The organism is Microbacterium sp., from assembly GCF_051860965.1.
GTDB lineage: Bacteria > Actinomycetota > Actinomycetes > Actinomycetales > Microbacteriaceae > Microbacterium.
On record NZ_JBIMKU010000002.1, the window covers coordinates 133530 to 190990 of the forward strand.

Consider the following 57461-nt stretch of genomic DNA (forward strand, 5'->3'; position numbering starts at 1 on the left):
CGCCCGGTAGGTGGCTCTCCGGGCGGGGGGGCGCCTGTGCCCGGTCGCCCCCCCCCCCCCGGCGCGGGGGGTCACCGCGCCCGCCCCCCCCCCCCCCGGGCCGCCGCTTCCGTGAGGGATCAGGACTTGGCGGGCAGCTTGTCGTGCGCGTTGAAGACGCGGAAGACGAGCGCGGCGATCGCGCCACCGACGATCGGCGCGACGAAGTAGAGCCAGTACGACCCCCACGCGAAGTTGCCGTGGACCGCAAGACCCAGGGCTACGGCGGGGTTGAAGCCGCCGCCCGAGACGCTGCCGAAGCCGACCGCGCCGACGAAGACCGTCGAGCCGATCGCGAGGCCGTAGAACGAGTTGTTCGGGTGGTCCTTCGACGTCGCGACGTTCAGGACGACGTAGACGAGAACGAAGGTCCACAGCGCCTCGACGAGGAACGCGGGGCCGACCTCGACCTCGAGTGCCGACTCGGGCGCCGGGAAGATCGCGAAGGCGACGAGCGATGCGAGCGCTGCGCCGACGAGCTGCGCGACGATGTAGAAGACCATTCCGACGGCGTCGATCGCACCGCGCAGCCACACGCCGACCGAGACGGCGGGGTTGAGGTGCGCACCGGAGATGTGCCCGGTCGCGTAGACCATGACCATGAGCGCGAAGCCGATCGCCAGCGGCGCGAACACCGTGTCGGCGTTGCTGACCGCCGCGATGATCGCGAAGACGAAGATGAACGTGCCGACCAGTTCGGCCAATGCACTGCGAAGCGTGCCCGACATGATGTGTGCTCCTCCTGTAGAAATGAACGCGGACTATGCGCGCCATCGCGGCCGACACTAGTGCACCATCAGGTAATTCACAGATAACGCGCGCCGAACGGCGCGAACTTCAGAGGACGGCTCCATGAACGACACCGCAACGATCGCCCGTTCGTCGCGAGCACCGCTCGTGGCGGAGGCCCTCGGGACGTTCGTCCTCGTGCTCGCGGTGATCTCGACGGCACTGTTCGCGGCGGGATTCGGCGAGGGGACCGAGTCCGCCAACAAGGGCGTCGGGTTCATCGGGGTGTCCTTCGCCGTCGGCCTCGCCCTGGCGGCGGGCATCTACGCCTTCGGCCCCGTCTCGGGCGGGCACTTCAACCCGGCCGTGACGGTCGGCCTCGCAGCCGCCGGCCGGTTCCCCTGGCGCGGCGTGCTGGGCTACGTCGCCGCGCAGATCGTGGGTGGAGCTGTGGCGACGACTCTCATCGTGCTCATCGGGCTGTTCGGGCCCGCCGGGTGGCTGTCGACCGTGCAGGATGCCGGCTTCGCCTCGAACGGCTTCGGCTCGAACTCCCCCGGCGGCTTCGGCATCGGCGCGGCGATGATCGTCGAAGCGCTCTTCACCGCCGTGTTCGTCGTCGTCATCCTCGGCGCGACGCACGGCAAGACCGGTCGTCCCGCGTTCGCGGGCCTCATCATCGGGCTCACTCTCGCCGCGATCCACCTCGCGACGATCCCCATCGACAACACCTCGGTCAACCCCGCCCGCTCGATCGCTACGGCGATCTACGGCGGCTTCGACGCGCTCGCTCAGCTGTGGGTGTTCCTCGTCTTCCCGATCGTCGGAGCGCTGATCGCGGGCTACGCGTACCGCGCGATGTTCGGCGGCGCCGATACGGAGTGACGGTCAGCCGGCGACGAGAGTCGGGGTGCCCGCCTCGTACTCGGTGAGGTCGCCCGTCTCACCCTGCCGCGCGGCACGACCGCCGACGACGAGCATGTAGGCGAGGAACAGCGCGAGCGCCGCCGCACCGATGCCGATCTTGACCGGCCAGGGCCACGGCTGCGCCGTGACGAAACCCTCGATCAGGCCCGAGACCCCGAGCGCGATGACGAGGCCGATCGCGATCGTCGCGAGCGACCGCCCCGCGGCGGCGAGCGCCTCGCCGCGAGGGCGAGGACCGGGGGCCACCCACGCCCAGAAGATGTGGAGTCCCGCGGCGCAGGCGACGAAGATGCACGTGAGCTCGAGCAGGCCGTGGGGGGCGATGAAAAGGAGGAAGACGTCCGCGCGGTCGGCCGAGATCATGACCGCCGCCGCCGTGCCGACGCCGACGGCGTTCTGCATCACGAGCATCAGCGGCCACACCCCGGTGATGCCGAACAGGACGCACTGCGCGGCGATCCACGCGTTGTTCGTCCAGACGGTCCCGGCGAAGACCGCGGCGGGATTCTCGCTGTAGTACTCGGTGAACTGGTTCTCGGCGTAGTACTCGAGCTGCGCCGTCGATCCCAGCGTCGCCAGCAGCGCCGGGTCGCTCGAGATCCACAGCGCGACCACGGTGCCGACGGCGAGGAAGCCGACCGCGACCACGAGGGTCGTCCACCGGACCCGGTAGAGCGCGGCGGGCAGCTGCCGTGCGAAGAACCGCGGAATCTGCCTGAGGACGTTCTCCGGCGCTCCGGTCAGGCGCAGGCGCGCGCGGGCGAGCATCGTCGAGACGTGGTCGCCCTGTCGCGTGCGCCCGGCGGAGGTCTTGAGGTCGGCGAGGTCGGCCGAAGCCGCCTGATAGCGCATCACGAGCTCGTCCGCCTCGGCGCCGCTCAGGTGCCGTGCGCGGCTCAGCTCGTCCAGACGCGCCCATTCCTCGCGGCGAGCTGCGGTGAGGGCGTCGAGGTCCATTTGCTTTACTGTAACCGTGCCCGCTGCCACCCGATCCGCGACGATCCACCAGGACGAGATCCTCACCGGCGAAGCGGTCGCGCTCGATGTGCAGCCGCTCGGGTTCTTCCTGCGCGGGCTCGGGACCTTCATCGACATGCTCGTAGGGGTCGCACTGTTCCTGCTGTACTCCGTCGTGGCGACGTACCTGTTCGGCATGAACATCCTCGACGCGTCCGCCAGGAGCATCGTCACGATCGTGATGCTCGTGCTCGTCATGGTCGTCGTCCCCACGACCGTCGAGACCGCCACGCGGGGCCGCAGTCTCGGGAAGCTCGCCGTCGGCGGCCGCATCGTCCGCGACGACGGCGGCGCGAGCGGGTTCCGTCAGGCCTTCATCCGCGCGCTGGTGGGTGTGTTCGAACTGTGGTTCACGCTGGGCGCGGTCGCCGCGCTCGTCGGCGCCTTCACTCCGCGCTCGCAGCGTCTCGGCGATCTCCTGGCCGGCACCTACAGCGAGCGCACCCGCACTCCCCCGCTGCCTCCTGTCGCTCCGGGCGTGCCCGAGCCGCTCGAGGCGTGGGCGGCGATCGCCGATGTCGCGCGCCTGCCCGACCGCCTGTCCCGCCGCATCGCGCAGTTCGCCCAGAACGCCCCCGGGATGCAGCCGTCGGCACGCGCGCGGGCCGCGGCATCCCTCGCCGCCGAAGCCGCGCCCTTCGTCTCACCCGTTCCCGCCGTCGACCCCGAGACGTTCCTGCGCGGCGCCGCCGCCGTGCGCCGCGAGCGCGAGCTGCGGGCGCTGCGCCTGGAAGACGAGCGCGTCGCCGCGCTGACGTCGGGAGACCCTCAGTACCGGTAGTGGTCGAGCTTGTAGGGGCCCTCGATCGGCACGCCGATGTAGGCCGCCTGCTCGGGAGTGAGCTCGGTCAGCTCGACGCCGAGAGCCGCGAGATGCAGGCGCGCGACCTTCTCGTCGAGAGTCTTGGGCAGCGTGTAGACGCCGACCGGATAGTCGTCCGGCTTCGTGAACAGCTCGATCTGCGCGAGCACCTGGTTCGTGAACGACGCGCTCATGACGAAAGACGGGTGGCCCGTCGCGTTGCCGAGGTTCATGAGGCGCCCCTCGCTCAGCACGAGCACGCTGCGTCCCGTCGGCAGGCGCCACTCGTGCACCTGCGGCTTGATCTCGATGCGCTCGGCTCCCGGGATCGCCGCGAGGCCCGCCATGTCGATCTCGTCGTCGAAGTGACCGACGTTGCCGACGATCGCGAGGTGCTTGAGCCCGAGGAGGTGCTCGGCCGTCACGACGCGCGTGTTGCCCGTGCCCGTGATGAGGATGTCGATGCGATCGAGCACCGACTCCAGCCGCGCGACCTCGAAGCCGTCCATCGCGGCCTGCAGCGCGCAGATGGGATCGACCTCGCCGACGATGACGCGGGCGCCCTGGCCGCGCAGCGCTTCGGAGGCTCCCTTGCCGACGTCGCCGTAGCCGACCACGAACGCCGTCTTGCCGCCGATGAGCACATCGGTCGCGCGATTGATGCCGTCGGGCAGGGAGTGACGGATGCCGTACGTGTTGTCGAACTTGGACTTCGTCACCGAGTCGTTGACGTTGATCGCGGGGAAGAGGAGGTTCCCCGCCGCGGCCAGCTCGTACAGCCGGTGCACGCCGGTCGTCGTCTCCTCCGTGACGCCGACGACGCCCGCGGCCAGGCGCGTGAACCGCTGCGGATCGCGCGCGAGGCTGCGCCGCAGCGTCTCGAGCACGATGCGGTACTCGGGCGAGTCGTCGCCGGATGCCTCGGGCACCGCTCCCGCGGCCTCGAACTGGACGCCCCGGTGCACGAGCAGCGTCGCGTCCCCGCCGTCGTCGAGGATCAGGTTGGGCCCGTCGAAGCCCTCGGCCGACCAATCGAAGATGCGGTCGGCGAGCGCCCAGTACTCCTCGAGCGTCTCGCCCTTGAAGGCGAAGACGGGCACGCCGGCCGGCGCATCGACCGTGCCCGTCGGGCCCACGACGACGGCCGCGGCCGCTTCGTCCTGCGTCGAGAAGATGTTGCAGCTCGCCCAGCGCACCTGTGCGCCCAGGGCGACGAGCGTCTCGATGAGCACACCCGTCTGCACCGTCATGTGCAGCGAGCCCGCGATGCGCGCACCGCGCAGCGGCTGCGAAGGGCCGAACTCCTCCCGCAGCGCCATGAGCCCCGGCATCTCGTGCTCGGCGAGGCGCAGCTGATGACGGCCGGCCTCGGCGAGCGAGAGGTCTGCGATGACGAAATCGAGAGGGCGACCGGATGCCGCGGCCGCGGCATCCGTCACGAGAGCGGGTGACGACATGCCGCCATTGTGCCACGGCACCGTGCGCGGATCGTGGGCGTCAGACGCGCAGCGTCTCGTGGCGCACGACCACCCAGCCCTTGGGGACCGAGAGCCGCTCGGTGTGGATCGCGCACAGGTCGTGGGCGTGCGGGTCGCCGCCCGCGCCCAGCGGGCCGACGGCGGCCATCTGATCGCCGTAGTCGTAGGTCAGTGTCGACACGGCCTCTCGGGCGCATCCCACTTTGGAGCAGAGTCTCTCGCGCATCGCCTCGACCCTAGTCGTGCGGAGGCGATGGCCCGGGATGCCGCGCCGCCGGCCCCGCGCCCGCCCGCCGTAGGATGGGCGCATGGCGTGGCGGAAGGCATCGAACAGCACCCCGGCACATCGTCGCCGACCCGCGCGGCACGGCCGCCACGGCCGCGTCGGACGCAGTGCCGTCGTGCGGCCCCCGCTCCCTCCCCTCGACACCCGGATCGACCGCTTCGATCTGGCCGTCGGGACGGCCGCGGAGTTCCTGCGCTCCGCCTGGCCCGAACTGCGCGATGTGAGCTTCGAGATCGCCGACATGCCGATCGCCGCCGATGATCAGGGCATCCCCCGCTGGCGCGTGCTGGCCGACGAGAAGCGGATCATCCTCTTCCGACTCCCGATCGAGCGGCTGAGCCATCTGCACCGCGACGACGACCTCCATCGCCGCATGATGGTCGAAGGCAGCGTCTTCCGTGCGGCCGCCGAGTACCTCGACCGCGACCCCTGGGATCTCGGCCCCGAGCGCTTCCGCTACTTCTAGGGATAGATCGTGATCGGCGGAGCCGCGGCATCCGCCGGCCACACGGGGAATCCGGCGAGCGCGTTGGTCGCCGTCATGCTCACGGCGCCGAGCACTCTCGCCCCGCCGCCGTCGACGACGTAGGACTGGCCGCTGGCGACGCGCACGGACTCGCTCGCACCGGGTGCGAGGTCGAGCGTCACGATCTCGCCGCCGCCGGATCCGCTGACGGCGATCCGCGCCTGCACCTCGTCCGCGTTCACCAACGTGAGCACGGCGGCCGGCCCCTGCGGGACGGAGACCAGCGAGGGCACCGTCACGGCGGGCGACGGCAGGTACCAGCCGAAGTCGCTGTCGGCGCCGAATCCGGTCGCCTGCCAGACGCCCGCGACGACGGGCGCCTCGGCGACGACATCCACCACGTACTGTCCGACGGGCAGGCTCTCGAGCCCCACCTCGGTCGGCAGACCCGCTTCGAGCGGGACGGTCTGCGGGTCGATGGCGGGCGTGTCGTCGCCCACGCGCCGCACCGTGATCGTCGCCTGCGCGGCGCTGGTCGGCGAGAGCACACGGACGACCGTGGAGGCCTCGCCCGAGGCGGTCGTGTCGGCCGCGCCTGCCGTGACCGACAGCCCCACGATCGTGACGATCTCGTCGAGACCCGCGACGGCACCGGCCTGATCGACGCCGCCCGGCTCGAGGACGCGCGTCAGGCTGGACTGCACGAACGCCTGCACGGGGGCGCCCTCCGCATTGACGCGGATGACGGGGCTCGACTCGCCGAGCGCGATGCCCGAGAGCGGCACGACGCGCTGGGCGCCCGGGGGGACGACGATGTCGCTCCCGCCCGGCGGCACGACCGGTCCGCTGGCGCCGTAGAGGGTCAGCTGCACCGTCGAGGCCGACGTGCCGGGGTTCGCCAGCACGACGAAGTCCGCCGCTCCGACCGAGGCCGACCCGGAGACGAGCCAGGATTCCGACAGGGCCGGCCGGCACGCCGAGGCCGCGAACCCGGAGAGGTCCTCGTCTGCCACGGTCGAGGATCCGGCGGCCGAGGCATCCGTCCGCGCGCCGTCCTGCGGCGAGACGGTGAACGCCGAGGGACCGTCGCCGCCCCCGACGTCCGGAGCCGCGAGTCGCGCGCTCTCGGGGTCGGCACTCCCGGGGAGCACGCCCACCGTCACGGCCTGGGGTGCCGCCTGTTCGAGCCCGCCCGCGTCGGTCGCGTCGCGGCCCTGCACGAGGAGGCCGCCCGTGCACACGAGGGTCGTCGCCGCGGGCGCGGGCTCCGCCACGATCGCGACGGGCTCGCGGGCGAGGGTCGGCCACGGGATGGTGACGGCCGTGACGACACCCACGACGATGCCGACGGCGACGAGCGCTCCGATCAGCAGGCGCGCACTCGTGGTCGCCCACCGGAAGATGCGGCGATCGCTCATGATGCGCCCCTCCGATCTCGACCGAGCCCGACGACACGGGGCGTGCGGCGCGCGTCGCGGCGCGTCGCGGCGGTCGGCACGGCGAGAAGGACGGCGATCCCCGCGATCGCGATCTGGAGCGCGGCGATCCACCCGGCGATGCGATGGACGGATGCCGGCGCCTCGGCGCGGTCCGGCACCGATTCCACGACCCGCCACAGGATGCCGCGCGTCGTCGTGCCGACCGCTTCGAGCCCTGCGCGCTGGTCGATGGCCGACTCCGCGGCGAGGGACAGGGCGCGCCCGTCATCCGACTCCGCATCCGACGCGTTCGCGAGGAGCACGAATGACACGGCGTCGTCGACGAGCTCGGCCGTGAGGTCCTCGGCGGACCCGGTCATGAGGCCCGCCGCGAGCTGTGCGACCTCGTCGTCCTGAGCGGTGGCGACCGTCGCCGTCGAGACGATCGTGCTCTGCGATCCGAGCGTCTCGCCTCCGCCCCACACGATGACGGCAGACGCTCCGCCCTCGCGCAGCGGGGTCAGCACGAGAGTGCCGACGTTCGGGTCGTCCGCGCCGCGAGCGGCCACGTAGGCGGGCAGGGTGCTGCGCGGTCCGTTCGTGAGGAGCGCGGTGTCGCGGGCGACGGCGGTCAGCGACGGGACGGCGAGAACGAGCGCACCCGCGACGACGACACCCGCGATCGCGCCGCGCAGGAGCGCGACGCGATCGTCGAGGCCGGCATCCAGCGCCACGATCGCCCCGCCGAGCACTCCCAGCCAGGCCAGACTCAGGCCGGTTCCGGGCCACAGCGGCGCCGCGATCGACGGGGTGAAGGCGACCGACACACCGACGGCGGCGAACGCCGTGCCGACGCCGAGAGCGGTCACGAGGAGCAGCACGAGTCCCGTCGACCAGCGCGGCGTGAGGGGCGCGAGCAGGGCGAGCAGGGCCAAGGGCGCCGACAGCAGCGGCACCCACCACACGTTCTCACCCACGAGCGTCGTCCATCCGGCGACGTCGGGTGAGGGGAATCCCATCGCGAGCAGAGCGCGGCCGGCGGCATCCGCCGCCACCTGCGGACCGAGCCACGTGGCCCCCGGATCGGCCGCCATCCACCATGCGTCGCCGATCGTCGCGGCACGCCACGCGAACGGCAGGGCGAGGGCCAGGGCGGGGACCACCAGCCAGACGAGTCGCGCGACGCCGCGCCCCGTGCGCAGGACGATCGCGAGCACGATCGCGCCGATCCACACGATCACGAGCGCGGGGGCGAGGGACGGTGCGCAGGCGACGACGCCGGCGAAGACGAGGGATGCCGCACCCGCCGCCGCCCACGAGCGATGTGCGACGGACCCTGCGTAGAAGAGCCACGGCAGCAGGAGGTGCGCGATGAGGGCGGAGGGGCGGCCCTGCGTCAGCGCCGCGAGGAACGTCGGGCTGAGCGCCCACACGACGCCCGCGAGGAGGCGCAGCCCGGATCGCTCCGTGACGCGGGTCGCGGCGAACCATCCGCCGAGCGCCGCCAGCGGCAGCGCGAGGAGCCACAGCACGACGAGTGCGCGAGACGGTTCGAAGGGCGAGAGAGAACCGACGATCGCGATGACGACGGCGAAGGGATCGGCCGGACCGATCGTCTCCAGGCCCGAGGCCCGCAGACCGAACGCGGCGTCCGCCCACAGCTGTGCGACCGTCGAGCGCAGCGGTTCGAGCCCACCGCCGCCCAGCACGGGCCAGGCGAGGAGCGCGGGGAACGCCGCGATCGAGACGACGAGCGCCCCCAGGACGAGCCACGCGCCGCCGCCGCTGAAGAAGCGCAGATCGCTGCGCAGTCTGCCGTCGGGCGAGACGGGATCGTCCTCGAGACGCGACCGCAGCTGGCCCCGCGTCACACGCAACGGCGCGAGCTGCGCCCAGGAAGCCCGCCGGGTGCGCGCGATCCCGCGACGTGCTCGGGCGACGGAGGGCACGCGCACCATCGACACCACGCCGGCCGCCCATTCGGGTCCGATCAGGCCGGGCTGCTTGCGGACGAGCTGCAGCGCCGTGCGCCATACCGCGAGCGGCAGCACGGCGAGCCAGAGGAGCGGCACCGCCCAGGCGCGGGCGTAGACGAGACGGCGATGCAGCGCCGCCGTACGTCGCGCGAACGCGATGCGGCGTCGATGCGCCGCCGTCATGGGGAGCGGGAGCCCCGCGACGCCGTCGCCGGAGACGGCGACGAGAGCCGTCGGCGCGAGCGCGACCCGGGCGCCCGAGAGGCGTGCGCGCACGCCGAGGTCGAGCCCCTCGTCCGCTCCCGAAAGGGCGCGATCGAGCCCGCCGAGCGCACTCCACGCGTCCGCGCGCACCAGGAGGGAGCGCACGTCGGCGCCCAGCACGTCGGATGCGCCGTCGTGCTGCCCCTGATCGAGCTCGCCGTCCGCGAGTCCGACGGCGCGGCCGAAGCGCGTCATCGAGACGCCGAGCGAGACGATCTCGCCGTGGTCGTCGGCCCGGACCAGCTTGGGCCCGACGAGCGCGACGGACGGCGAGAGCTCGAGCGCGTCCACGAGGCGCGCGAGGGCGTCGGGCAGCGGCGATGTGTCCTGCGCGAGGAGCCAGACGGCGTCGGCGTCCTCATCGGGAGCGACTTCGGCGACGGCGTCCGCGAAGGTCGTGGATGCCGGGAGCCGGACGACGGCTGCGGCCGTCGACTCCTCTGCGGCGGTCATCGCACCGGGCTCGTCACCGCAGAGCACGATGGTGATCCGGTCGACGGCGCGTGTCTGGATCGAGAGCGCCGCGATCGTCCGCCGCAGGTGATGCGCTGCGGGGGTGCGACCGTCGGGACGCACGACGACGAGGGCGTGAACGCTGGCGGGCATGACCTGGTCAGCCTAAGCGGGCTCGGCGGCAGACCGTGGGCGCACTCGCCGCGCGACCGAGATCGATGGGTTCAGCCCGCGCGCCGCTTGAGCTTGCGACGCTCGCGCTCGCTGAGCCCGCCCCAGATGCCGAAGCGCTCATCGTTCTGGAGCGCGTATTCGAGGCACTGGTCGCGCACGTCGCACGTGGTGCAGATGCGCTTCGCGTCCCGCGTCGATCCGCCCTTCTCAGGGAAGAACGCCTCGGGATCGGTCTGCGAGCACAGAGCATCCGTCTGCCACGAGAGCGGATTGTCGTCCTCGACCGGAGCCGGACGACGAACGCCCGGAACCCCGAGATTGATCGGATCGACGAACCAATTGTCGGGAACGCCTGAACGGTACTGTGACCCCGTCATGCTCGTCCTCCCCCTGCTTCCCCCCGATTAACGCTGGACCCGCGAGTGGCCCCACCAACTTCGCGTTGCCCTAATTACACCCGTGTAGTTCGTCGGGGTCAAGTCGCGGATATTAAAGCCTCACCCACGGCTTGAACCTTTACGACGCGCCGACGGCGTGTCGCGATCTCCTCTCGAAGCGATCACCGGCCGGGCGCGGCGAGGAACAGCTCTCCCTCGCCTTCCGCGCGCAGCGTCCCCTCGTCGGGGGTGACGAGCACGGCCTGCCCGGGCGAGACGATCGCCCGATCGGCGGAGGCGCCCCCTTCGAGGACGAGCTCACCCGAGGTCGCGAGCGCGATCGTGACGCCCGCGATCGGGACGACCGCGGCATCGCCACGCGGGCTGACCCGCCGCAGCGAGAAGTCGTCCACCGGCACGTCGTACCGCTCGACGGCGGGCCGATCGGCGACGGGATGCAGGATCGGCACGGCCGCGTCCGTCCCGTCGAGCACCGACACGAGCTCGGCGACGTCGATGTGCTTCGGCGTGAGTCCGCCGCGCAGGACGTTGTCGCTCGCCGCCATGATCTCGACGCCCAGCCCCTCGAGATAGGCGTGCAGCACGCCGGCCGGCACGAACAGTCCCTCGCCGGCACGCAGCGTGACGAGGTTCATCAGCAGGGCGACGACGATGCCGGGATCACCCGGATAGCGATCGTCGAGCTGCGCTGCGAGCGCGAGCTCGGCCGCGAACTCGTCCGACGACCCGGCGCGCGCCGCCGCGATGATCTCGCGCACGATTCCTCGCGCGTCGTCGGACAGCACCCACGCGATCGCGGCGACGGGCTCCTCCAGGCGCGCCGAGAGCTCTGCGCCCGGAGCGCCCAGCTCATCCAGGAGCGCGCGCGTCCGAGCGATGGGGCGCAATCCCGCGAGAGCGCGGAAGCGCGGGCTGAGGGCCACGATGAGCTCGGGCTTGTGGTTGTCGTCGCGGTACGTGCGGACCGCGGCATCCCGAGCGATCCCGGCGGCCTCCTCGCGCGCGAACCCCGCTTCGGCCTGCGCCTTCGACGGGTGGGCCTGGATGGAGAGGGGGGATGCCGCGGCGAGAAGCTTCAGCAGGAAGGGGAGCGGCGCCTGACCGCGTGCGGCGAGCCACCCGTCGAGACGCTCACCGCCCGGGGTGACGGCCGGGTTCGCCGGATGGTCCCCGAACCACACCTCCGCCTCGATCTCCCCCGACGGCGACCGCCCCTCGAGATCGGCGAGGAGCGTGGGCGAACCCCACGCGTAGTCGAGGGCGCGATTGGCGAGAGGCACGAGCATTCTCCGAGCGTAATAGCGCGAACGAGTACCCTGTGAGGCGATGGCCGTCCACACCAAGCACCCGGCCTCGGAACCGCCCTCCGCACCGGTCCGAGAGAAGACGGGGCACCTCCTGCTCCGCGGCTGGTGCATCTTCGTGCTCTTCATGGCCCTCTCGGGCACCGCGTGGGTGCACGCGTTCGGCGAACCCGTGACCGCGGTCATCGTGATCGCGGGCGCCCTCGTCTCGCTGGTGCTCTGGTTCGTCATCCGTCCCTCCGTGCAGTGGCGCCGCCTCCCCTGGTTCGCCGCCTCCTACATCGCGTGGGCGACGCTGTCGCTCCTGTGGTCCGCATGGCTCTCGACGACGGCGCTGACGCTCCTGCTGCTCTACCTCACGACGATCCAGGCGGCCTTCGTCGCAGCCGTGCTCACGTGGCGCGAGATCGTGCGGGCTATCGCCTCGGCGCTCAAGTGGGTCATGGCCCTCTCGCTCCTGTTCGAGCTGTGGGTCGCGGTGTTCGTGAAGGCGCCGCTCCTGCCCGGGTTCATCGTCGGCAAGGCCGACGACCCCATCGAGTACTGGTCGCGCAACAACCTCTTCGAATGGGACAAGCGCATCCAGGGCATCATGGGCAACTCCAATCTGCTGGCCCCCGTCGCGCTGCTTGCCATCATCGTCTTCGCGATCCGGATCGCGGCGGGAGCACCCCGCCGCCCGCTCCTGTACGCGTGGATCGCGCTGTCGGCGTTCCTGCTCGTGCGCGCCTCGTCCGCGACGGCGTACCTTGCGGCGGCGGGCGCGGCCCTCGTGCTCATCACGGTGCTGCTCATGCGGACGGCTCGTCGACCCGGCGAACGCACGAAGTACTACGTCGGTTACGCCGTGATCGGCGTCGGCGGCGCCCTCGCGCTGTTCTTCCTGCGCGAGCCGATCTTCACGCTGCTCGGACGCGGCTCCGATCTCACCGGGCGCGAGAGCACGATCTGGACAGCCGTTCTCGAGCGCGCGAATCAGCGCCCCGTGGCCGGATGGGGCTTCGCGACCCCCTGGGTGACGAACGATCCGATGTTCGACGGATGGATCGTCGACCACGGCGTCTCGGTGCAGCAGGCCCACAACATGTGGCTGGACGTCTATCTGCAGCTCGGGATCGTCGGGCTCGTCCTGTTCTCGCTGCTGTTCCTCGCGTACGTGTGGCGCACGTGGTTCTTCGCGGTCGACCGGCCGCGGTGGGATCTGCGCGCCGACCGTCCCTACTCGCCTCTCACGCTGCTGCCGACCCTGGTCGGGGCGATCCTCCTCGTGCAGGGCTTCGCCGAGTCCAGTCCCCTCCTGCTGTGGGGCTGGATGTTCCTCATCATGTTCGGCTTCAAGATCAAGCAGTCGCCGCACATCGGCGTCGGCCCCGCCGAGCAGGGTGCCGCGATCGAGCGCGGCGAGCAGATCAAGCAGGCTCCGTGACGGCCGAGCGCCGACCCCACGCGGGGTGGCTCACGACGCTGCTGGGCTCGGCATCCTTCGCCCGCGCCTTCACCCTCGTCGTCCTCGGCGCCGTCTTCGCATCGTTCGCGATCGAGCGCGTCGCCGGCCGCACCACCTACGTCACGATCGTCGCGGGGCTCTGCGTCCTGGGCGCGGGCGTGCTCGTCGTGCGCCGCGGCGAGGTCTCGCTGCTGCGGCTCATCCCCACGACGCTCGTCGCCTTCCTCGCGTGGACGCTCGTCAGCGGCTTCTGGGCGTGGGACAGAGCGGACTCGTGGTGGAGCTGGGTCTCGACGGCCGCGCTCGCGTTCCTCGCGGTCGTCATCGGCCATATCCGGGACACCCTTCAGACGGCGCGAGCGCTGGGCGACGTGCTGCGCGTGCTGCTGTCGATCTCGCTGGGCGTGGAGATCCTCTCGGGCGTCATCCTCGACATCCCGTTCCGCTTCCTCGGGGTGCAGGGCAACATCGCCCAGTTCGGGCCCATCCAGGGCATCTTCGGCACGCGCAACATGCTGGGCTTCATCGCGGTGCTCGCCCTCATCACGTTCCTCATCGAGTACCGCACCCAATCGGTCAAGCCGGGCCTGTCGATCTTCTCGGTGCTGCTCGCCGGATCGCTCGCGGCGTTCTCCGACTCCCCCACCGTGCTCGTGCTGGCCCTGGCAGCGGGTGTGGCCGTGGCCGCGCTCGCCCTCGTCCGCCACTCCGACCCCGATCGGCGCGGCGCGCTGCAGTGGATCCTCGGCGCTCTCGTCGTCGTCGGGATCGCGGTCGGCTACGCGGCGCGGCATCCGATCATCGCGTGGCTGGGGGCCGGCACGGACTTCTCGATGCGGGTCAACCTCTGGAACCTCATGGTCGACTACGTGACGCTCCGCCCCGTGCAGGGCTGGGGCTGGTACGGGCCGTGGGTCGACGGCGGCACGCCGTTCTCGATCATCAACTACCGTCTGCGCGCGTCGCACGCGACCGGGCTCAACGCCTACTTCGACGTGCTGCTGCAGGTCGGCTGGGTGGGACTCATCCTGTTCGTCGCCTTCGTCGGCGTCGCGCTCGTGCGCTCCTGGCTCGACGCCAGCGAGCGCCGATCGGTCGTCTACGCGTGGACGCCGCTCATCCTCGTGACCCTGCTCGTCGACTCGATGTTCGAGAGCTTCACGCTGGCCGGAGTGGGATGGATGCTGCTCGTGCTGTGCGCCGTGCGCGCCGGCCAGTCACGGGGCTGGCGCGAGCGCCTCGGCGGCCGCTCGGGGTCGGACCTCCCCCGCATCCAGGGTCCGCAGATGAGCGCAGGGTAGGATTCCCAGCGGCCCGACGCATCGCGCCCGCCGTCAGACCTCCGGAGATTCCCCACGTGACCCACGTCCTGCAGAACGTCGTCTTCCCCCTCGATCGAGACCCCGACCTGCTCCCGCTGTACGTCGACCCCGAGACGTGGTCGGTCATCGACGAGGAGCCCGTGCGCGTATCGAACCGCGCGCAGCTCGGCAACATCCTCGACCGCCGTCGCGCCCGCGTGCTCGCGGGACGGCGCGTGTCGTTCGGCACGTACTTCAACGCCTTCCCCGCCTCGTACTGGCAGCACTGGACCCCGGTCCGCGATGTCCGCCTGACGGTGCGCACGAGCGGACCGGCGACGATCCTCGTCTACCGCTCGAACGGTTCCGGTGCTCGGCAGCGTCTCGAGACCCGCGAGGTCGACGGAGTGACCTCGAGCGACTTCGATGTCGTGCTCGACCAGTACAGCGACGGCGGCTGGATCTGGTTCGACATCGTCGCCGACGAGAAGAACGCCGTCTTCGAGGGCGCCGAGTGGACGACCGAGCAGGAGCCCGTGCGCGAGGGCAAGGCATCCATCGGCATCACGACGTACAACAAGCCGGACTACTGCATCTGGACGCTCAAGAACCTCGCCGAAGCGCCCGAGGCGCTCGAGTTCGTCGACCGCATCTTCATCATCGACCAGGGCGACAAGCGGGTCGACGCGCAGGAGCTCTTCCCCGAGGTCGCCGCGCAGCTGGGCGACACGCTCCAGATCATCTCGCAGCCGAACCTGGGCGGCTCAGGTGGCTTCGCCCGCGCGATGGCCGAGACCCTCGAGCGACCCGAGAGCGGATTCGTCCAGCTGCTGGACGACGACGTGCGCATCGAGCCCGAATCGATCCGCCGCTCGATCGTGTTCGGTCGCTACGCGTCGGTGCCGACGATCGTCGGCGCGCATATGTTCGACCTGCTCGATCGTCCGAAGCTGCACGCGTGGGCCGAGGTCGTCGACGACGTGCCCTTCATGTGGCGTGCCCTCTATCAGGAGAAGCTGCCGCACGACTTCAGCGCGAGCAACCTGCGTCAGTCCAAGATGCTCCACATGCGTCTGGACTCCGACTACAACGGCTGGTGGATGTGCCTCATCCCGGTCGAGGCGCTGCGCGAAGTAGGGCTGTCGCTGCCCGCGTTCATCAAATGGGATGACGCGGAGTACTGCCTGCGGGCGCGCGATGCCGGCATCCCGACGGTGTCGATGCCCGGTGTCGCGCTCTGGCACGTCTCGTGGGTCGGCAAGGACGACACGATCGATTGGCAGGCGTACTTCCACGCCCGCAACCGCATCGTGGCGGGGCTCCTGCACTCGCGCGTGCCGGGCGGCGGGACGCTGCTGCGCCACTCGCGCCGCGTCGACCTCAAGCACCTGATGATGATGCAGTACTACCCCGTCGCGCTGCGTCACCGTGCGCTGCGCGACGTCCTGTCCGGCCCCGCGCACATGCGGGGCAACCTCGCGACCGCGATGCCGGCCGCACGGGCGCTGCAGAAGCAGTTCCCCGAGACGGTCATCATTAAGGACACCGGCGTGCCGATGCGCTCGCGCCGCGGCCGCCAGGTCTTCAAGCAGCAGAAGCGCCATGACTTCGACAGTCCGACAGGCCTGCGCCTGCGCTGGTTCACGGCGTCGACCCTGATCGCGCACTGGCTGCACAAGCCGAAGCCCGAGAACCTCGCGCACCCCGAGGTCGAGTTCGGCAAGGACGACGCCCACTGGTGGCGCCTGCCGGTGTTCGACAGCGCGCTCGTGAGCGCCGCGGACGGCTCGGGCAAGAACATCTACACGCGCGATCGCGCGAAGTACCGACGGCTTCTCGTGGACACCGTGCGCCTGCACCGGCGCCTGCGCCGGGAGTGGCCGCGTCTGTCGGAGGAGTACCGCAAGGCGCTCCCCGGACTCGTCTCGCGCGAGGCCTGGCAGACCACGTTCGAGGAGTCGAAGTGACGATGGCCGCTCGCGAGACCGCCTCCACGTCGGCGCCCTTCGAACCGGGCACCGCGACCATCGCCGTCGTGACCTTCAACCGGTCGGGCCTGCTGACGCGGCTGCTCGAGAGCATCGTGCGGATGGACCCGAAGCCCGGCCACGTCGTGATCGTGGACAACGCCTCCACCGATGACACGACCGCCGTCGTCGAGTCGTTCCGCGACCGCGTGGGCACCGACCTCGTCTACCGCCGGCTCGACACCAACACGGGAGGCTCGGGCGGCTTCAGCGAGGGCATGCGCGTCGCCTACGACCTCGGCTCGGACTGGATCTGGCTCATGGACGACGACGTCGAGGTGATGCCCGACGGCCTCGCGAAGATGGGCAAGTGGGCACCCCGCTTCAAGAGCATCCAGGGTCGGCGCTACGACTTCGACGGCAGCGAGTTCTACTGGCAGTACCGGATCGCCGAGCCGCTCGGCATCCCGATCCCCTTCGCTCCGTCGGGCTTCGACTCGTCGGGCTTCAAGGAGATGAACTCGGGATGCTTCGAGGGCATGTTCATCCACCGCGACATCGTGACGCAGATCGGCCTGCCCGACCCCCGGTTCTTCATCTACTGGGACGACCAGACCTACGGCTGGCTCGCCTCGCGCAAGACGACGTCGGTCATCGTCGACGAGTTCGTCCTGCGCCGCACGCGCGAGATCAAGCAGTGGGACATGGGCATCCGCCACATGAACGCCTCGAGCGACGCCTACCGGTACTACATCATGCGCAACCGCGCGCACATCAAGCAGTACTACCGCTCGCTGGGCGTCTACAACCCCGTGCTGTTCGGCATCGGCACGTCGCTCACGTTCGCGAAGGAGCTCATCCGGCTCCTGTTCGTCGAGCGCAAGGTGCGCGGCACGTCGAACCTCTTCCGCGGTCTGCGCGACGGCGGGAAGATCGCGCGGGATGCCTCGTGGCAGCCGATGGCGCCGCTCACCGAGGCCTCACCGCAGAGCTGACCGCTCGTCCCACGCCAGAGCGTCGCGGATCGCCTGCTCGACCGTGAGTTCGGCGCGCCATCGCAGCGCGCTCTCCGCCGCCTCGACGAGCGCGAATCCGCCCGCGACGTCGCCCGGCCGGCGCGGCCCCTCCGTGACGTCGAGCGGTCCTGCCACCGCGATGAACGCGTCGACGAGTTCGCGGACCGTCGTGCCGCGTCCCGTGCCGACGTTCAGCACGACCGCGGGCTCGGCATCCGTCACGATCTCGTCGAACCGCTCGACGGCCGCGACGTGCGCCCGCGCGAGATCCCAGACGTGCACGAAGTCCCGCAGGCCCGAACCGTCGCGCGTGGGCCAGTCCACGCCCGTGATGGTGAAGCTCCGCCCTTCGCGCCGAGCCGCCAGCAGCAGACCCAGGGCATGCGTCGGACGCGGCGAGGTCGGCCCCGTCCGCAGCCGCGGGTCGCAGCCGATCGGGTTGAAGTAGCGCAGCGACAGCGCGCGCAGGTCGCCGGACGCCGCGGCATCGCCGAGGACCGTCTCTACGTCGGCCTTCGTTCTCGCATACGGGCTGGCCGGCGCGAGGGCCGCCGACTCGTCGAGTCCTCCGGCGATCTCGCCGGCGTACACCGACGCCGAGGAGCTGAAGACGATGCGATGGATGCCACGCCGACGCAGGTGCTGCAGCATCCGCACCGTCCGGCCGACGTTGACGTCGTAGTACCCGAGCGGATCGGCCACGGACTCCGGAACGACGGTGCGCGCGGCGCAGTGGATGACGGCGAAGATGTCGGGATGCTCGTCGGCGATGCGGTCGATCAGAGCAGCGTCCGCGATGTCGCCGCGGTAGAAGGCGCGGCCCTCGGCGTACGCCTCGAACCCCACCGAGAGGTCGTCCAGCAGGACCGGCACGATACCGGCGTCCGCGCACGCCGACGCGATCGTGGCCCCGATGTAGCCCGCTCCGCCCGTGATGAGGATCTTCACGGCCCGTCAGCCCCCGTTGTACTCGGCGTTGTAGCGGTCCAGGACCTCGCCGATCGGAGCATCCAGCTGCAGGCGTCCCTTGTCGAGGTAGAGCCCTCGCGTGCAGAACCGGCGCAGGTCCCGCTCGCTGTGCGAGACGAAGAAGAGCGTGCGCCCCTCGGCCAGGAGCTCGTCGATGCGCGCGTAGCACTTCTCGCGGAAGGCCTTGTCGCCGACGGCGAGCACCTCGTCGACGAGCAGGATCGGCTCTTCCAGCTGCGAGACGACCGAGAACGCCAGACGGACCTTCATGCCGTTGGAGAGGTGCTTGTAGGGCGTGTCGACGAAGTCCTCGAGCTCGGCGAAGGCGATGATCCCGTCGAACCGGCGGGCGACCTCGGCCTTGGGCATCCCGTGCAGACCCGCCGTCAAGCGGACGTTCTCGCGCACCGTGAGGTCGCCGACGAACCCGCCCGTGATCTCGATGAGCGGCGCGACGCCGCCGTGCACCGTGACCGAGCCCTCGTCGGAGAGCAGAACGCCGGCGACGAGCTTGAGGAGTGTCGACTTGCCCTGGCCGTTGCGACCGACGACGCCGATCGACTCGCCCGGACGCACGTCGAAGGTGACGTCACGCAGCGGCCAGAACTCTCCCGGGCGACTGCGGCGCGACGAGTCGGCGAAGAGGTCCTTGATGCTGCGACGACCGCGGCGGTTGCGGCGGAACCGCACGCCCAGATCACGGACCTCGATCGCCAGATCGGCCGACGTCATCACAGCTCCTTCAGCACGGGGCGCTCGAGGCGTCGGAAGACGAGGATGCCGGCGACGAGGAAGCCGATGCTCATGATGGCGCCGATGACGACGCTCAGGGTGTCCCATGCTTCGGGGAAGAATCCGACGCGGTAGAGGGTGAAGATGCCCGAGAGGGGGTTGAACGCCGCGATCGGCTCGGCCCAGCTCGGCAGATCGGACACCGAGTAGATGATGGGCGAGGCGTAGAACAGGACGCGGAGGATGAGCTTCGTCGTGCGCTCGAGGTCCGAGTACAGCACGCAGAGGGGCGCCACGAGGAGCCCCAGCCCCACGAGCAGGATCGTCTGCAGCAGCACGGCTACCGGGAAGAGGAGCAGGCCCCAGTTGAGCTGCACCGGCACGGTGCTCGTGAACGCGGCCACGATGACGAACCCTGCCAGCACGGGAAGCGAGCAGAGGAACTCGATCCCCTTGCTCAGCACGATGCGGTTCACCCAGATCGATCTGGGGATCGCCGTGGAGCGCACGAGCCGGGCGTCCTTGTTGAAGGCGCGGGTGAAGTCCGAGACGCACGCGTTGAACCACACCCATGGCAGCAGTGCCGTGATGAGGAACACGATGTAGGGCTCGTGGCCCACCGTGCGCTGGAAGACCTGTGTGAAGACGAACCAGTAGATGAGGCTCATGATGAGCGGATCGAGGATCGACCACAGGTAGCCCAGGGCGCTCGTCGCGTAGCGCACGCGCAGATCTCGGGCCGAGAGCAGCCACAGCGAGTGGAGGTAGCGCTGCGGGGATCCCGGCGCGCCGACGGTGGCTGTCGTCACGGGATCGAGTCTATTCGGAGTGCTCGGCGGCGGCCTCCGGTGGGGCTCACGGGAGAACGCCCTGGCTCGAGAGGCTCTGCACGAGAGCGGGCTTCAGCAGACGCACGTACTCGAGATTCAGATGATCGGCGTCGTAGTACACCGGGATGCCCCCGACGACGGCGTAGCACGACGCGTCGTCGCAGAACGACGAGGTGAGGTCGACGAGTGCGACCGTGGCGTCGCCCGTCGTCGCCGCCACGACCAGAGGATCGCTCTGTCGGGCCGCGGCCGCATCGACCGCGCACGCCAGCGGATCGTCGCGGTTGAGCGCGACGCAGTCGGTGGCGCGGACCTCGCCGTTGAGGGGCGGATCTGCCAGCACGACCACCGAGACCCCGGCATCCGTCCACGTGCGCCACGTCGACGACAGACCCGACACCCACTGCTGCATCGCCGGGACACCGGACGCGTCGTCGAGGAGCTGCTCCCGCGCGGCCATCGAGGTGAACACCAGATCCGGGGCGTCCTTCGCGATCTCGGCAGTGAGAGCCGCCGACCACTGCCGGCACGCCGACACCCGCTCCGGCCCCTCGAGCGCTCGATAGCCCAGGAACGCGACATCGGCCGCGGGACACCCGCCCAGCATGCTCGTCGTCACGACCCAACCGCGCTCGCGAGCGAGGTCGAAGATCGTGTTCTGCCACTGCTGCGCGTGCGAATCCCCGACGAGCCACACCTGAGCAGCATCCGCCTCGCCGTCGGAGAAGTCGCAGACCACGGTCGTGCGCTTGTCCCCGGCCCGCAGTCGATCATCCGCCGCGCCGCACTCCTTCGGCGACCAGTAGTACCGGTTCCTCGGCCCCATGTCCGTGTTCCCCGCCGGCCCGAAGGGGTCGGCGCATCCATCGCCCGGCGCCAGCGCCAGAGGCCCCGTGCACGCGGTGTACTCCACGGTGTCCGGGGGCACGTCGGCGGCGGTCCGCACGGTCCCTGCGACCAGCAGCAGCGCACCGACCACGGTCGTCGCGCCCATGCCGATCCCCATCGCGAGGAAGGTGCGCTTCGGCGAGTCACCCACTGCGCGCCAGCGCTGACCCGGGATCTCGACCCAGCGCCGCGTCAGCCACGCGAGCACGAGGGCGAGGATGACGGCGCCGACCTTCGACATCGTCGACGGCTCCGATTGCAGGACGAAGGGGGCCACCACGATGATCGGCCAGTGCCAGAGGTACAGCGAGTACGAGACGTCGCCGAGCCACTGCACCGGCCTGCTCGAGGTGAGGACCGCATCCGCGTTGCGGCCGCCGTGCATCCCCGCTGCGATGACCGCGACCGTGCCGAGGACGGGGACGAGCGCCAGCACGCCGGGGAACGCGGTCGCGGGTCCGAAGAGGATCACGCTCGCGCCGATGGCCGCGTATCCGCCGAGTGCCAGGATGTTGCGGGGCGCGGCGCCGAGGCGGATCCTGCTCGCGACGAGCGCGAGAAGGCCGCCCCCGGCGAACTCCCAGATCCGCGTGAAGGTGACGAAGTAGGCCGCGCTGGGCGAGAGCGCCGTGAAGACGACGCTCGCCGCCAGCGAGAGCGCGCCGATGACGGCGAGCGCGATCGTCACGGGGATGCGCGGGCGCACCGCGCGGCGGACCGCCCACAGCCAGCCGACGAGGATGACGACCGGCCAGATCAGATAGAACTGCTCCTCGACCGACAGCGACCAGTAGTGCTGCGCGACGGTGGCGCTGTCGTTCAATGCCGAGTAGTTCACCGACATCGCCGCGAGGAACCAGTTCTCGACGTACGCCGCACTCGCGAGGATCTCGGCACCGTTGCGCTCCCAGCGCGGGTACGGCAGGAAGATCCACGCCGCCACGGCGGCCACGCAGAGCACGAGGAGCGCGGCCGGCAGCAAACGTCGGACGCGGCGGGCATAGAAGCTCGCCAGGGCCACACGTCCTGTGGCGGACGCCTCCCTCACGAGGTGTCCTGTGATGAGGAATCCCGAGATGACGAAGAACACGTCGACGCCCACGTAGCCGCCGGGGAAGCGCAGGGGCCAGAGATGGTTCAGGACGACCGCGGCGATCGCGACGGCACGCAGCGCCTGGATGTCGGGCCGGAAGCCGCGCGGACGCTTCCCGATCACCGGGAGCGCGGCCCCGGCGATGGACGTCGTCACGGGGCGTGCACCTATGAGGCGAGCTGGTTGTTCCACATCGACAGCGCCGAGCCGATGGCCATGTGCATGTCGAGGTACTGGTAGGTGCCCAGGCGACCGCCGAAGAAGACGTCCTTCTCCCCCTTGCCCAGCTCGCGGTACGCGAGCAGACCGTTGCGGTCGTCGGCGGTGTTGATGGGGTAGTACGGCTCGTCATCGCGGTTCGCGAAGCGCGAGAACTCGCGCATGATGACCGTCTTGTCCTTCGGGTAGCGGTCTTCGCGCTCGGGGTGGAAGTGCCGGAACTCGTGGATGCGCGTGTACGGCACGTCCGCGTCGGCGTAGTTCATGACCGATGTCCCCTGGAAGTCGCCGACCGGCAGGACTTCCTGCTCGAGATCGATCGTGCGCCAGCTGAGCGCTCCCTCGGCGTAGTCGAAGTAGCGGTCCACGGGGCCGGTGTAGACGATCGGCAGCTGTCCGACGGTGGCCTTCTTGTTGTACGGCTGCGACTCGTCGAAGAAGTCGGTCGAGAGACGGACCTCGATGTTCGGATGATCGGCCATCCGCTCGATCCAGGCGGTGTAGCCGTCGGTGGGCAGACCCTCCCACGTGTCGTTGAAGTAGCGGTTGTCGTAGGTATAGCGCACGGGCAGTCGGCTGATGATGTCGGCCGGCAGCTCCTTGGGATCGGTCTGCCACTGCTTGCCGGTGTAGTCGCGGATGAACGCCTCGTAGAGCGGGCGCCCGATGAGGCCGATGCCGCGCTCCTCGAGGTTCTGCGCCGTCTTGGGGTCGAACTCGCCGGCGAGCTCGTGCACGAGCGCGCGCGCCTCGTCGGGCGAGTACGCGCTCTGGAAGAACTGGTTGATCGTGCCGAGGTTGATCGGCAGCGGGAACACGACGCCCTTGTGGTTCGTGTACACGCGGTGCACGTAGTCGGTGAAGGTCGTGAAGCGGTTGACGTACTCCCATACGGCGGGGTTGGACGTGTGGAAGAGGTGCGCGCCGTAGCGGTGCACCTCGATGCCCGTCTCGGGCTCGTCCTCGCTGTACGCGTTGCCGCCGATGTGGTGACGACGGTCGATGACGACGACCTTGCGACCGGATGCCGCGGCCCGCTCGGCGATCGTGAGGCCGAAGAAACCGGAGCCGACGATGAGGAGATCCATGGAGAATGCCTTCGCGAGAGCAGACGCCGCAGACACGGCGACGCGGCGGGCAGAGGCGCCGCCGCTGCACCAGTCTACCGAGCCCGACCGAGGGATCCTGGGGATGCCCTCCGGGGCCGTCTCGGACGACCTGACAGAATGTGTGGGACATGACAGCTTCAGCGCCGCCCCCGCGCGCCGGCTTCGTCGCCCGCATCTGGGCGATGAGTGCCGTGCGCTACCTCGTCGTCGGCGGACTGTGCTTCGTCATCGACGTCGCGCTGCTGTGGCTCGCGTACGACGTGATCGGGATTCCGCTCGCGATCGCAACCCCGATCGCCTTCCTCGCCTCGTTCGCGACGACGTACTCGCTCCAGCGGATCCTGGCCTTCGCGTCAGACGCGAAGGTGGTGCCCAGCGTCGGCAAGTACACAGCCCTCGTGGTGTTCAACACGCTCGCCACGACGGCGATCGTCTGGGGCGTGGCCGAGCTCGGTGGAGGCTGGCTCATCGGCAAGGTCGCCGCGGTCATCGCCACGACGGTCTGGAACTTCTTCGCATATCGTTACTGGGTGTTCGCGACTCCTGAGATCGAAGCCCGCGATGTTTGACGGAGCCGTCATCGCCGCCGTCGTCCCGGCGTACAAGGAAGAGCGCATGATCTCCCGGGTCATCGAGACGATGCCGGACTACGTCGACCACATCGTGATCGTCGACGACTGCAGTCCGGACGCCACGAGCGAGGTGGTCCGCGCGAGCGCCGATCCACGTGTGACCCTCATCCGGCACGAGGAGAACCAGGGCGTCGGCGGCGCCATCATCACGGCGCACAAGGCCGCGCTCGAGCTCGGCGCCGACGTGAACGTCGTCATGGCCGGCGATGCGCAGATGGATCCCGCATATCTGCCCGCGCTGCTCGAGCCCGTGACCTCGGGGGGCTACGGCTTCGCCAAGGCGAACCGCTTCTACGCGCCGGAGTCCTTCGAGGGGATGCCGGGTTACCGCGTGTTCGGCAACATCGTGCTGTCGTTCTTCACGAAGTTCGCCTCGGGCTACTGGAACCTGTTCGATCCGCAGAACGGGTACACCGCGATCCGATCGTCCGTCCTGCGACGCATTCCGCTCGATCGCGTCGCGAAGCGGTACAGCTTCGAGAACGACCTCCTGATCCACCTCAACATCCTGCAGATACCCGCGACCGACGTTCCGATCCCTGCGGTCTACGGCGAAGAAGTCTCGAGCATCCGTCTGAGCAAGGTCATCCCCGAGCTGCTCAACCGGCTCACGGTCGGCTTCTGGACCCGCATCTGGTACCGGTACGTCCTCTGGTCGTTCTCGCCGATCGCGCTCCTGCTGTTCCTCGGCCTCGCACTGTTCGTCTTCGGGCTGGCTGTGAGCATCTGGGTCATCTTCCAGATCGCGGCGTCGGTCATCGCGACCGCGGCGACGGTGATGCTCGCGGCGCTGCCGCTCATGATCGGCACCCAGATGCTCATCAGCGCGCTGCAGCTGGACATCCAGGCGACGCCATCCGCCCCCACATATCCGAAGCTCGGCGACGGCGCGTCCCGACTCCCGTAACGCCCTGCGCGATGGAGCGCGGCGAGTCGCGCCACGTCGCCCCGGTACTCTGGGGAGGTCATGACACTCGAGATCTTCGTGCCCTTCTGGGGCGACCCCGCACTCCTGTACGAGACCGTCGACTCCGTGCGCGCCCAGCGCAACCCGGACTGGCGGCTCATCGTGATCGACGACTGCTATCCCGACGAGAGCGTGCCCGCGTACTTCGCCGCGCTCGACGACGAGCGCATCTCGTACACGCGGAACGAGGTCAACCTCGGCATCACCGAGAACTACCGTGAGGCGATCCGCCGCGCGAGCGAGCCCTACATCGCGATCCTGGGCTGCGACGATCTGCTGCATCCCGACTACGTCGACGTGATCCTGCGCACGATCTCCGCCGTGCCGTACGCCGACGTCATCCAGCCCGGCGTACAGGTCATCGACGAGCACGGTGCCGTGGTCCGCCCACTCGCCGACCGCGTCAAGCAGGGAGTCCTCGCGCCTCGCGGCGGCTACGGGATCGCGGTGCTCACCGGCGACCGGATGGCGACGAGCCTCATCCGCGGCGACTGGCTCTACTGGCCGTCACTGGTCTTCCGCACCGAGACCCTGAAGCGGATCGACTTCCGCGAGGGTCTGCCGATCATCCAGGACCTCGCGCTGCTCATGGACATCGCCTTCGACGGCTGCACGCTGGCCTACACTCCGGCCCTCGCGTTCTCCTACCGTCGCCACAGCGGCAGCGCCTCGCAGAAGACGCTGCTCGACGGCCGCCGGTTCCGGGACGAGCGCACGTACTACGCAGAGGCGCGGCGGCTCGCCGTCGCCCACGGCTGGTCGAAGACGGCGCGCGCCGCGCGCTTGCGGACGATGTCCCGGCTGCACGCTGTTTCGGAGCTGCCCGGCGTCATCCGGCACGGCACACGCGCCGGGATAGAATCGACCCTGGCGCACATCGTCGCCTTCTGACCCGGCCGCGGGTCACCCGCCGCCTCGGAGCCCAGGAGTCCCGCCATGCCCGACCACGTGCTCATCACCGGCGGCGCCGGCTTCATCGGCACACGCCTCGCGCGCCGTCTCGTCGACGCCGGCCACACGGTCACAGTGCTCGACGCCCTCATCCCGCAGGTGCACGGTGCCGACCCCGCCACGACTTCTCCCCTCCTCGCGTCGCTCGACGGCGTCGCGACGGTGATCGAGGGGACCGTCACGTCGAAGGACGACCTGCGGACGGCTCTCGCCGGGGCGACCGTCATCGTCCATCTCGCCGCCGAGACCGGCACCGGGCAGTCGATGTACGAGATCGACCGCTACACCGAGACGAACGTCGGCGGCACGGCGAAGCTCCTCGATCTGCTCGCCAACGAGCCGCACACGGTGAGCCGGCTCGTCATCGCATCCTCCCGCTCCATCTACGGCGAGGGGTCCTACCGCACCCCCGAGGGCGCGATCGTCCACCCGCCGCACCGCGCGGATGCCGACATGGCAGCGGGCGACTTCGAGGTGCACCTCCCCGGCGCCGGGCCGCTGACCGTCGTCCCCACCGATGAGAGCGCGAAGCTGCATCCCTCATCCGTCTACGGCATCACGAAGCAGATGCAGGAGGCCCTCATCATGACGGTCGCACCGACCATCGGCATCGAGCCGGTGTCGCTGCGCTATCAGAACGTCTACGGGCCCGGTCAGTCGCTCAAGAACCCGTACACCGGCATCCTTTCGATCTTCTCGACCCTCATCCGGCAGGGCAAGGAGATCAACATCTTCGAGGACGGCCTCGAGAGCCGTGACTTCGTCTACATCGATGACGTCGTCGAGGCCACGTTCCTCGGAGCGACGCATCCGGATGCGGCGAACGGCGTCTTCAACGTCGGCTCGGGCGTCGCGACCACCGTCAACGAGGTCGTGAGCGGCCTTTTCACGGCCTTCGGCACCGAGGTGCCGACGCGGATCTCGGGCAACTACCGCCTGGGCGACATCCGACACAACGTCGCCGACACGACGCGGCTGCGCACACAGCTCGGCTTCACGCCGTCCGTGTCGTTCGCCCAGGGTCTCGACGAGTTCGTGCGCTGGGTCCTCACGGAGCCGATCGAGGGCGACAGCTATCAGCGGTCGCTCGATGAGATGTCGTCGCGGAACCTGCTGAAGTGACCTCGCGCTTCGCGGGTTCGCCCTACCCGTACCGTCGCAACAGCCTGAACCTCTTCCGGCTCGTCCTGGCGGCGACGGTGCTCTTCGCGCACTCGTTCTACATCGCGGGAGCCGGCACGGGCCCGATGATCCACGGCGAGAATCTGGGCGGGTGGGCCGTCGCGGGCTTCTTCGTGCTGAGCGGATTCCTCATCACCCGCAGCCGACTGCGCACAGCGCCGGGCGAGTTCCTGCTGCACCGCGTCGCCCGCATCTACCCCGCCTTCCTGGTCTGCCTGGTCGTGACGGCGTTCCTCTTCGCCCCGCTCGCCGCACTCCTCGAGCACGGCACGCTGTCGGGCTTCCTGAGCACCCCCGTCACGCCGCTGCAGTACATCTGGGGCAACATCACCCTGTTCATCGATCACTACGACATCGGGACGACGCTGCAGTCGGTGCCCTACCCCGGTGCCTGGAACGGCTCCCTGTGGACGCTGTTCTACGAGTTCCTCTGCTACATCCTGGTCTGGCTGCTCGGCGGCATCGCCCTCTTCCGACGGAACGCGTGGATGGCCGGGATCGCCTTCGTCGTCAGCCTCGGAGTCTGGGCGGGCGTCGTGCTGGGCTGGTCGGAGCGTCTCGGTCTCGACTACACCTTCGGGCTGTTCGCCAAGCTCGCGCCGTTCTTCCTCGGCGGCGCGTTCGTCTACTTCCTCGTCGAACGCCGGGGCATCAACCGACTGATCGGCATCGGCGCCCTCGTCGTCGCGATCGCCGTCATCATCCTCGTTCCGCGCGTCGGCGGGCAGCTGTCGGCACCGTTCCTCGCGTACGGGCTGCTCTGGCTCTCGGCCGTCATCCCGCAGCCCGCCTGGATCGCGCGCAACGACGTCTCCTACGGCTTCTACATCTACGCCTGGCCCGTGCAGCAGCTCACGGTCCTCGTCGGCGGTGCCGCGCTCGGGCTTCCGGTGTACATCGTCATCACGATCGCCGTCACCTTCGCCCTCGCCTGGCTCAGCTGGGTGCTCATCGAGCGACGAGCGATGTCGTGGGCCCGCCCGAAGGGCGACCGGCTGCGTCCGCATCCGGTCCAGCAGCCCGGAGACATCCAGACCGGCTGACGTCAGTCGAGGTCGGCCACGTCGTGGCTCGTGGCATCCTCCGCACGCGTGTGATCGCCCTCGAGCGCCGACACCCGCGCAGCGAGCGCATCGACGGCGGCACGCGAGATGGCGGCCTCTTCGGCGAGGCGGCGGATCTCGTCCTCGGCCTGCGAGAGCTCCCATGACAGGTGCAGGGCGACGCTGAGGAGCAGCACGATCGCGAGGCTGAAGAGCAGGTTGACCGGCAGCTGCACGCCGAGCACGGCGGTGAACCACAGCAGGAGCTGCGGGAAGAGCCCCAGGATCAGCACGACGAAGCCGATCACGAGCCAGACGACGGCGTACTTCTCGCGCAGCTTGCGGGTCAGCAGCAGATAGAAGACGACGATCAGGATGACGAGGGCCAGGCCGATGCCGGCCGCGACGATCATGCGACCTCCACGACGTTGCGCGCGGGGCGCGCACGCCGCATCAGCGCGAGTGTGAGGGCGAAGCCGGAGCGCATGAGGTAGACGACCGAGCCGAGCGTGCCCTGGCTGGGGACACCGTGCTGGCGCGGGCGCATCGCGACCGGCACCTGCGTCACGGTGAGACCCGCGTGCACGGCTGCGACGAGCGAGTCGAGGGTGTCGCCGAAGTACTCGGCCGGGTAGTAGCGCACGTACTGATCGATGCCCTTGCGGCCGGCCGCGCGGAATCCGCTCGTGACATCGGTGAGCGGAGTCTTGGCCACGCGGGAGACGACCTTCGCGAGGACGATCATCGCCCACCGGCGCGGGCCCCGCACGTCGTAGTCCCCGACGCCCGCGAAGCGCGCGCCGATCGAGATGTCGGCGCGCTCGAGGCCCTCGAGGACGCGACTGATCTCGGCGGGATTGTGCTGACCGTCGGCGTCGACCTGGATGACGCGGCCGTACCCGTGGCGCTGGGCGTAGCGGAACCCCGTCTTCATCGCGCCGCCGACTCCGAGGTTGAACGGCAGGACGAGCACCACCGCGCCCGCTTCGGCGGCGACGAGGGCCGTGTCATCCATCGATCCGTCATCGACCACGGCGACGTCGTAGTCCTGGCTCGCCGCGCGGATCTCGCGCACGGTGTTGCCGACGTTGCGGGACTCGTTCCATGCGGGGACGATGATGAGAACCCGGTCCGCGGCGTCGGTCATAGTGCTCACAGCCTACCAATCACCCGGCCGCGGACCCGGTTCAGCGGCCGCACGCGACGATCTCGTAGAGCTTCGCGTCGCCCTCCTGGTCGACGAGGCGCACGGCGTTCGACTCGCCGAGGTCCTGGAGGCCCGGAAGGGTGTTGAGGCTGCCGGCGTGCACCTCGTTCACGCCGAAGTCGAGGACGAAGCCCACATCGAGATCCTCGACGGCATCGCACACGGCGTCACCGGGCCGCGCGTCGTTCAGCCCGTCATTGATGAGCTCGAGCTCGGGGCTGATCTCCATGAGGGCGTGCGGCATGAGCACGTGCCGCCCGGTGATCGCGTAAGCGAGTCCCGCCCCCGTCCACGGGCTGCCGGCGATGACGACGCCTTCCGGCACATGCTCGTCGACCCGCTCCAGCAGCGCGAACTCGTCGGAGGACACGAGCGACGATTCGGGAGTGAGGGTGTACAGCGCATGCGCCCACCGGACGGCCGTGGGAACGGGCGTGAACAGGCCCACCTGTGTCGCGCCGACGGCCGCGATCGCGACGAGGACGCCCGCGATCGCGCGCACGGCGAGCGGCACGGGCCGCATGGCGCGGACGACGCCGGAGCGCGAGCGGATCCACTTCCACGTCGCCGCGATCCCGTAGGAGCCCAGTGGCACCATCACGACGGCGAACATCGCGGCGATCCGTGGCAGGTTGTTGTACCAGCTGCCGGTGAGCGCGTCACGGAGGAGGTGCAGCGGCAGAGCGGCGACCGTGACGAAGAGGACGACGACGATCGCCCACATGGATGCCGCGAGGATGGCGCCCGTCCGTCGTGCGACGATCGTCCAGACGAGCCCTGCGACGGTCGCCAGCAGGGCGAGGATCGGGATGACGCCGTACCACACGGATCCCGTCAGCGCCGTCAGGATCGCGTCGCCCATCGTCATCGACAGCGGCCACCCGCGCGCCTCGGACGGCGGGCGCAGGACGATCAGGAGTCCGGCGCCGACGACCAGATACGCCGCGTACAGACCGCCGCAGCGCCAGCGAGCCGCGGTCGTCGAGGCCGCGCGCCAGCGCCGGATCGCGAAGAGCGTCGCGGCGGGGAACGAGAGAGCGAGCCAGGCCACGAACGCGCCGGGGTGCGCGAGCGTGAGCCCCGGGATCATGCCGAGCAGCACGAGTCCCCACCACAGCAGCGGCGCCTCGCGGCGGTCCCCCACGAGGCCCAGCGCACGCAGGGTCGCGGCGAGGACCACCGGCAGGAGTGCGAGGCCCAGCTGGAACGGGTAGAGGACGCCGTAGTCCATGAGCAGGAGCGGGAACACAGGCAGCGATGCGGCGAGGATGCCCGCCGAGACGGTGAGCACTCGATTGCGGCCGAACAGCGTGCGGGTCAGGAGCACCACGCCGATCGGCCACACGGCAGCCGAGATGACGAAGGTCGTGGCATTGACGGCGACCGTCGGCGGGACACCCGAGATCTGCGCGACGAGGGACACCAGACCATGCCATCCGGCCGGGTAGAACGGCAGGCTGCCGCTCGGCGACGTCATGAGCCCGAGGTGCAGCGACGAGGCGTTGCCCGTGTCGAGGATGAAGCGGATGGCGTTCAGATGGAAGATGTTGTCGAACGTCTGCGAGATCGCGTCGGGGGCGCCCAGGATCTCCACGACGCGCACTCCGAGGATGACGCCGCCCAGGGCGACGGCGACGACCGGCCACGCGTCGAAGCGACGTCGCGCGACGCGCGGGCGGAATGCCCACTTCGGGATGCGGCGGAGGGCGAAGACGATCGCGGCGAGAACGATCGTGACGAACAGGACCGGGAGGATCGACCACGAGAGGCCGACCCAGGGGGCGACCACCGCAGACCCCCCGATGGCGGTCAGCGCGAGCGCGGGCGCGGCCGCCCAGATCCAGAGGCCCCGGAGCCGCAGCGCGAAACCCAGGATGCCGCCGATGACGGCCAGGATCAGGATCCCGACGAGGGCCGCGCCGGCGAAGTCCATCCACGTCACGCCAGTTCGCCCTTCCGGTAGGTCCGCTGGTTCGCGGCCGGGGTTCAGGATACCGCGGGGGACGCTGGGAGATCGCGGGATAGGATCGTCCCCCGTGGCCCGCATCTTCGTCGACCTGCTCTCCCTGACCGGCACCAAGGGCGGGATGGAGGTGTACGCCCGCGAGCTCTACCGCGTGCTGGGCGAGCTCGCACCCCAGCACGAGTACATCGGCTGGTTCAGCAACGAGGGCTACGAGCTCGACCGCTCCTGGTTCCCCGGCGAGACCGTGAGATCGGGCATCAGCGGCGAGAACCGGTTCGCGTGGGCGCGCGGTGAGCTGTTCGCGACCGGGCGCGCGGCTGCGAAGCTCGGAGCGGACCTCTCGCACTCCCCTGCGACGCTCGGTCCCGCCCGCACGTCGATGCCAGCCGTCGTCACGATGCACGACATGCTCTACTGGAGCCACCCGCAGTACATGTCGACGCCGCTGTACACCGAGCCGGTGAAGTTCATGGAGCGGCTCGCGTCGCGCAACGCCTCCCGCATCCTGACGATCAGCGAGGAGTCCCGGCAGGCGATCATCCGGTACCTCAAGGTGCCCGCCGATCGCATCGACCTCGTGCCGCTCGCGGGAACCGCCGTGCAGGGCGCGGACCGAAGTCGCGCGGGCGAGAGCGGTCCGCTCGTGCTCGCGACGGGGAACCGCCGCCCGCACAAGAACTGGCCGTCCCTCATCCGTGCGCTGCCCCTCGTCGCCGAGGAGCACCGCCCGCGGGTCGTCGTCACGGGAAGCCACGGCGACGATCCGCTGCGCGAGGTCGTCGCCGAGACCGGCATGGAGCGCTGGGTCGAGCTCAAGTCGTGGGTCGACGATGACGAGATGCGCGAGCTCTACTCGACGGCGACCGTGCTCGCGATGCCCTCGTTCGCCGACGGGTTCTCGCTGCCCGCGCTCGAGGCGATGATGGCGGGACTTCCCGTCATGATCAGCGATCTGCCGGTGTATCGCGAGGTCGTCGGAGACGTCGCGCTGTTCACCGACCCGTACGACCTCTCCTCGATCGCCGCTGCGATGACGACGGCGGCCACGCGGCCCGACATCCTCGCCGACCTCACGACGCGTGGCTACGCACGCGCCGAGCTCTTCTCGTGGGAGCGCACCGCGCGCGGCACCCTCGAGACGTTCGAGAAGGCCCTGGCGGGCCGGCCCCGCCGCTAGGACGCCGCGACGCGCTCGATGGTCTCGGCCACGAGGTCGATGCCCGCGTGCACGGGGTAGTGGTGGTTCCCGACGAACAGCCCGTCGACATCGACCCGGTCGGCTGCCGGGAGCTCGTCGGGTACGACGGCGTCGAGGTGCGCCATGACGGGGTTGCGCGTGAAGTTGCCCGCCACGATGGGCCGGGATTCGATGCCGGCCGCGGCGAACGCCTTCACGACATCCGCCCGTCGACCCGCGAGCGGCCCCTCGAGCACCATCGAGAATCCGAACCAGCTGCTCTCACCGGTCTCGCGCTGCGTGCGGACGCCCTCGATGCCCGAGAAGCGCTCGAGGAAGTGCGCCGCGTTCTCGCGGCGCCCCGCGATGAGCGCGGGCACCTTCTTGAGCTGCTCGATGCCGAGCGCACCCTCCATCTCGAGGGGTCGCACGTTGTAGCCCGGCAGCACGAAGCGGAACAGGTCGTCCCACGCGTCGCCGCTCTTGTCGTGGACGAAGTTCTCGGCGGGCAGCTCCCGCGTCCATCCGTGCGAGCGCAGGGAGATCATCTCCTGGTAGAGCTGCTCGTCGTCGGTGAGGATCACGCCGCCCTCCATCGTGGCGATGTGGTGCGAGAAGAACGAGCTGAACGTGCCCGCAAGGCCCGCCGTTCCGGCGTTGATGCCGTCCTTGACGGCGCCGAGCGACTCGCAGTTGTCCTCGAGCAGCACGAGTCTGTGTCGTTCGGCGATGCCGCGGAGCCTCGGGAAGTCGTTGGGGTTGCCGAGAAGGTTGACGGCGAAGATCGCCTTCGTGCGCGGACCGATGGATGCCTCGACGAGGTCGAGATCGAGGTTCAGCGTGTCGAGGTCGATGTCGACGAATCGCGGCCGCAGGCCGTACTGCGTGAGCGGGTAGTACGTCGTGGGCCAGGACACGGCCGGGACGATGACCTCGTCGCCGCGGTTGAGGTCGATCCGCGGGTCGAGCACGGCCGCCGCGATCGCGATGAGGTTCGCCGAGCTGCCCGAGTTCACCATGACGCCGAAGCCGGCGCCGAAGTGGGCGGCGAACTCCGCCTCGAACTGCTTGACCAGGGGCCCGTTGGTGAACCGCCCGCTCGCGATGACGCGCTGCAGGGCGGCGTACTCGGCGTCATCCCACGTGGTCGTGGCGAGCGGGTAGGCGGGGGTGGAAGTCATCGGATGTCTCCAGTGGCGGTTCGGGCGAGGAAGGACGCGTAGCACGCGGCCATCCCGTCGCGGATGTCGGTGCGCGGCGCCCAGCCGTGGCGGCGCGCGAGCGAGGAGTCGATGAGCCGCTGCGGCACACCGCTCGGCTTGGTCGTGTCGAAGGCCAGGTCGCCGTCGTAGCCGACGATCTCGCACGCCATCTCGTAGAAGTCGCGGATCGAATGATCGATGCCGGCCCCGACGTTGACGACATCGGGAAGGTTCGGCAGATCGTCGACGGCGCCCACGATCCACTCGGCGAGATCCGGCGCGTAGGTGAATTCCCGCCGCGCGGTGCCGTCGCCCCACACCTCGACGGCGGGCGCCCCGGTCTCGCGCGCGGTGTGCGCCTTGAAGAGCGTCGAGGCGATGAGATGCGAACGCGCGGGATCGAACGTGTCGCGGGGGCCGTAGAGGTTGGAGGGCAGGATGGCGCGATACGACGCGCCCGTCTGCCGAGCGGCGTAGCCGACCGCGGTGAGGCCCGTGAGTTTCGCGAGGCCGTAGCCCTCGTTGGCGGGTTCGAGTCGCCCGCCGAACAGGGCGTCCTCGGTGATCGGGTTGGGCGCCGTCGCCGGGTACGCCGCGGCCGACGCCGTGTAGAGGTAGCCGGGCACACCCTCCGCGACGACCGCGTCGAGGACCGAGGCGTCGATGCGCACGTTGTCGAGCAGATACGGCAGCGGTCTGGCCGTCTTGTCGCCGATGCCGCCGACGTACGCCGCGGTGTGGACCACGGCATCCGGAGCCGCGTCCGCGACAGCGGCGCGCGTGGCAGCGGGGTCGCGCAGGTCGACGTCGCGGCGCGACAGCACCGTCAGGTCGTCGTCAGGCCGTCGGGCTCGCCACGCCTCGGCGATGCTCGAGGCGAGCATGCCGCCACCGCCCGTGAGCAGAAGTCGCACGTGCGATCAGCTCTGCACCTGGTCGACGTAGTGGCGACCCTCGACCTCGAGCGCCGCGGAGTCGGCGTCGACCATGATCTGCGCGAGACGCGGGGTGTGCACCTTCGGCTCCCAGCCGAGGAGGTCCTTGGCCTTGCCGTAGTCGCCGACCAGCGCGTCGACCTCGGTCGGGCGCAGGTAGCGCTCGTCGAAACGGACGTACTTCTCCCAGTCGAGGCCGACGTGCTCGAACGAGAAGCGGAGGAAGTCCTGGACCGTGTACGCGGTGTTCGTGGCGAGCACGTAGTCGGTGGGCTCGTCGTGCTGCAGCATCCGCCACATGCCCTCGACGTACTCGGGCGCATAGCCCCAGTCGCGGACCGCGTCGAGGTTGCCGAGGTAGAGCTCGGACTGCAGGCCCGCCTTGATGCGTGCCACCGCACGCGTGATCTTGCGGGTGACGAACGTGCCACCGCGACGAGGCGACTCGTGGTTGAACAGGATGCCGTTGACGGCGAAGAGGTCGTACGCCTCGCGGTAGTTGCGGGTGATCCAGTACGAGTAGACCTTGGCGACGCCGTAGGGCGAGCGCGGGTAGAACGGGGTCTCCTCGTTCTGCGGCGGCGGCGTCGCGCCGAACATCTCGGAGCTGGACGCCTGGTAGAAGCGCGTGTCGATCTTCGCGGCGCGGATCGCCTCGAGGAGGCGGATGCTGCCGAGCCCCGTCACGTCGCCGGTGTACTCGGGCTCGTCGAAGCTGACCCGGACGTGCGACTGCGCCGCCAGGTTGTAGACCTCGTGCGGCTGGATCTCGTTGAGGAGCGTGACGAGGCGGGAGCCGTCGGAGAGGTCGGCGAAGTGGAGGAACAGACGGTGGTCCTCGGCCTGCGCCGGCTGGTACACGTGATCGATGCGCTGCGTGTTGAACGAGGACGAGCGACGGATGAGCCCGTGCACCTCGTAGCCCTTCGCGAGCAGGAGCTCGGCGAGGTAGCTGCCGTCCTGGCCGGTGATGCCGGTGACGAGAGCGCGCTTGGTTCCCGTGGAGGAGGTCATGTGGGGATCCTTGACGTAGGAAGATGCTCCGGACGGTCGCGCCCGGGCCGAGGATCAGTCTACCGGAGGCCCCTGTGAGGACGTGGATGCCTCGGGCGCGTGCAGTCCGCGAGCGACGGCCACGAGATGCACCGCGATGCCGATCACGGGCGGGATGAGCAGCGCCGCCACGAGGCGCGGCTCGAGCGGCAGCGGTGTCACGAGGATCCCGACGGTCGCGAGCGCCGCGACGACCCATCCCGCGACATACGGGACGTGCCGACTGCGGCTGAGCAGGGCGGGGCCCGTGACAGCCATGAGCGCGACGAGGCAGGCGCTCGCGACGATCGCCGCCATGAGGTCCGCCGGCACGGCGTATCTGCCCGCCGAGACGACCTCCACGAGCCACGGACCGAGCAGCCAGCCCACGACGGCGGCGAGCGCCGTGATGCCGAGGCCCGCGGCGATCGCGAGCAGCACGGGCCGCGTGAGTGACCGCTTCGACGCTTTGAACACGGTGATGAGCCAGCTCTGGAGGGCCATCAGCGGCACGATGAACGGCGCGCGGGTGATCGTGATGGCGAGGATGACGCCGGCGAGCGCCGTGGCATCCGTCCCCGGAGTCGTCAGCCGCAGAAGCAGCGGCAGCCCGGTGATCATGGCCCCGGTCGCGGTCGAGGCGACGACGGTGCCCAGGCTGTTCGTCGTCAGCCGCCGCCAGCCCACGTCGAGGCGGAACGCCCCGACGACGCGCCGACGCACCGCCAGCCACACGAGACCGAACGCGAGTATGAAAGGCACCGCGACGAGACCGGCGATCCAGACGGGGTCGAGGCCCAGGACCAGACCCGCGACGACCAGCAGCGCGCGCACGACCGCGTCGACGATCGTGAGGGCGGCGATCTCGCGCCAGAGGGAGAGCCCGTAGAGAACCCCTGAGAGGGCCGCCGTCACGACATAGCCCACGAGCCCGACGGCGAGCCATCCGGCGAGGGCCCAGGTCTGCACCGGGAAGACGAGGGTGCCGAACACCGCCGTCAATACCGCGACGGCGGCGATGACCACACCGATGACCAGGAGCGTGAAGTCCCGGAGGGTGCGCGACGGAGGTTCGTGCGCAGCCGGGTGCGCGGCGCGCGTGACCTCCTGCTGGATGCCCGAGAGCGCCGTCACGGCGAGGTAGAGCGCCGACCAGAAGACCGAGAACGCGAGGTAGTCGTCGGCGTCGGCGAGCAGCGCGGGAGCGAGGAGCTGGATGACGTACCCGAGGAGACCCGCGACGGCCGTCGCGACCAGGATCGGCACGAGTCCGCTCCGTGCGCGCTCAGGCGTCGACATGGACCACCGGCGCCGAGAGCATGAGCGCGAGTCTATCCAGCGCCGTCTGGCAGGATTGTGAGTTGTGAAAGGCATCATTCTCGCCGGCGGCTCGGGCACGCGGCTGCACCCCATCACGCTGGGGGTCTCGAAGCAGCTGATCCCGGTCTACGACAAGCCGATGGTGTACTACCCGCTGTCGACGCTGATGCTCGCCGGGATCGACGACATCCTGATCATCACGACGCCGCACGACGCGCCGTTCTTCGAACGTCTGCTCGGCGACGGCTCCCAGTTCGGCATCCGCCTCACGTTCGCGCAGCAGCCCTCCCCCGACGGTCTCGCGCAGGCGTTCACGATCGGCGCCGACTTCATCGGCGACGACACCGTCGCGCTCGTGCTCGGCGACAACCTGCTCTACGGCCCCGGGCTCGGTGCCCAGCTCAAGCGCTTCCGCGACATCGAGGGCGGCGCCATCTTCGCCTACTGGGTGGCCGAGCCGGCCGCCTACGGCGTGGTGGAGTTCGACGCGAGCGGAGCGGCGATCTCGCTCGAAGAGAAGCCCACCGCCCCCAAGAGCAACTACGCCGTGCCCGGTCTGTACTTCTACGACAACGACGTGGTCGAGATCGCGCGGAACCTCGCCCCCAGCGCCCGCGGCGAGTACGAGATCACCGACATCAACCGCGAGTACCTGGAGCGCGGCAGGCTGCAGGTCGACGTCCTCCCCCGCGGCACGGCGTGGCTCGACACCGGCACGTTCGATCAGATGACGGATGCAGCGGAGTACGTCCGCACGATCCAGCGCCGCACCGGCATGAGCATCGGCGTCCCCGAAGAGGTCGCCTGGCGTCAGGGCTTCCTCACCGACGACGCCCTCCGCGCCCGCGCGGAGAAGCTCGTGAAGTCCGGCTACGGAACGTATCTGCTCGAAGTCCTGGAGAGAGGCCACTGATGTCGAAGCTGCTCGTGACGGGGGGCGCCGGTTTCATCGGATCGAACTTCGTGCACCATGTCGTCGGTCACACCGACCACCACGTGACGGTGCTCGATGCGCTGACCTACGCCGGCAACCTCGATTCGCTCGCGGGCCTGCCCGAGGACCGTGTCACGTTCGTCAAGGGCGACATCACCGACGCGGGCCTCGTCGACGAGCTGTTCGCGCAGGCCGACGCCGTCGTGCACTACGCGGCGGAGTCGCACAACGACAACTCGCTGCACGACCCGCGCCCGTTCCTCGACACCAACATCATCGGCACGTACACGCTCCTCGAGGCGGCACGCCGCCACGACCGCCGTCTCCACCACATCTCGACCGACGAGGTGTACGGCGATCTCGAGCTCGACGATCCGGCACGGTTCACCGAGTCGACGCCGTACAACCCCTCGAGCCCGTACTCCTCCACCAAGGCCGGCAGCGACCTGCTGGTGCGCGCGTGGGTGCGCTCGTTCGGCGTCCGCGCGACGATCTCGAACTGCTCGAACAACTACGGGCCCTATCAGCACGTCGAGAAGTTCATCCCCCGCCAGATCACGAACGTCATCCGCGGCATCCGTCCCCGGCTCTACGGCGCCGGCGAGAACGTGCGCGACTGGATCCACGCCGACGACCACTCGTCGGCCGTCCTGACCATCCTCGACAAGGGCGAGATCGGTGAGACCTACCTCATCGGCGCCGACGGCGAGAAGAACAACAAGGACGTCGTCGAGCTCATCCTCGAGCTGATGGGAGAGCCGAAGGACGCCTACGACCACGTCACCGATCGCGCGGGCCACGACCTGCGCTATGCGATCGACTCGACGAAGCTGCGCACCGAGCTCGGGTGGACGCCGTCCTACGGCGATTTCGAGGCAGGACTCGCCGCGACGATCCAGTGGTATCGCGACAACGAGTCGTGGTGGGCGCCGTCGAAGGACGGCGTCGAGGCCTTCTACGCCTCCAAGGGCCAGTGATGACGACGTTCGGCAAGGCGCTCGCGCGGATCGAGACGCCCATCCCGGGCCTGGTCGTCTGGGAGCTGCCCGTCCACGGCGACAGCCGCGGCTGGTTCAAGGAGAACTGGCAGCGCGAGAAGATGATCGCCGCGGGGCTCCCCGACTTCGGCCCCGTGCAGAACAACGTGTCGTTCAACGACGCGGTCGGCACGACCCGCGGCATCCACGCCGAGCCCTGGGACAAGTGGGTCTCCGTCGCCACCGGCCGCATCTTCGGCGCGTGGGTCGATCTGCGCGAGGGGCCGACCTTCGGCACCGTGTTCACGACAGAGATCGATCCGTCGCGCGCGATCCTCGTCCCGCGCGGCGTGGGCAACGCGTATCAGACGCTCGAGGCCGACACGGCCTACACCTACCTCGTCAACGACCACTGGTCGCCCGACGCGGAATACACCTTCCTCAACCTCGCCGACGAGACGGCCGCGATCGCCTGGCCCATCCCCCTGACGGACGTCGAGATCTCGCCGAAGGACCTCGCGCACCCGCGCCTGGGCGACGTCGTGCCCATGGCCCCGCGCAAGACCCTCGTCCTCGGCGCCAACGGCCAGCTCGGCCGGGCGCTGCGGCTCGAGCTCGGCGATGCCCCGCACATCGAGTACGCCGCGCGCGAGGATCTCGATCTCGCCTCACCCGATCTCGTGAGCGCGCGCCGCTGGCGCGACTACGGAACGATCATCAACGCCGCCGCGTACACCGCGGTGGATCTCGCCGAGACGGCCAAGGGACGGCGGGATGCCTGGGCCGCGAACGCGACGGGTGTGGCAGGCCTCGCCCGTCTCGCCGCCCGGAACGGCCTCACGCTCGTTCACATCTCGAGCGACTACGTCTTCGACGGCACCCGCGAGGGAGGGTACCCCGAGGACGCGCCGTTCGCCCCGCTCGGCGTCTACGGGCAGACGAAGGCGGCCGGGGATGCCGCGGTCGCCGTCGCTCCGCGGCACTACGTGGTGCGCACGTCCTGGGTCATCGGCGACGGGAGGAACTTCGTCCGGACGATGGCCTCTCTCGCCGAGCGCGGCATCGATCCGAGGGTCGTCGACGACCAGGTCGGGCGGCTCACGTTCACGAGCGAGATCGCACGGGGCATCCATCACCTGCTCGCCACCGACGCGCCCTTCGGCACGTACAACCTCTCCGGCGGGGGCGAGCCGACGACCTGGGCCGACATCGCGCGAGCCGTCTTCGAGCACACCGGCCACGACCCCGCGCGTGTGACGGGGGTCTCGACCGAGGCGTACTTCGCGTCGGCGGCCGGTCCGGTCGCGCCCCGACCCCGCAACTCCGTCCTCGACCTCTCGAAGATCGCGAGCACCGGCTTCGAGGTCGCGGACGCGCGCGAATCCCTCGTCTCGTATCTCTGACGATTGGCGCAGAGCGGCGCAGAGTCGATATCGTCTCGAAAGTGCCCCCCTCTCCCCGGAGCCGCGTCCGCCCCTCAGCCCGCGCGGCCAGCCTTCTCGTCGTCGCCGCTCTGATCACCGCTCTCGCCGTGGCCGTTCCCGCCCCCGCGCAGGCCGCGGGTGGCGTCGCCCGCGAGGTCTTCGACCTCACCAACGCCGAGCGCGCCAAGGCCGGACTCGGTGCTCTCGCGAGCAACGCCGCCCTCGACGCGGCCGCCGGCGAATGGGCACGCTACCTCGCCGGCAGCTGCACGTTCGCACACAGCACCTCGGCCTGGCGCAGCGAGCGCACCGCGCCCGCGGGCTGGACCTCGACCGGCGAGAACATCGCCGCCGGCCAGATGACGGCGAGCGCGGTCATGGCCGGGTGGATGGCTTCGTCCGGACACCGCGCGAACATCCTCAACGGTCGCTACACGGGTCTGGGCGTCGGGTACGCGACGGGGAGCTGCTACAAGACCTACTGGGTGCAGCTGTTCGCCATCGGATCGCCAGTGCGCACCCTCCCCGGCGGCGCGGGCGACCTCGACTCGGATGGCAGCGCCGATGTGCTCGCGCTCACCTCGACCGGAGACCTGATGCTCTATCGCGGCAACGGGGCATCCGGCTGGAAGACGTCGTCTGTCATCCGGTCGGGCTGGGGCACGGCAGCCGTCACGACTCTCGGCGACTTCACCGGGGACGGGCGTCCCGACTTCGCGAAGGTCGAGGGCGACGGCGCGCTCATGCTCTACTCCGGCGACGGTCGTGGGGGTCTGACCGGTCCGACGCGCATCGGCTCCGGCTGGGGCGGTTTCACCCAGCTCATCGGCGGCATCGACTTCAACGGCGATCGGTTGACGGATGTGCTGGCGCGCACCACGAGCGGGGATCTGCTCCTTTACACCGGCAACGGCAGAGGCGGTTTCAACAAGGGCAACACCAAGATCGGCAACGGGTGGGGGTCGATGACCTCGATCTTCTATGCCGGCGACTTCACGGGTGACGCGCGGGGCGACATCATCGCGCGTCACACCAACGGCAGGCTCTGGGTGTATCCGACGACCGGCCGTGGGACGTGGGGCACCGCGCGCCAGATCGGGACCGGGTGGGGCGCCTTCACATCCGTCTCGAGCGCCGGAGACTTCGACGGCAACGGCACGTCCGACGTGCTCGCCCGCACCGCTACCGGATCGCTCGTGCTCTATCGGGCAGATGGCCGCGGCGGGTGGATCTCGGGCGTCGCGGTCGGCTCCGGCTGGACCTCCATGCGTCAGATCGGCTGACGCGACCGAGCTGCACCCTCGCTGGGGAGCGGCCCCTCGACAGACGAGGTCAGGCGCCGGCGCCGACGACGATGCGGGGCGTGCCGCTCCACAGAGCCGCGTCGGTCGCATTGCGACCGTCGACGATGAGCCGGATGCCGGGCAGGTCCGCAGGTGCGAGGGCCCGGTAGGCGGCGTGATCGGTCTGGAGCACGGCGACGTCGGTCTGCGAACCGAGCGCGAACGGCTCGAAGCCGAGTCCGCGAAGCTCATCGTCACTGTAGAGCGGGTCGTGCACGGACACCTCGGCGCCTCGGGACCGCAGGGCCTCGACCGTGGGGAAGACGCCCGAGAAGGCGGTCTCCTTCACTCCCCCCCGGTACGCCGCGCCCAGGACCACGGCGCGCAGTCCGTCGAGCGATCCGAGGACGCCGGCCGCCTGAGCGACGAGCCGCTCCGGCATCGACGCGTTCAGCAGCCGTGCGGTGCGGACGATGTCGGCGTCGGGGTCGGTCGAGAGGTAGAGGCGGGGGTAGACGGGGATGCAGTGGCCGCCCACCGCGATGCCCGGCCGATGGATGTGGCTGTACGGCTGGGAGTTGCAGGCCTCGATCACCTGGTAGACGTCGATGCCGTGCTCCGCCGCGAACAGACCGAACTGGTTCGCGAGGCCGATGTTCACGTCGCGGTACGTGGTCTCGGCGAGCTTGGCCATCTCGGATGCCTCGGCGCTGCCGAGGTCCCACACGCCGTTCGGACGCGGCAGGTCGTCGCGCTCGTCGAACTGGAGGACGGCTTCGTAGAACTCGCGCGCGCGCTGAGCTCCGGCGTCCGTGAGCCCGCCGATGAGCTTGGGGTACTTGCGCAGATCGGCGAAGACGCGGCCCGTGAGCACGCGCTCCGGAGAGAAGACGAGATGGAAGTCGACGCCCTCGACCAGTCCCGAGCCCGCTTCGAGCATCGGCTTCCACCGGCCGCGAGTCGTGCCGACGGGCAGCGTCGTCTCGTACGACACGAGCGTGCCGGGGGTCAGATGCTCTGCCAGAGAGCGGGTTGCGGCATCCATCCACGCGAAGTCGGGCTCCCACGTGGTGTCGTTCACGAACAGGGGTACGACGAGCACGACGGCGTCGGCACCCGGAATCGCCTCGGCGTAGTCGGTCGTGGCCCGCAGGCGGCCCGCGGGGACCAGCTCCGTGAGCTTCTCCTGAAGGTGCGCCTCGCCGGGGAACGGTTCGACACCGGCGTTGACGCTCGCCACCGTCGCGGGATTGACATCGACGCCGACGACATCGTGCCCAGAATCGGCGAACTGGACGGCGAGAGGAAGCCCGATCTTTCCCAGGGCCACGACGGCGATGCGCATGGATTCCAGTCTACGGCGCGAGCGGGCGGCCGCCTCACGGGAGGGGGTCGATGTGGCCGCTGAGGTATCGTTCAACGGGAGAGTCGACGAACGACGGCGATCCGCGTTCATCCATCCCCCCATCGATGCCGAGTTCCATGACTGACACGATCCCGCTCCGATCTCGGATCCGAAACCGGCTCGACACCCACGGCGGTGCGCTGCTCTCGTGGGCGATCATCGCCACGAGCTTCGTGATCGGCTACCTGCGCGTGCTCCGCACCCAGCCGATCTACACACCCGACTCGGCGTTCTATCTCGCCAAGGCCCTGTGGTTCTCGGGCATGAGCCGCGAGGACGCCCGGAACGCCGTCATCGAGTTCGGAGCCGCGTACACGAGCAAGGGCGTCGCGCCTCTCGAGCAGCTCTTCGACTGGGGGCTCGTGCAGCCCCGGGTCGTTCTGTCCGCACTCGCGGCGCCGTTCGTCGCGATCTGGGGACCGATCGGCCTCGCCGTGACGACCGCCCTCCTGACCGTCGGCCTGACGATCGCCGCCTCGCTGCTGCTCATGCGTCGTTACGGCAACCTGCCCGCGGTGGCTGTCATGCTGCTCGTGCACACGAGCACCTACATCATGTGGTTCGACGCCGCGATGCTGACCGAATCGCTCTCGGCACTCCTCTCTGTCGGGATGCTCGCCGCGGGGTGGGCCTACATTCGTCGACGGCGCACGTGGCTCCTCGTCGCCCTCTTCACGCTCGTCGCCCTCGCTGCTTTCACCCGACAGGCGACCTTGATCCCTGCCGGCGCCTTCGTCATGGCGTGGCTGCTCGGGATGCTGGTGAACCGGTCGTGGCGGAGTGAGTGGATGTGGCCGGCCGTGGTCCTCGGCGGCGGCAGCGTCGGACTGCAGCTGCTGCAGATGCTCGTCTTCGCCCCGTTCTCGCAGACGGATCAGTTCCTCTCGCAGACGGGCTCCGACAGCCTCGGCGGCGCGATCCTCGCGATCCCCGGTGTCGCACGCCGCATCCTCAGCGAAGACGTGCGTGCTTTCCTGGCCAACGACCCGAGCGTCCTCGTGCTCATCGTGCTGGCACTCGCAGGGATCGTCCTGTTCTGGAAGAGGAGCGAATCGCACTTGCTGGTGGGCGCTCTGCTGGGACTCGCGCTCTACAACATCACAAATGGCACGGCCACCGCATTTCGCTACGCCCTGCCGGGTCTCGTCTTCTACCTGGTCAGCGCTGCGCTCGTGCTGCGCCGAACCGGCGACGTCGTCCGACCACGCGACGCCCCCGCCGACCCGCCCGCCGCCGATGCCGTGCCGGCTGCACGCTGAGGAGCTGCCGACGATGTACTCCGCCCACGCATGGACCTCCTGGCTCCGGACGAACTCGGGCACGATCCTGCTGTGGATCGTGGTCGCAGTGTCGTTCTCGGTGTCCTACCTCGCCTTCGTGCAGCATCAGCCCTTCTTCGCGCCCGACAGTCGCTACTACCTCGCGATGACCTTCCTCTTCGGTGGCGATTCTCCGGACATCGCGCGCGATCGCACCGTCGAGTTCGCTTCCCGCTACGGCATCGAGATCCCGCCCGTCGATGAGCTCTTCGGCTGGGGGCTGGTCCAGCCCCGCGTCATGCTGCCCGCTCTCGCGGTGCCATTCGTGAAGATCATGGGACCCCTCGGACTCGCGGCGACGGTGCTCGTGGTGACGATCGCTCTTGAGATCGCGCTCACGCTTGTGCTCCTCCGCCGCTACGGTGCACCCGCCGCGGCTGCCGTCATGATCATGATCAACAGCAGCTACTACATCATGACCTTCTACGGCATGATGCTGACCGAATCGCTGTCCTCCCTGTGGACCGTCCTCGCTCTCGTCGGCGCCTGGGGATGGATGCGCGACCGCAATCGCTCGTGGCTCGTACTCGCCGTGGGAGCGACTGTCGGCGCGGCATTCACGCGGCAGGCCACCTTCATCGTCGCCGGGGCCTTCCTGGTCGCGTGGGTGATCGGCTCGCTCCTCGAGCGCCGCAACTCCGTCTGGATGTGGCCGGCGGTGCTCGTCGCCGGCACGGCCGTGACGTGCCAGATCGTCCAGTCGCTCGTGTTCCCGTCGTTCTCGCAGCTCGACCAGTTCCTGAAGCAGACGGGCACCGACAGTCTCGGCGAGGCACTACTGGCCGTTCCCGGCGTGATCCTGCGAATCCTGTCCCGCGACGCCTACACACTCATGTCCGGGGATCGCGTCCTCGTCACGTTCATCCTGCTGGCCGTCATCTCGATGATCGTGTTCTGGCGACGGCCCGAGGCGCATCTGCTGCTCGGCGCGATTCTCGCGACGGGACTGTACAACGTGACCAACGGCACGCCCACGCAGTTCAGGTACGCGCTTCCGGGGCTCGTGTTCTTCGCGATCATGGTGGCCTACCTGGTGCGGCGTACCGGAGTCGCGGTCCGGCGAAGGACGATGCAACGGAAGCCGGATCCGATGTCGTGACGTCTCGGGGCGGAGCTCACCGCGCGTGGGCGATGAGCTCCGAGATGACGCGTTCAGCGGCACGCCCGTCGCCGTAGGGAGCCGCGTCGGTGTCCGCGGGCCGTGCCCGCGACACTCCGGCGGCGATCTCGTCCGCAGTGTCGGCGAGCACGTTCCAGCCGAGGTCGACCGTCTCGACCCACTCGGTCTCGGTGCGCACCGTCGTGCACGGCACGCGCAGGAGGAAGGCTTCCTTCTGCAGACCGCCCGAATCCGTGATCACGCCGGCGCTGGAGAGCACCGCCGCGATGAGGTCGGGGTAGGCGAGCGGCGCGTGCTCGATGAGCGCGCCGGTGCTGAGTGCGACGCCCTGACCCGCAGCCCTGGCGACCACGCGCGGATGCGCCAGGAGGACGACGGGCTTGTCGAGACGCGCAAGGGCGGAGGCGACCGCCGCGAGACGGACGGGGTCGTCGGTGTTCTCGGCGCGGTGGATCGTGGCGACGTAGAATCCGCGCGGAGTCAGGTCGAGTTCCGCCAGCAGCGCCGAGGGTGTGGAGCCGAGGGCATCCCGCATCTCGAACAGCACATCCGTCATGACATCCCCGACGAGGACCGTGCGGTCCTCGAGTCCTTCGGCCGCGAGATGCTGTACGGCCACGTGCGTCGGCGCGAGCAGGAGGTCGGCCGCGTGGTCGGTCATGACACGGTTGTGCTCTTCGGGCATGCGCCGGTTGAACGAGCGCAGGCCGGCCTCGAGGTGAGCGACCGGCACGTGCATCTTGACGGCGCTCAGCGCCGCGGCGAGGGTCGAGTTCGTGTCGCCGTACGCGAGGACCCAGTCGGGGTGGTGCTCGTCGAACACGGCGTCGAGCGCCCCGAGCATCGCGCCCGTCTGCACACCGTGCGAACCGCTGCCGACGCCCAGGTGGACGGTCGGTGCGGGGATGCCGAGGTCCTGGAAGAAGACGTCGGAGAGCATCGGGTCGTAGTGCTGGCCGGTGTGCACGATCACGTGCTCGACGCCCGCGGAGGCCGCCGCCTTGGCGATGGGCGCGAGCTTGACGAACTGGGGGCGGGCGCCCACGACGCTCAGGACCTTCACGCTCCCAGTGTAGGCAGGCGCCGACCACGCCTCCGTCGTCTGCTGGGTAGAGTGATGCGGTGCGGGTGCTCATCGTCACTACCTGGTATCCGAGTGTCGCGAACCCTGTCTCCGGCATCTTCGTGCGGCGCGATGCTGAGCTCCTCGCAACCGAGCACGACGTGAGGGTGCTGCACCTCGCATCCCCCGAGCTGATCTCCGATGCAGACGCTGCGGCGGATGCGGCGTCGGTCGTCCCGATCACCCGCGTGCCGATGTCGACCTTCGATCCGCGCGCCATCCGTCGCGCGTGGTCTGCCATCGCGCCGATGCTCGAGCGCGCGGAGATCCTCCACACCCATGCGTTCAGCACGCTTCTGCCGTTCGCCGGACGACGAGTCGAGAAGCCGTGGGTGCATTCCGAGCACTGGTCCGGGATCGCCGATCCGCGGACGCTCTCATGGCGCGGACGCCTCGTGCTCTCGGCGACCGGACGCCTGCTGCGCCGCCCCGACGTCGTCACGGCCGTGAGCAGCTACCTCGCCGATCGCGTGGGACGGTTCCGCCGCGGCAGAATCATGATCGTCCCGTCGGTCGTGCCCGCCGCGCCGCTCGTCGCACCGCCGCACGACCCGGACCACCTCCGGCTCGTCGCGGTGGGCGGACTCGTGCCGGGCAAGGATCCGCTCCTCGCCGTCGAGACGGTGCGTGAGCTCGTGCGGCGCGGCCAGCCGACGACACTCGCATGGGCGGGCGACGGCCCGTTGCGCATGAGCCTGGAAGCCGAGGGAGGCGACAGCGTGCGCCTCCTGGGCGCTCAGGACGCCCGCGGAGTCGCGGCCGCCCTCGACGGCGCCGACATCTTCGTGCTGCCCACCGTCGGCGAGACCCTGTGCCTCAGCGCGCTCGAGGCCATCACGCATGGCCGCCCCGTGGTGATCGGCGACCGAGGCGGGCAGCGCGACTACATCGAGGACGCCAACGGCCGGCTCGTCCACGATCGCACGGCCGTCGCCTTCGCCGACGCGGTCCAGGACGTGTGGAGCCGACGCCGCGAACTCACGCCCGAACGCGTCGCGGCGACGATCGGCACGCGATTCCAGCCGGCATCCATCCGCGCGGCGTACGACGCCGCTTTCACGGCCGCCCGCCAGGAGAAGCGCTGAGGGTCCGTCAGGCCCGGCGCGACGCGGCGACGACGTCCTCCGCGACGCGTCGTCCGGCGTACAGCGACCGCAGCGGGGCATGGCGGTGCAGCACCCGCAGGGGGTTCACCGTCATGAGCGCACCGTAGGAGAGGTATCGTCCGCGACCGCCGGTCGCGGCGGCGACCTTACGGCCGTCCGCGGAGGCGTCCAGTGCGACCGAGATGGCACGTCGATCGCGCACCGCGAGCAGACCGACGACGCCGGGGGCCCAGGCCTGCAGCCGCCTCCACGCTGATGCCAGGAAGTCGCGGTCGCGCTCCGGGAGACCCGCCGGGGTGACGCGTCGAGCGACGCCTCCGACGAGATAGACACGCACGATCCTCGCCGCCACCGCCCGTCGGGCGGCCGGAGTCATCCGGGCGAACACCTCGTCCTGCTCGATGAGATCGAGATACCCGAAGTCGTCGGCGAGCGCCCCCCCGGCGGTGGTGACCCGGTCGGTCTGATCGTCCCACTCGATGTATGCGGGTGCGGTGGGGTCGAACGCCACTGATGCGCCCGAGAACCACAGGTGGAGTCCGAAGATCTGGTCCACACCGCGCGGGAGGCCGGTCGTGAACCTCAGTCCGGGAAAGGATGCCATCCGGACGAGTCCCAGGGGGGCGACGCGCTCGAAGAGTCGATCTCGGTCGCCGTCCAGACTCCGGACCCGGTGCCGGCGCACACGCGGGGCCGGGACGGCGCCGCCCGACTGCCGGAGGATCGGCGCGACGACGACGTCAGCCGCTGACTCGTCCGCGAGGCGGGCCCAGGCGTCCAGTGCCCCGTCCGCGAGTTCGTCGTCCGACCCGATGAGCGACATGAATTCCGCCTCGACGCGATCGAGCGCGAAGTTGAAGGCGTTGGCCGGCGAACGCACACCGTCGGCGAGGCCGAGAACGCGCACGCGGCTGTCGCCGGACAGTGCACCGAGCCTTCGGGTGATGTCGTCGATGCCGACGTTGTGCGCGACGACGGTGACACGCAGGTCCACCGCATTGCGCAGCGCCGACGCGACAGCCCGCTCGACCGGGCGGGAAGCGTTGTGCACGCACACGATGGCCTCGACGCGGGGCCGTGCGATCGCAGCATCCATCGATCCCGATCCTATCCGCGGAGGTCGTGCCGCCGCCGCAGAGGAGTCGATGCGCACCCGCCTAGGATTGACGGTGCCCGTGCGCGCGCTCCTGCGCGTCCGCCCCCTCCCCTGGCCCTCGGGAAGCTCAGTGACCGACTCCGCCCCCCGCACGCGCGGGTTCCGCACCGACGTGCAGGGACTTCGGGCGGTCGCGGTCGGTCTCGTGCTGCTCTACCACGCCGGCGTGCCTCCCTTCGCCGGCGGATACATCGGAGTCGACGTCTTCTTCGTGATCTCGGGGTTTCTCATCTCCAGCCATCTGCTCGAGATGATCGAGAGGGACGGTCGCATCGACTTCGCGCGCTTCTACGCGCGCCGCGCCCGACGCATCCTCCCCGCCTCGCTGACGGTCGTGATCCTGACCGTGATCGCCCTCCTTCTGTTCGCTCCCCCGCTCGCTCTGCCGCGGTCGCTCGGGGACGCGGTCGCCACCGTGCTCTACGTGCCGAACATCCGCTTCGCCATTCAGGACACGAACTACCTCGCCGACCACTCGGCATCGGCGTTCCAGCACTACTGGTCGCTGGGCGTGGAGGAACAGTTCTACCTCCTCTGGCCGCTGGTGCTGCTCGCGGCAGCGCTCTTGGTGAGGCGTCGGCGCGCCGCCGTCGGGATCGCCGTCGCGCTGATCGCGCTCGGCAGTCTCGTCGCCTGCATCGTGCTCACTCCCGTCCAGCAGCCGCTCGCCTTCTTCCTCCTCCCCACGCGCGCATGGGAGCTGCTCGCGGGCGCCCTCGTCGCGACCACCGTCCTGCGGCGGCAGATCCCGCTGCCGGCGTGGCTGATGGCCGCGGGGGGATGGCTCGGGTTGGCCGCCGTCCTCGGCGCCGCCCTGGCCTTCGACGACGGCACGGCCTTCCCCGGCTCGGCCGCCCTCGTGCCGGTCATCGGAACGGCGCTCGTCATCCTGTGCGGCACGGGCACGCCCAAGGGCGGCCCCGCTGCGGTGCTGTCGCTGAGGCCGATGCAGTTCATCGGGCTCATCTCGTATTCGCTGTACCTGGTTCACTGGCCGCTCCTGATCGTGCCGCAGATGGCCTCGGACGGCGCGCTCACCTCGTCGCTCGGCATGCGTGTGCTGCTCGGGATCGTTGTCGCGATGCCCGTAGCCGCGCTGCTGTACTTCCTCGTCGAGGGTCCGGCGCGCCGTACCCGGCGTCTCGCGCGCCCCCGCGCGGCGCTCGGCGCGACGGCGGCCGTGACCGTCGTCCTCGCGCTCGCGCTCGGCGGAACGGCCGTGTGGTCCGCGACACGACCGCTCGCCGGAGCGGACGAGGCGCGATCTGCTCCCGCGAATCCCGTTGCTCCGCCGCCGGTCGTCTCCGCCGTGCCGTCGAACCTCTCCCCCTCGCTGCGCGCCGTGGCCGAGGACGTTCCCGACGTCTACCCGGCGGGGTGCCACAACGATCCCGCGACGGCGACCGTTCAGGACTGCGTCTTCGGGACCCCGGACGCGGACTTCCGCGTCGCCGTCTTCGGCGATTCCCACAGCGGGCAGTGGCTCCCGGCACTGCAGCGGCTCGATGAGAGCACTCCGATGTCGATCGCGACCTACACCAAGAGCTCCTGCCCCGCGGTCGATGTCACGGTGCTCCTGCGCAACACCGCCTACGTCTCGTGCGACGAGTGGCGAGGTGCTGTCATGACACGTCTGCTCGCGGCGCCTCCGGATGTCGTGGTCATCTCGAGCTACGCCGGGCAGCAGCTCGAAGGCGTGTCCGACGCGGACGCGAGGCTGGCCGCCTGGTCGGAAGGACTCGCCCGGACCGTCGGCACGCTGAGAGCCGCCGGGATCGGTGTCCTCGTCATCGCCGACACTCCGCGCTTCGCCGCCGACCCGACCGAGTGCATATCTCGGCACCTTGCCGACGTCGACGCGTGCGCAGGCGTTCGGGCAGAGGTGCTCGACACCGCCCAGTCGGCCGCCGAGAAGGCGGCGACCGAGGCATCCGGGGGCGTGTTCCTCGATCTGACGCCCTACATCTGCGACGACATGACGTGTCCGGTCGTCGTGTTCGACCTGCTCACCTATCGAGACGTCAACCATCTGACGGCGAGCTTCACGCGATACCTCGCGCCTGCACTCTCACCCGCCCTCACCGCCGTCGGGCCGTGACAGCGGTGAATGGTCCCGGCCGACGTGCGCCGATGCTTGAATTGGTCGCATGAGTTCTGCTGATCCCGCGTTCACGGAGCCGCTGCACGTCGGCCGGCCGAATATCGGAGATCCCGACACGTTCCTGCGCCTCGTAGAGGGGGCGCTCGACCGTCGCTGGTTGTCGAACGACGGCCCGCTCGTGCGCGAGCTCGAAGCCCGGCTGGCCGATCTGCTGGGTGTGAGGCACTGCGTCGCGATCGCGAACGGGACGATCGCACTCGAGATCGCGATCCGTGCGCTCGGGATGACCGGCGAGGTGATCGTTCCGTCCTACACGTTCGTCGCGACGCCGCACGCGCTGCGGTGGCAGGGTCTCACGCCGGTGTTCGCGGACATCGACCCCCGCACGCACGCGCTCGATCCCGATTCCGTTCGACGCCTGATCACACCCCGCACCACCGGGATCATCGGCGTCCATCTCTGGGGTCGCCCGGCGCCCGTCGACGAACTCGCGCAGATCGCGCGGGAACACGATCTCCAGCTGCTGTTCGATGCGGCCCACGCGTTCGGGGTCTCGGTCGGCGAGCGGATGGTCGGATCGTTCGGTCGCGCAGAAGTGCTGAGCTTCCATGCGACGAAGTTCTTCAACACGATCGAGGGAGGCGCCATCATCACGGACGACGATGGCGTCGCCGAGTCGGCCCGGCTCATGCGCAACTTCGGCTTCGCCGGCGAGGACCGCGTCGTCTCCGACGGAACGAACGGCAAGATGAGCGAGATCAACGCCGCGATGGGGCTGGCGAATCTGGGCACTCTCGACGAGCTGATCGAGATCAATCGGCGCAACTACGATGCGTACGTCGCGGAGCTCTCCGGCATCCCGGGGATCTCCGTGCTTCCTGTCGGCGAAAACGGCCGCAGCAACTTCCAGTACGTCGTGATGCTGGTCGGCCCGGATTGCTCGGTCAGGCGGGACGAAGTGCTGGCGAGCCTGAGGGAGAACAACGTCCTCGCGCGACGGTACTTCTGGCCCGGCTGCCATCGCATGGAGCCCTATCGGACGCTCTACCCGGGTGCAGCGGCGCAGCTGCCGCAGACGGAAATGATCGCGGATCAGGTGATCGTGCTTCCTACGGGGATGAGCGTCGACCAGACTGCGATCGGCGCGATCGCGGGCATCATCCGCGATCGCACGAGTCGCATATGACCGCGCGCGACACGCGTCTGCTCTACATCTTCGGTGCGGGCGGACACGGGCGGGAGCTCGGATGGCTCGCACGCGAAGCTCTGCCGGGCATCCGGCTCATCCATGTCGTCGACGACGTGAGATACGCCGGCGGTGTCGTGAACGGGGTCCCTGTCCAGGACATCGCATCCATCACGCCGTCCCCCGACTCCGCGTTCGTCGCGGGGGTCGGCGACATCGCGCTGCGGCGACGAGCTGTCCACGCGCTGGAGGAGATCGGGCTCTCGGCGGCGGCCCTCGTCCACCCTCGAGCCGACGTCGGTCCGACGGTCACAGTCGACGAGGGCGCCGTCCTCTGCGCGGGCACCGTCGCGACCGACCGGGTGCACCTGGGCGCCCACTCGGTCGTCAACATCGGATCGACACTGTCTCACGACGTCACGCTCGCCCCGTTCGCGACCATCTCGCCAGGGGTGCACATCGCCGGCCACGTCGAAGTGGGCGAGGGCGCGTTCCTCGGGATCGGATCGTCCGTCATCAACGGACGCGCGGGCGCACCACTTGTGATCGGGGCGGGGGCCGTCGTCGCGGCGGGCGCGGTGGTCGTCGCCGACGTCGAGCCCGGTGCGATCGTGGGAGGCGTACCCGCGCGCCCGCTCGGCGGTCGCGGCGGTTCGCGCTCATGAGGATCGCGCACGTCATCCCGGACTCCCCCTTCCTGCCGTTCGTCACGGATGTCTTCGAGTCGGCCGCCGCGGGCCGCAACGTGTTCGTCGTCTACGCCGCGAAAGGTGATCTGTCCCGCCACGGCATCCCCTCCTCGGTCCCTCTCGAACTCGTCACGGTCGACGACGAGGGCTCTGCGCGTGCTGCCGAAGTCGTCGCGAACAGCGACATCGCCGTCCTTCACAGCGTGGGGGTGTTCGCCGCCAAGGCGCTCCTCGCAGCGCCGGCCGGCACCCTGACGGTGTGGAGCGGGTGGGGCGGCGACTATTACGGCTCGCGCTGGTCGGCGATGGCCGGACTCCTCGATCCGCTCACCCGCGCGTACGACCGCAGCCGGCTGTCGCTCGCCGGCAAGGCTCACCAGCTCTATCGACGAGCGCGATCCGCACCCATCCTCCGAGCCGCCGCCGAGCGCGCCGATGTCTTCTCCGCGCCGATCCCCGACGACTTCGATGTCTTCCGCAGCCGGTTCGCGGGCTTTCGCGGGCGCTATGCGCAGCTCAACTACGCCAGCGTCGAAGACACGTACGCGGCCTCCGGCCCCGTCGGTTCGGGCGACGACATACTCGTCGGCAACTCGGCGACGATGCCCAACAACCACCTCGACGTGTTCGACGTGCTCGCGCGGGTGCATGTTCCCGGTCGACGCATCGTCACTCCGCTGAGCTACGGCGACCGCCTCTACGCCGATGCGGTGACGGCGCGAGGGCACGCCCTCTTCGGCGCCGACTTCGTGCCGTTTCGGGAGTTCATGCCCCTGCACGACTATCAGGCGGTCATCGCGGACTGCAGCACAGTGGTCATGGGGCACCGCCGTCAACAGGCGATCGGAAACGTCGCCAGTGCCCTGTGGAGCGGTTCGCACGTCGTGCTGCACGACGCGAGCCCGCTTTTCGCTTTCCTTCGACGACAGGGAGCCGTCGTGAGCGGCCTGTCGGAGCTCTCGGGATCGGCTCAGCCTTTCGCAGGGCGGGTCTCCGACGACGAACTCGCTCGGAATCGTGCTGTGCTCACCGCATTCTGGGGTCGCAACGTCGTCCTCGACAACATCCGCGCGCTCGTCGACCCCTCCTGACGCCCCTCCGCGCGTGGGATCCCGTCATCCCGAGGGGTCGGCCAGACCGGCGAGAGACGCTTGGATCGCGAACTCCGGCACCGTCGCGACCAGTTCGTCGAATGTCCCCTGCGCGACCACCCGGCCGCCGCTCATGAAGAAGATGCGATCGGCCCCCTTGATCGTCGCGAGGCGGTGCGCAACGAGAACCGTCGTCGTGGATCCGTGCAACTCGCTGATCGACTGGGTGACGGCCGCCTCGGTCGCCGTGTCGAGCGCGCTCGTCGCCTCGTCCATCACGAGCACGAGCGGGTCGACGTAGAGAGCCCGTGCGATGCCCAGACGCTGACGCTGGCCGCCCGAGAGGGCGAGACCGCGCTCGCCGACGCGCCCGGTGATGCCGCCGACCCGCGACTGCACCGTTTCGAGCATGTGCGCTCGTGCGAGCGCGCGTGTGACGCGCGCGGCGTCGTAGTCCGAGGTCCACACGAGTGCGACGTTCTGCGCCACCGTCGCGTCGAAGAGCGAGACCTCCTGGGGCACGTACGCGACCCGCGACCTCCACGCGGCTGTGAGCGACGTCAACGGCACGCCGTCGATCGTGATGGCTCCCGTCGTGGGTTCGATCAGCCCGAGAAGAAGATCGACCATCGTGGACTTGCCGGCGCCGGATGCCCCGACGAAGGCGACATTCGCTCCGAAGGGGATCTCGATGTCGATCTGCTCCACGGCCGGGTCGGCGTCCACGTCGTAGCGGAAGCCCACGTTGTCGAAGCGGATGACGGAGGGATGCTCGGGAAGCGGCCGCGCATCGCGTCCGGCGAGCCGGGCCGCCACGCCGTCCGCGTGGTCGACCTCCTCGACGACCGCCTGAGCGTGGGGCGCGCTGACGTTCAGCTGATTCAGCACTCCCTGGAAGCGCACGACGGAAGGTGCCATGCGGAACCCCGCGAGACCGAAGAGGGCAACGGCTGCAGCAGCGCCCGGAAGCCCTCCGGTCACGAAGCCGACGACTCCCACGATGACGATCCCGCCGATGATCGCGGCATCCAGGGTGTAACGAGGCACCTGCCCGAGGAACTGGGCGTTCGCCCGGGCTCGGGTCGAGTGCCGTCGGTTGTCGCGGACGACCTGGGCGACGTCCGAGACCTTGTCGCGCAGCGTGATCTCTTTCAGGGCGCCGATCATCTCGGTCACCAGCCGCGACGACTTCAGCGAGTACCGGAGCGCGACCAGGCCGGCCTGCCGGGTGCGCCGCGAGATCTGAAGATTGAGGAACAGACCGATCAGCCCGAGGTAGACGAGCGTGACCGCGCCGATGAGGGGCTGTGCGACGGCGAGCACGGTGAGCAGCGTGAGGAAGTTGAGCGCCTCGCCGATGAGCGACGCCCCAGGCAGCACGAAGCCCGAGATCGTCGTCGCGACGCTGGAGTCGGTGATGCGGACGAGATCCGAGGAGTTCCGCTTCAGCCGCTCCGTCCACGGCGAGTTGGCGAAGCCCGAGAAGACGCGCGACCCGAGTTCGAGTTCGTAGGTGGCGAACCGCCGCGTCGCGAACCACTGGAGCACGAGAGCAAGGACGCTCTTGAGCACGATCAGAGCGCAGACGACGATGAGAGGCCCCAGCGCATTCGTCCCCGAGACCGTGCCGAACACCGGGAGTTCCACCGCCGTTCCACCGATGAGGGGCGAGAGCACGACCGCGAGCAGGGCCAGCGCCGCACCGTCCATGATCGCGAGCAATCCCTGGAGGGTGGCGTAGAGCACCAGGAACCGCCGGGCATCCGCCGGCAGGATGGCCAGCACCCGACGGTAGAGCGCCCAGTTCTGCTTCATCGCCCGCGCTCCGATGCCGAATCGTCGATCGCGGCCAGGAAGGCGCGCCCCTCGGCTTCCGCGTTGAGCTCTCGAGCCGCGGCGTCGGAACGGCTCTTCATCTTCACGATGTCGTCCGTCGTGAGTGCGGCCAGCGCCGCCTCGAGGTCCGATCCGGCGAACCCCGGAACGACGACTCCGGTCTCGTACCGTCGGACGATGTCGGCCATTGCAGGGCTCTCGCCCACGACGACACCCAGCCTGCCCTGGATCGACTCGAAGAACTTGTTGGGAAGCGCGTAGACCACATTGACCCCCGTGGGTGGGTAGAAGATGATCTCGAGGTCGTACTCATTGATGTATCGGGCGATCTCGCGCATCGGAGCCGGCGGCACGATGCGGATCCGGTCTCGAGCGGGATGCTCGTCGATCATCGTCTGAAGCTTGTCGGTCACGATCGGATTGGGCATCAGCATGAAGGTCATCGTGAAGCGCTCCGGGAGCGTTCGCATGGCTTCGAGGATCTCGAGGTATCCGCGGCCCCACGAGGCTAGTCCGTGGAAGAGGAGGCGGACCTCGTCCCCGCGCACCGCGCTCGGCCGCTGGTCGACGAAGGGCGGGATGTTGCGCACGACGGCAGGGGCCGCGACGGCGAACTCGTCGACATAAAGACTGCCGATCTGCTCGTTGACCACCGACCGGGTCGCGAAAGCCCCACTGCCAAGGCCGCTTCTCACCCAGCGGTAGTGGTGGCCGGTCAGACGACCGCCCAGCGTGTACCGTCGCACATCGGGCTTGTGGTACTCGTGGATGTCCAGGTGCAGGTGCGCGCTCAGCGCCGCCGGAGTGAAGTCCCGGCGATCTGCCACCCACGGCGTGAACTCGTACTCGTTGAACACCACGAGTCCGTATGCGCCTCGACGGATCTGCTCCACGCATTCCGCCGGGACCCGATCCGTCAGCAGCCGCCGGAACCGCATCCGACGCGGCGCGAGCGCGTGAATGAGCAGAGTGCCCCACTTCGTGAGCAGCCAGGGCCGAGGCTCGGCCAGCTCGAAGTGGTCGGCGACGACGGGCGCGGGATGCCCTCCCAGGCCGAGCGTGTCGACGATCCACCCATCTGAGGTCAGCCAATCGATCTGTCGACGCACGCGCGGGTCGGACTCGATCCGGGAGTACGAGATGACGAGAGCGCGTCGCGGGGAGTCGCTCACGGGTTCCCTCCGCTCGTCGACAGGATCCGATCGATCGCGAGGCGCCAGCGGGTACTCTCCTGCTCCGCCGAGACGTCTGCCGCTATGGCCGACGAACGCGCCTTGAGAGCATCGACGGCCGCCGGGGTCAACGAATCGAGCGCCGCCACGATGGCCTCCACGTCGAAGTCGTCCGTCACGATCCCCACGCCGAGGTCCGTCACGAACCGTCCCATTTCCGGGGATGGGCCGACGAGCAGCGCGAGACGCGCCTGGATGTAGTCGAAGACTTTGTTGGGCATCGCCCAGCGGTAGTTGAAGTTCGTCGGGGGAAGGACGAACACCCCCACGTCATACGCGCGGAGCGTGTCCATGAGCTGCGCGTAAGGGACGGGATCGTGCAGCGTCACACGGCCGCCCGACCCCTCGGCGAGGAGCCTCAGCCGCTCGACGTACGCGGGGGTGTTGCGGGTGAGGAAGAGATCGAGTGTGACCGGCGCCGTCGAGCGGGTGACGGCCTCGATCGTGTCTTCGAGACGTCGCGCCTCGAGACCGGCTCCCGAATGGACGAGCCGGATCGGGGTGCCGGTCGGCGTCGGCGCCGCGTCGACATACGGCGCGGCATTGCGCACGAGCTCGGCACG

Annotated in this window: 50 protein-coding genes (1 of these 50 only partly in view); 24 read left to right on the forward strand and 26 right to left on the reverse strand. The window is 69.7% G+C overall.

Annotated elements, in window-relative coordinates:
* Positions 1-119: 119 nt before the first annotated feature.
* A complete protein-coding gene (locus tag ACTIFV_RS04155) occupies positions 120-767 on the reverse strand; it encodes an MIP/aquaporin family protein (RefSeq protein ID WP_439591512.1) in 648 nt (215 codons plus the stop codon).
* 124 nt (positions 768-891) lie between these two features.
* On the opposite strand from ACTIFV_RS04155, the gene ACTIFV_RS04160 reads away from it, so the two are divergent.
* On the forward strand, positions 892-1653 hold the full coding sequence (locus ACTIFV_RS04160) for an aquaporin (protein ID WP_439591513.1): 762 nt from the start codon (positions 892-894) through the stop codon (positions 1651-1653).
* A gap of 3 nt (positions 1654-1656) precedes the next feature.
* Here ACTIFV_RS04160 and ACTIFV_RS04165 read toward each other — a convergent pair whose 3' ends face one another.
* Positions 1657-2652 (reverse strand): stage II sporulation protein M, encoded by a 996-nt coding sequence (locus tag ACTIFV_RS04165; RefSeq protein ID WP_439591514.1) that lies wholly within the window; start codon positions 2650-2652, stop codon positions 1657-1659.
* A gap of 16 nt (positions 2653-2668) precedes the next feature.
* Here ACTIFV_RS04165 and ACTIFV_RS04170 point away from each other — a divergent pair, with 16 nt between their 5' ends.
* A complete protein-coding gene (locus tag ACTIFV_RS04170) occupies positions 2669-3493 on the forward strand; it encodes an RDD family protein (RefSeq protein WP_439591515.1) in 825 nt (274 codons plus the stop codon).
* On the opposite strand, the gene ahcY is transcribed toward ACTIFV_RS04170, so the two are convergent.
* Both ahcY and ACTIFV_RS04180 read right to left on the reverse strand, forming a co-directional pair.
* Positions 3481-4971, reverse strand: coding sequence for an adenosylhomocysteinase (gene ahcY / locus ACTIFV_RS04175; protein ID WP_439591516.1), 1491 nt, complete (start codon positions 4969-4971; stop codon positions 3481-3483). The genes ACTIFV_RS04170 and ahcY overlap by 13 nt on opposite strands.
* A gap of 40 nt (positions 4972-5011) precedes the next feature.
* Positions 5012-5218 (reverse strand): DUF3499 family protein, encoded by a 207-nt coding sequence (locus tag ACTIFV_RS04180; protein ID WP_248150548.1) that lies wholly within the window; start codon positions 5216-5218, stop codon positions 5012-5014.
* 82 nt (positions 5219-5300) lie between these two features.
* Here ACTIFV_RS04180 and ACTIFV_RS04185 point away from each other — a divergent pair, with 82 nt between their 5' ends.
* Positions 5301-5744, forward strand: a complete 444-nt coding sequence (locus tag ACTIFV_RS04185) for a metallopeptidase family protein (protein ID WP_439591517.1) — start codon at positions 5301-5303, stop codon at positions 5742-5744.
* On the opposite strand, the gene ACTIFV_RS04190 is transcribed toward ACTIFV_RS04185, so the two are convergent.
* The 4 genes from ACTIFV_RS04190 to manA all read right to left on the reverse strand — a co-directional run bounded on the left by ACTIFV_RS04190 (position 5741) and on the right by manA (position 11713).
* Entirely contained in the window at positions 5741-7162 is a 1422-nt protein-coding gene (locus ACTIFV_RS04190; protein WP_439591518.1) for a DUF5719 family protein, read from the reverse strand. The genes ACTIFV_RS04185 and ACTIFV_RS04190 overlap by 4 nt on opposite strands.
* Complete coding sequence (locus ACTIFV_RS04195; protein ID WP_439591519.1) at positions 7159-10008, reverse strand: glycosyltransferase; 2850 nt, start codon at positions 10006-10008, stop codon at positions 7159-7161. The genes ACTIFV_RS04190 and ACTIFV_RS04195 overlap by 4 nt, the downstream gene beginning before the upstream one ends.
* A 71-nt stretch (positions 10009-10079) precedes the next feature.
* Positions 10080-10406: a WhiB family transcriptional regulator gene (locus tag ACTIFV_RS04200; protein WP_439591520.1), complete on the reverse strand. Its 327-nt coding sequence runs from the start codon at positions 10404-10406 to the stop codon at positions 10080-10082.
* A gap of 182 nt (positions 10407-10588) precedes the next feature.
* Positions 10589-11713 (reverse strand): mannose-6-phosphate isomerase, class I, encoded by a 1125-nt coding sequence (gene manA / locus ACTIFV_RS04205; protein WP_439591521.1) that lies wholly within the window; start codon positions 11711-11713, stop codon positions 10589-10591.
* A 40-nt stretch (positions 11714-11753) separates the two neighbouring features.
* On the opposite strand from manA, the gene ACTIFV_RS04210 reads away from it, so the two are divergent.
* The 4 genes from ACTIFV_RS04210 to ACTIFV_RS04225 are packed head-to-tail and all read left to right on the forward strand — an operon-like array spanning position 11754 to position 17441.
* Complete coding sequence (locus tag ACTIFV_RS04210; protein WP_439591522.1) at positions 11754-13157, forward strand: O-antigen ligase family protein; 1404 nt, start codon at positions 11754-11756, stop codon at positions 13155-13157.
* Positions 13154-14479, forward strand: coding sequence for an O-antigen ligase family protein (locus ACTIFV_RS04215; RefSeq protein WP_439591523.1), 1326 nt, complete (start codon positions 13154-13156; stop codon positions 14477-14479). The genes ACTIFV_RS04210 and ACTIFV_RS04215 overlap by 4 nt, the downstream gene beginning before the upstream one ends.
* 56 nt (positions 14480-14535) lie before the next feature.
* On the forward strand, positions 14536-16446 hold the full coding sequence (locus ACTIFV_RS04220) for a glycosyltransferase (protein WP_439591524.1): 1911 nt from the start codon (positions 14536-14538) through the stop codon (positions 16444-16446).
* Positions 16447-16448: 2 nt separating this feature from the next.
* Positions 16449-17441 carry a glycosyltransferase family 2 protein gene (locus ACTIFV_RS04225; protein ID WP_439591836.1) on the forward strand — a complete coding sequence of 331 codons (993 nt, stop codon included), beginning with the start codon at positions 16449-16451 and terminating at the stop codon, positions 17439-17441.
* Here ACTIFV_RS04225 and galE read toward each other — a convergent pair.
* The 5 genes from galE to glf are packed head-to-tail and all read right to left on the reverse strand — an operon-like array spanning position 17427 to position 23281.
* Complete coding sequence (gene galE, locus ACTIFV_RS04230) at positions 17427-18410, reverse strand: UDP-glucose 4-epimerase GalE (protein WP_439591525.1); 984 nt, start codon at positions 18408-18410, stop codon at positions 17427-17429. The two genes, ACTIFV_RS04225 and galE, sit on opposite strands and share 15 nt — an antisense overlap.
* A 6-nt stretch (positions 18411-18416) precedes the next feature.
* Positions 18417-19163, reverse strand: a complete 747-nt coding sequence (locus tag ACTIFV_RS04235) for an ABC transporter ATP-binding protein (protein ID WP_439591526.1) — start codon at positions 19161-19163, stop codon at positions 18417-18419.
* A complete protein-coding gene (locus ACTIFV_RS04240) occupies positions 19163-19972 on the reverse strand; it encodes an ABC transporter permease (protein WP_439591527.1) in 810 nt (269 codons plus the stop codon). Before ACTIFV_RS04240 ends, ACTIFV_RS04235 begins: the two co-directional genes overlap by 1 nt.
* 46 nt (positions 19973-20018) lie before the next feature.
* A complete protein-coding gene (locus ACTIFV_RS04245) occupies positions 20019-22130 on the reverse strand; it encodes an acyltransferase family protein (RefSeq protein ID WP_439591528.1) in 2112 nt (703 codons plus the stop codon).
* 11 nt (positions 22131-22141) lie between these two features.
* Positions 22142-23281, reverse strand: coding sequence for a UDP-galactopyranose mutase (glf, locus tag ACTIFV_RS04250; protein ID WP_439591529.1), 1140 nt, complete (start codon positions 23279-23281; stop codon positions 22142-22144).
* Between the two features lie 149 nt (positions 23282-23430).
* Here glf and ACTIFV_RS04255 point away from each other — a divergent pair, with 149 nt between their 5' ends.
* The 5 genes from ACTIFV_RS04255 to ACTIFV_RS04275 are packed head-to-tail and all read left to right on the forward strand — an operon-like array spanning position 23431 to position 28077.
* A complete protein-coding gene (locus tag ACTIFV_RS04255) occupies positions 23431-23871 on the forward strand; it encodes a GtrA family protein (RefSeq protein ID WP_439591530.1) in 441 nt (146 codons plus the stop codon).
* On the forward strand, positions 23864-24841 hold the full coding sequence (locus tag ACTIFV_RS04260; protein WP_439591531.1) for a glycosyltransferase family 2 protein: 978 nt from the start codon (positions 23864-23866) through the stop codon (positions 24839-24841). The genes ACTIFV_RS04255 and ACTIFV_RS04260 overlap by 8 nt, the downstream gene beginning before the upstream one ends.
* A gap of 60 nt (positions 24842-24901) precedes the next feature.
* Positions 24902-25792 (forward strand): glycosyltransferase family 2 protein, encoded by an 891-nt coding sequence (locus tag ACTIFV_RS04265; protein WP_439591532.1) that lies wholly within the window; start codon positions 24902-24904, stop codon positions 25790-25792.
* Positions 25793-25837: 45 nt separating this feature from the next.
* Positions 25838-26974, forward strand: coding sequence for an NAD-dependent epimerase/dehydratase family protein (locus tag ACTIFV_RS04270; protein WP_439591533.1), 1137 nt, complete (start codon positions 25838-25840; stop codon positions 26972-26974).
* Positions 26971-28077, forward strand: coding sequence for an acyltransferase family protein (locus ACTIFV_RS04275; RefSeq protein ID WP_439591534.1), 1107 nt, complete (start codon positions 26971-26973; stop codon positions 28075-28077). Before ACTIFV_RS04270 ends, ACTIFV_RS04275 begins: the two co-directional genes overlap by 4 nt.
* Before the next feature lie 2 nt (positions 28078-28079).
* On the opposite strand, the gene ACTIFV_RS04280 is transcribed toward ACTIFV_RS04275, so the two are convergent.
* From ACTIFV_RS04280 to ACTIFV_RS04290, 3 genes are read right to left on the reverse strand one after another with little or no spacing between them, the layout of a single operon-like run.
* Positions 28080-28490, reverse strand: coding sequence for a DUF2304 domain-containing protein (locus ACTIFV_RS04280; RefSeq protein ID WP_439591535.1), 411 nt, complete (start codon positions 28488-28490; stop codon positions 28080-28082).
* Positions 28487-29224 (reverse strand): glycosyltransferase family 2 protein, encoded by a 738-nt coding sequence (locus ACTIFV_RS04285; protein WP_439591536.1) that lies wholly within the window; start codon positions 29222-29224, stop codon positions 28487-28489. The genes ACTIFV_RS04280 and ACTIFV_RS04285 overlap by 4 nt, the downstream gene beginning before the upstream one ends.
* Positions 29225-29264: 40 nt before the next feature.
* Complete coding sequence (locus ACTIFV_RS04290) at positions 29265-31217, reverse strand: DUF6541 family protein (protein WP_439591837.1); 1953 nt, start codon at positions 31215-31217, stop codon at positions 29265-29267.
* Between the two features lie 103 nt (positions 31218-31320).
* Here ACTIFV_RS04290 and ACTIFV_RS04295 point away from each other — a divergent pair, with 103 nt between their 5' ends.
* Positions 31321-32427, forward strand: a complete 1107-nt coding sequence (locus ACTIFV_RS04295; RefSeq protein ID WP_439591537.1) for a glycosyltransferase family 4 protein — start codon at positions 31321-31323, stop codon at positions 32425-32427.
* On the opposite strand, the gene ACTIFV_RS04300 is transcribed toward ACTIFV_RS04295, so the two are convergent.
* The 4 genes from ACTIFV_RS04300 to ACTIFV_RS04315 are packed head-to-tail and all read right to left on the reverse strand — an operon-like array spanning position 32424 to position 36895.
* Entirely contained in the window at positions 32424-33608 is a 1185-nt protein-coding gene (locus ACTIFV_RS04300; protein WP_439591538.1) for a DegT/DnrJ/EryC1/StrS family aminotransferase, read from the reverse strand. The two genes, ACTIFV_RS04295 and ACTIFV_RS04300, sit on opposite strands and share 4 nt — an antisense overlap.
* Positions 33605-34543 (reverse strand): NAD-dependent epimerase/dehydratase family protein, encoded by a 939-nt coding sequence (locus ACTIFV_RS04305; RefSeq protein ID WP_439591539.1) that lies wholly within the window; start codon positions 34541-34543, stop codon positions 33605-33607. The genes ACTIFV_RS04300 and ACTIFV_RS04305 overlap by 4 nt, the downstream gene beginning before the upstream one ends.
* A 6-nt stretch (positions 34544-34549) precedes the next feature.
* Entirely contained in the window at positions 34550-35578 is a 1029-nt protein-coding gene (gene gmd / locus ACTIFV_RS04310) for a GDP-mannose 4,6-dehydratase (protein WP_439591540.1), read from the reverse strand.
* A gap of 54 nt (positions 35579-35632) precedes the next feature.
* On the reverse strand, positions 35633-36895 hold the full coding sequence (locus ACTIFV_RS04315; protein WP_439591541.1) for a hypothetical protein: 1263 nt from the start codon (positions 36893-36895) through the stop codon (positions 35633-35635).
* A gap of 64 nt (positions 36896-36959) precedes the next feature.
* On the opposite strand from ACTIFV_RS04315, the gene rfbA reads away from it, so the two are divergent.
* From rfbA to ACTIFV_RS04335, 4 genes are read left to right on the forward strand one after another with little or no spacing between them, the layout of a single operon-like run.
* Entirely contained in the window at positions 36960-37829 is an 870-nt protein-coding gene (gene rfbA / locus ACTIFV_RS04320) for a glucose-1-phosphate thymidylyltransferase RfbA (protein ID WP_439591542.1), read from the forward strand.
* A complete protein-coding gene (gene rfbB, locus ACTIFV_RS04325; protein ID WP_439591543.1) occupies positions 37829-38827 on the forward strand; it encodes a dTDP-glucose 4,6-dehydratase in 999 nt (332 codons plus the stop codon). Before rfbA ends, rfbB begins: the two co-directional genes overlap by 1 nt.
* Positions 38827-40230 carry a sugar nucleotide-binding protein gene (locus ACTIFV_RS04330; RefSeq protein WP_439591544.1) on the forward strand — a complete coding sequence of 468 codons (1404 nt, stop codon included), beginning with the start codon at positions 38827-38829 and terminating at the stop codon, positions 40228-40230. The genes rfbB and ACTIFV_RS04330 overlap by 1 nt, the downstream gene beginning before the upstream one ends.
* Before the next feature lie 41 nt (positions 40231-40271).
* Positions 40272-41534 carry an FG-GAP-like repeat-containing protein gene (locus tag ACTIFV_RS04335; RefSeq protein ID WP_439591545.1) on the forward strand — a complete coding sequence of 421 codons (1263 nt, stop codon included), beginning with the start codon at positions 40272-40274 and terminating at the stop codon, positions 41532-41534.
* Positions 41535-41583: 49 nt separating this feature from the next.
* Here the strand turns inward: ACTIFV_RS04335 and ACTIFV_RS04340 are convergent, their stop codons facing one another.
* Positions 41584-42879 carry a nucleotide sugar dehydrogenase gene (locus tag ACTIFV_RS04340; protein WP_439591546.1) on the reverse strand — a complete coding sequence of 432 codons (1296 nt, stop codon included), beginning with the start codon at positions 42877-42879 and terminating at the stop codon, positions 41584-41586.
* Positions 42880-43016: 137 nt separating this feature from the next.
* Here ACTIFV_RS04340 and ACTIFV_RS04345 point away from each other — a divergent pair, with 137 nt between their 5' ends.
* On the forward strand, positions 43017-44198 hold the full coding sequence (locus ACTIFV_RS04345) for a hypothetical protein (RefSeq protein ID WP_439591547.1): 1182 nt from the start codon (positions 43017-43019) through the stop codon (positions 44196-44198).
* 13 nt (positions 44199-44211) lie between these two features.
* Positions 44212-45357, forward strand: coding sequence for a hypothetical protein (locus ACTIFV_RS04350; protein ID WP_439591548.1), 1146 nt, complete (start codon positions 44212-44214; stop codon positions 45355-45357).
* A 16-nt stretch (positions 45358-45373) separates the two neighbouring features.
* Here ACTIFV_RS04350 and wecB read toward each other — a convergent pair whose 3' ends face one another.
* On the reverse strand, positions 45374-46441 hold the full coding sequence (gene wecB, locus ACTIFV_RS04355; RefSeq protein ID WP_439591549.1) for a non-hydrolyzing UDP-N-acetylglucosamine 2-epimerase: 1068 nt from the start codon (positions 46439-46441) through the stop codon (positions 45374-45376).
* A 65-nt stretch (positions 46442-46506) separates the two neighbouring features.
* Between wecB and ACTIFV_RS04360 the strand changes: the two genes are divergently transcribed.
* Complete coding sequence (locus tag ACTIFV_RS04360; RefSeq protein WP_439591550.1) at positions 46507-47586, forward strand: glycosyltransferase family 4 protein; 1080 nt, start codon at positions 46507-46509, stop codon at positions 47584-47586.
* Positions 47587-47593: 7 nt separating this feature from the next.
* Here the strand turns inward: ACTIFV_RS04360 and ACTIFV_RS04365 are convergent, their stop codons facing one another.
* Complete coding sequence (locus tag ACTIFV_RS04365; protein WP_439591551.1) at positions 47594-48703, reverse strand: glycosyltransferase family 2 protein; 1110 nt, start codon at positions 48701-48703, stop codon at positions 47594-47596.
* Between the two features lie 130 nt (positions 48704-48833).
* On the opposite strand from ACTIFV_RS04365, the gene ACTIFV_RS04370 reads away from it, so the two are divergent.
* The 4 genes from ACTIFV_RS04370 to ACTIFV_RS04385 are packed head-to-tail and all read left to right on the forward strand — an operon-like array spanning position 48834 to position 53830.
* Positions 48834-50861 carry an acyltransferase family protein gene (locus tag ACTIFV_RS04370; RefSeq protein ID WP_439591552.1) on the forward strand — a complete coding sequence of 676 codons (2028 nt, stop codon included), beginning with the start codon at positions 48834-48836 and terminating at the stop codon, positions 50859-50861.
* A 49-nt stretch (positions 50862-50910) separates the two neighbouring features.
* Positions 50911-52050 carry a DegT/DnrJ/EryC1/StrS family aminotransferase gene (locus tag ACTIFV_RS04375; protein WP_439591553.1) on the forward strand — a complete coding sequence of 380 codons (1140 nt, stop codon included), beginning with the start codon at positions 50911-50913 and terminating at the stop codon, positions 52048-52050.
* Positions 52047-52715: a hypothetical protein gene (locus tag ACTIFV_RS04380; RefSeq protein WP_439591554.1), complete on the forward strand. Its 669-nt coding sequence runs from the start codon at positions 52047-52049 to the stop codon at positions 52713-52715. The genes ACTIFV_RS04375 and ACTIFV_RS04380 overlap by 4 nt, the downstream gene beginning before the upstream one ends.
* Positions 52712-53830, forward strand: a complete 1119-nt coding sequence (locus ACTIFV_RS04385) for a TDP-N-acetylfucosamine:lipid II N-acetylfucosaminyltransferase (protein WP_439591555.1) — start codon at positions 52712-52714, stop codon at positions 53828-53830. Before ACTIFV_RS04380 ends, ACTIFV_RS04385 begins: the two co-directional genes overlap by 4 nt.
* 24 nt (positions 53831-53854) lie before the next feature.
* On the opposite strand, the gene ACTIFV_RS04390 is transcribed toward ACTIFV_RS04385, so the two are convergent.
* The 3 genes in view from ACTIFV_RS04390 to ACTIFV_RS04400 are tightly spaced (each overlapping or abutting the next) and all read right to left on the reverse strand, a layout consistent with a single transcriptional unit that may run on beyond the window.
* Entirely contained in the window at positions 53855-55645 is a 1791-nt protein-coding gene (locus tag ACTIFV_RS04390; RefSeq protein WP_439591556.1) for an ABC transporter ATP-binding protein, read from the reverse strand.
* Positions 55642-56838, reverse strand: coding sequence for a hypothetical protein (locus ACTIFV_RS04395; protein WP_439591557.1), 1197 nt, complete (start codon positions 56836-56838; stop codon positions 55642-55644). The genes ACTIFV_RS04390 and ACTIFV_RS04395 overlap by 4 nt, the downstream gene beginning before the upstream one ends.
* Positions 56835-57461: the 3' portion of a glycosyltransferase gene (locus tag ACTIFV_RS04400; RefSeq protein WP_439591558.1), read on the reverse strand. Its footprint extends 543 nt past the window's final position; the window shows 627 of its 1170 coding nt (coding positions 544-1170); its start codon lies off the right edge, out of view; it ends in the stop codon at positions 56835-56837. Before ACTIFV_RS04400 ends, ACTIFV_RS04395 begins: the two co-directional genes overlap by 4 nt.

Bases quoted from the DNA above. Each gene is read 5' to 3' on its own strand.
- ACTIFV_RS04155 (WP_439591512.1), bottom strand. From the start codon at position 767: ATGTCGGGCACGCTTCGCAGTGCATTGGCCGAACTGGTCGGCACGTTC.
- ACTIFV_RS04160 (WP_439591513.1), top strand. From the start codon at position 892: ATGAACGACACCGCAACGATCGCCCGTTCGTCGCGAGCACCGCTCGTG.
- ACTIFV_RS04165 (WP_439591514.1), bottom strand. From the start codon at position 2,652: ATGGACCTCGACGCCCTCACCGCAGCTCGCCGCGAGGAATGGGCGCGT.
- ahcY (WP_439591516.1), bottom strand. From the start codon at position 4,971: ATGTCGTCACCCGCTCTCGTGACGGATGCCGCGGCCGCGGCATCCGGT.
- ACTIFV_RS04180 (WP_248150548.1), bottom strand. From the start codon at position 5,218: ATGCGCGAGAGACTCTGCTCCAAAGTGGGATGCGCCCGAGAGGCCGTG.
- ACTIFV_RS04185 (WP_439591517.1), top strand. From the start codon at position 5,301: ATGGCGTGGCGGAAGGCATCGAACAGCACCCCGGCACATCGTCGCCGA.
- ACTIFV_RS04190 (WP_439591518.1), bottom strand. From the start codon at position 7,162: ATGAGCGATCGCCGCATCTTCCGGTGGGCGACCACGAGTGCGCGCCTG.
- ACTIFV_RS04195 (WP_439591519.1), bottom strand. From the start codon at position 10,008: ATGCCCGCCAGCGTTCACGCCCTCGTCGTCGTGCGTCCCGACGGTCGC.
- ACTIFV_RS04200 (WP_439591520.1), bottom strand. From the start codon at position 10,406: ATGACGGGGTCACAGTACCGTTCAGGCGTTCCCGACAATTGGTTCGTC.
- manA (WP_439591521.1), bottom strand. From the start codon at position 11,713: ATGCTCGTGCCTCTCGCCAATCGCGCCCTCGACTACGCGTGGGGTTCG.
- ACTIFV_RS04210 (WP_439591522.1), top strand. From the start codon at position 11,754: ATGGCCGTCCACACCAAGCACCCGGCCTCGGAACCGCCCTCCGCACCG.
- ACTIFV_RS04225 (WP_439591836.1), top strand. From the start codon at position 16,449: ATGGCCGCTCGCGAGACCGCCTCCACGTCGGCGCCCTTCGAACCGGGC.
- ACTIFV_RS04235 (WP_439591526.1), bottom strand. From the start codon at position 19,163: ATGACGTCGGCCGATCTGGCGATCGAGGTCCGTGATCTGGGCGTGCGG.
- glf (WP_439591529.1), bottom strand. From the start codon at position 23,281: ATGGATCTCCTCATCGTCGGCTCCGGTTTCTTCGGCCTCACGATCGCC.
- ACTIFV_RS04255 (WP_439591530.1), top strand. From the start codon at position 23,431: ATGACAGCTTCAGCGCCGCCCCCGCGCGCCGGCTTCGTCGCCCGCATC.
- ACTIFV_RS04260 (WP_439591531.1), top strand. From the start codon at position 23,864: ATGTTTGACGGAGCCGTCATCGCCGCCGTCGTCCCGGCGTACAAGGAA.
- ACTIFV_RS04265 (WP_439591532.1), top strand. From the start codon at position 24,902: ATGACACTCGAGATCTTCGTGCCCTTCTGGGGCGACCCCGCACTCCTG.
- ACTIFV_RS04270 (WP_439591533.1), top strand. From the start codon at position 25,838: ATGCCCGACCACGTGCTCATCACCGGCGGCGCCGGCTTCATCGGCACA.
- ACTIFV_RS04280 (WP_439591535.1), bottom strand. From the start codon at position 28,490: ATGATCGTCGCGGCCGGCATCGGCCTGGCCCTCGTCATCCTGATCGTC.
- ACTIFV_RS04285 (WP_439591536.1), bottom strand. From the start codon at position 29,224: ATGACCGACGCCGCGGACCGGGTTCTCATCATCGTCCCCGCATGGAAC.
- ACTIFV_RS04290 (WP_439591837.1), bottom strand. From the start codon at position 31,217: ATGGACTTCGCCGGCGCGGCCCTCGTCGGGATCCTGATCCTGGCCGTC.
- ACTIFV_RS04300 (WP_439591538.1), bottom strand. From the start codon at position 33,608: ATGACTTCCACCCCCGCCTACCCGCTCGCCACGACCACGTGGGATGAC.
- gmd (WP_439591540.1), bottom strand. From the start codon at position 35,578: ATGACCTCCTCCACGGGAACCAAGCGCGCTCTCGTCACCGGCATCACC.
- ACTIFV_RS04315 (WP_439591541.1), bottom strand. From the start codon at position 36,895: ATGTCGACGCCTGAGCGCGCACGGAGCGGACTCGTGCCGATCCTGGTC.
- rfbB (WP_439591543.1), top strand. From the start codon at position 37,829: ATGTCGAAGCTGCTCGTGACGGGGGGCGCCGGTTTCATCGGATCGAAC.
- ACTIFV_RS04330 (WP_439591544.1), top strand. From the start codon at position 38,827: ATGACGACGTTCGGCAAGGCGCTCGCGCGGATCGAGACGCCCATCCCG.
- ACTIFV_RS04340 (WP_439591546.1), bottom strand. From the start codon at position 42,879: ATGCGCATCGCCGTCGTGGCCCTGGGAAAGATCGGGCTTCCTCTCGCC.
- ACTIFV_RS04345 (WP_439591547.1), top strand. From the start codon at position 43,017: ATGACTGACACGATCCCGCTCCGATCTCGGATCCGAAACCGGCTCGAC.
- ACTIFV_RS04350 (WP_439591548.1), top strand. From the start codon at position 44,212: ATGTACTCCGCCCACGCATGGACCTCCTGGCTCCGGACGAACTCGGGC.
- ACTIFV_RS04365 (WP_439591551.1), bottom strand. From the start codon at position 48,703: ATGGATGCTGCGATCGCACGGCCCCGCGTCGAGGCCATCGTGTGCGTG.
- ACTIFV_RS04375 (WP_439591553.1), top strand. From the start codon at position 50,911: ATGAGTTCTGCTGATCCCGCGTTCACGGAGCCGCTGCACGTCGGCCGG.
- ACTIFV_RS04380 (WP_439591554.1), top strand. From the start codon at position 52,047: ATGACCGCGCGCGACACGCGTCTGCTCTACATCTTCGGTGCGGGCGGA.
- ACTIFV_RS04385 (WP_439591555.1), top strand. From the start codon at position 52,712: ATGAGGATCGCGCACGTCATCCCGGACTCCCCCTTCCTGCCGTTCGTC.
- ACTIFV_RS04390 (WP_439591556.1), bottom strand. From the start codon at position 55,645: ATGAAGCAGAACTGGGCGCTCTACCGTCGGGTGCTGGCCATCCTGCCG.